The sequence below is a fragment of the Arthrobacter gandavensis genome, from assembly GCF_015355785.1.
Taxonomy (GTDB): Bacteria; Actinomycetota; Actinomycetes; order Actinomycetales; family Micrococcaceae; genus Arthrobacter_B; species Arthrobacter_B gandavensis_A.
Genome location: NZ_JADKYW010000005.1, coordinates 451,574 through 509,244, shown reverse-complemented (window position 1 = coordinate 509,244; position 57,671 = coordinate 451,574). Strand labels below are relative to the sequence as shown.

Sequence of the window (57,671 nt, the reverse complement as noted above, 5' to 3'; positions counted from 1 at the left end):
GCGCTGCGCAACCGGAACCTCCTGCTGACTTCCCTCGGATCGGCGTTCTACACGGCGGCGTTCTTCTCGATCATCGCCTGGTCACCGTTCGTCCTGGAGGAAGGCGCCTTCTACGTCGGTTTCGTCTTCTTCGGCTGGGGCCTGTGCGTGGCGGTTTCTTCCGTGCTGCTGGCACCGAAAGTGGCACGCTGGTTCGGCGAGCGCGGGGGAGCGGTAGCCACCGTGCTGATCTACGCGCTGGTGCTGCTGGGCATGGCCGCCGGGAACAAGACGGTAGTGGTGGCAGGCATCATTGTCTCCGGCATCTTCTCCGGCATCCTGAACACCCTCTTCACCGGCACGGCAATGAGCTCCGGCACGGGGCCGCGTGCGGTGAACAGCGCCGGCTATAACTTCCTTCGCTGGTTTGGCGGAGCAGTCTCGGCGATCCTGGTGGGCCACATTGCTCAGTGGCTCGGTATGCGTGCGCCGTTCTGGGTGGGTGCCATCTGCTGTGCCGCTGCCGCAGGACTGCTGCTCCTGCGCAGCGGGGCGGGCGATCCGGACCCCCACGCGGTCCCTGAGGAGACGGCCGCCGTCGGCGCGGATTAGTGCGCCGGCTCAGGCATCCGCGGATGAGCCCGGACCAGATAGAACCGCCCGTTTGGATCTCCAAACGGGCGGTTCTATGGTGTGTTTCGGGCTAGAGGTTGCCGGTCGCGATGCGCAGCATCCGGCGCAGCGGCTCCGCGGCGCCCCAGAGCAGCTGGTCACCGATGGTGAAGGCGCTGATGTACTCCGGGCCCATTTCAAGCTTGCGGATGCGGCCCACAGGGATGTCCAGCGTGCCGGTCACGGCAACGGGGGTCAGGTGTTCCATGGTGGCTTCCTTGGTGTTTGGAACCACCTTGGCCCACTGGTTGTCCGCGTCGATGATCCGCTCGATTTCGGCGACGGACAGGTCCTCGGTGAGCTTCAGGGTCAGCGCCTGGGAGTGCGAGCGCATGGCACCGATGCGGACGCAGAGACCGTCGAAGGGAATCCGTCCGGAATCGGAGCCGAGGCCGAGGATCTTGTTGGTCTCCGCGCCGCCCTTCCACTCTTCCTTGGACTGGCCGTTGCCCAGGTCCGCGTCGATCCACGGAATGACGGACCCGGCCAGCGGAACCCCGAACTGGGAGGAATCCATGGACGGATCCTTCTGCTGGGCCAGCACGGCACGGTCGATTTCCAGGATGGCCGACGCCGGATCCGCCAGGTTGGCTGCCACGGCAGAGTTCAGCGAACCGAACTGTTGCAGCAGTTCACGCATATGGCGCGCACCGCCGCCGGAGGCCGCCTGGTAGGTCATGGACGTGCCCCACTCCACGAGGCCGTTGCGGAACAGTCCGCCCAGGCCCATGAGCATGCAGGACACGGTGCAGTTGCCGCCCACAAAATTCTTCACGCCGCGGTCCAGGCCGGCGTCGATGACATCCCGGTTGACCGGGTCCAGCACGATGATCGCGCTGTCATCCATGCGCAGCGTCGACGCGGCGTCGATCCACAGGCCGTCCCAGCCGGCGTCGCGCAGTTTGGGATAGACCTCGGAGGTGTAGTCGCCGCCCTGGGTGGTGACGATAATCGGCAGCTTGGCCAGCGTCTCGATGTCGTAGGCGTCCTGCAGGGCACCGGCACCTTCAGCAAAAGACGGCGCTGCGCCGCCCGCGTTGGAGGTGGAGAAGAAGACGGGGTTGATCAGGCTGAAATCGCCTTCGTCCTGCATGCGCTGCATCAGGACGGAACCGACCATGCCCCGCCAGCCGACGAAGCCCGCGGTGGGAACAGAAGAAGCTGCTGAAGTCATGCCTTCAGTCTAGGGCAGCCTGTCTCAGCCGTCCTGCTCGGTTACGTTCCGGTTCCGGGTCCACAGCGCGAAGCGGTACTGCAGGCCGTTGGCGGATGTGTACCAGTCCTGCGCCGGGCTGACCCCGCTGAATGTCCAGTCCGCCCCCAGATGTGGGGCATAGCTGTCGCCGTCGGTCTCCGTGTTGATCACCGTGACAACCGCAACATCGGCCAGGGGCTCGGCCGCGGCGTAAACCTGGGATCCACCGACAATCCAGATCCGGCTGCCGCCCTCACTGCCCTCGGCGGCTTCCAGCGCAGCTTCCAGGGAGGGCACGACGACGGCGCCGGCCGGCTCGAGCTCGGCGGCCAGTTCCTCGCGGGAGGAGATGACGATGTTCTTTCGTCCGGGCAGCGGCCGGAACGCCTCCGGGAAGGATTCCCAGGTCCGCCTGCCCATGATGACGGGGTGGCCCAGGGTGCTCGCCTTGAAATGGGCAAGGTCTTCGGGCAGGTGCCACGGCATCCCGCCGTCCTTGCCGATCACGCCGTCGGCGGTCTGCGCCCAGATCATGCCGACGAGTGGCACCCCGGTGTTCCCGTAGCCCCGGGCGGCCAGGGCGTCGTCGAGTTCCAGCCCCTCTTCACCGGCCCGGCCGACGGGGTAATAGCGGGTTGAATCCGCGAACCTGTTCGATTCAGTCAAGACGGTGCCCTTTCACACGGCGATAGGTGCCTTGATGCCGGGGTGGTGCTGGTAGTCCAGGACCTCGAAGTCATCAAGTTCATAGTCGAAGATGCTGGCCGGCTTCCGCCGCAGCCGCAGTTTAGGATACGGGAACGGAGAGCGGGACAGCTGTTCCGTGACCTGGTTCAGGTGATTGTCGTAGATGTGCACGTCGCCGCCGGTCCAGACGAATTCGCCCGGCTCCAGGCCCACCTGCTGCGCCACCATCAGGGTGAGCAGAGCGTAGGAGGCGATGTTGAACGGCACGCCCAGGAAGGTGTCCGCCGAGCGCTGGTACAGCTGGCAGGAAAGTCTGCCGTCCGCGACGTAGAACTGGAACATGGCGTGGCACGGCGGCAGTGCCATGTTGTCCACCTCTGCCGGGTTCCAGGCTGTGACTATGTGCCTGCGTGAATCAGGGTTGGTCTTCAGTCCGTCGATCAGCTTGGCGATCTGGTCGATCCGGTCTCCGTCCGGCGTGGGCCAGGAGCGCCACTGGACGCCGTAGACCGGCCCCAGCTCGCCGTCGTCGTCCGCCCATTCATCCCAGATGGTGACGCCGCGTTCCTGCAGCCAGCGGACGTTCGAGTCTCCGCGCAGGAACCACAGCAGCTCCAGGGCAACGGATTTGAAGTGCACGCGCTTGGTGGTGATCAGCGGGAAGGACTCGCTGAGGTCGAAGCGCATCTGGCGGCCAAAGACACTGCGCGTGCCGGTGCCGGTGCGGTCGGATTTCGCGGTGCCGTGCGCCAGGATGTCGCGGAGCAGGTCTTCGTACGGTGTGGGAATCGTGGTCACGGCTCCAGTCTAGTGTCGCGGGACAGGGCGGAGGCCAGAGCGCTGAGCACAACGGCGTCGGGAACCCCGTGCCTGCGTGCTCTGTCCGCAAGCTGCCCGACGGCGGCGCTCACCTCGGCGGGAAGGGCGCCCGGTTCGCCGGCAGGCGGGGCAGCACGCGGCGCGATGACGGTGCCCCGGCGGCGCAAAGCTGTGACGGTTCCCTCAGTTTCGAGTTCCTTGTAGGCCCGGGCGACGGTCCCCGGGGCCACGCCGAGGTCGGCGGCCAGCATGCGGATGGTGGGCAGCCTGTTCCCCGGTGCCAGGACTCCTGCGGCGGCCAGTGCGCTGACCTGTGACCGGATCTGTTCGTATGGAGGCACGGGTGAAGCCAGATCCACGCGGATCTGGGCGCTCATGTCCGCTGCACCGGAGGGAGGTCTGCCTGCTCGGCGTAGCGGGGATCATCCGGGAAGTGGGACGGGCCAAACTGGCGCCACGCAACGACGATCGCAGCGAGCAGCAGGAGCGTGGACACCGTATTGGTCTGCTGGATGAGCGGAGTGAGCCAGTCCAGAGGCGGTTCAAGGTCGATGTCCCCGTTGTAGGTCCTGGCCCAGCGGTTGTCCGAGGACAAGTCCCAAAAGACCAGGCCCGCTGCGGCGAGGCAGGTGGCGGTGCTTGTCCGGGCGAGCCGGAACAGGGCTACTCTGCGGAGGCGGAGGTCCACGTTCCGGTCTGCAGGCAGAGCGGCGCGGGAGAGCACCTTGCGGGACGCGAGATCGGTTAGCAGGGGCAGGAGCAGGACCAGCAGGGCGGCGGTCAGGGCGAAGCGCCAGTCGAAGAATGGCTCAGGGACAATAGCCGGCCCGGGCTCCGGGGCGGGCCCAGGGCCGGGGCCCGGGCCGGGGTGGCCTGGCTGGCCGGCGACGTCCTGGGCATAATGCCACGCAGCGCGGTCAACGGAGGGGCCTAGCAAGGCTGCGGCCAGGAGGACGCCGAGGGTCAGCGCTGCCCCTGCCGTCCCGGTCCACATCAGCCAGCGGGGTGCCCGGAGGAAGTCCGCCGTGTCCGTCTCCATCGGTTCCGCAGCGGGCAGAGTCCTGCGGATGCGGCGGCTGTGGGTGTATTCCGTCGCGGCGCACAGCGCCGTGAAGGTTACCGCCGCGGCTGCCAATGCGAGGACTGCGGCAATCCGGTGCTCCATCGCCAGGGCGAAGACGGTGATGCCGAGGAGACCCGCCGCTGCCGGCCCGGCAATTGTCAGGCGCAGGCTGGTGGCTACGGACTTTACCGCCAGAGGTGACGGTGCGGGGGCGGGGCCGCCGGCACCGGACGGTTCCGGCAGGGGAACCCGGGGTGCGCGGACCAGAAGGGCCAGGATGCTGCCGAAGGTGATCCAGAGGGATACATACCGCAGTGCTTCACCCCCAGCGCTGAGTCCGGGCGGATTGGGATAGTTGGAGAGGAAGACGCCGCCGGACCAGGCCAGCAGAATCATGATCCCGGCCGCTGTGCGCAGAACCCGGTGGGCTGAGGCCAGGCGGAGTGCGGCGTCCGCCTCCGGAGCCGTGCCCGGTACTGCCGGCCGCACGGAGATAAGTTTGAGGGCACCGGCGACCGCGGCCACGGTGAGCAGCAGCCAGGGCGCCCAGCCCGCGAGGAGATGCCGTGCGGAAGCGGATCCGGGGTCATGGGCCAGCGTCGTCGCCAGGATGAGCAGGTTGTAGGCCAGGAGGGTGCCGGCCACCGCGCTCATGTAGCGGGGGATCAGGATGAGGACTCCGCGGCGCTCCAAACGGGCAGTGCGCACCGTTCCGCGCGGACGGGGCCAGGTCAGTTCACCGGTTACCAGCACAGCCAGGGCGAACACCGTGGGAGCTCCCAGCTGCACTGCGGCGGAGGCAAAGGCATAGTGTCCGTTCCACCAGAGCTCGCCGCCGGTCTCCCGGAGCACTGGCTGGAGCACCCCCGGGAGCCACAGCGCGGTACCCAGGGCAACCAGGCCGATGCGGCGGGCGTACTTTTGGGCCGCCTCCGTCACGGTCCGCGGATCGGTTCCGGGCCTGGGCCGCACGGTAAACACCACGAAGGCCACGATGGCGGCGCAAAAGATGATGGTGCCAAGAACCGATAACGCGGCCGCAGCCATAGGATCCTCCGGGACTCTGGATGTCAGATTGTGCCAAGTCTCTGGTACAAAACTCCGTGCGTCAAGAGCCCCCAACCCCACCGAGATGACAGAAACTGCCCGTCTCAGCGCTCATACGGGCAGTTTCTGTCATCTCGTTTAGAGGGCGCCGCCAGCAGCCTCCGGAGCGCCCGCATCGGCTCCGCTGTCGCCTACGCGCTCGCGGGCCAGAAAGTTTTCGAGGTCAAACAGGTTGTCCGCCCGGCGGGCGACGGTCAGCAGGGTGCTCATGGAGGCGACCTCCTCAACCTGCTCCTTGAGGAACCACAGCATGAACTGCTCGCCCAGCGCATCGCCCTCCTCCCGTGCCGCGGCGAAGAGGGCCTCGATCTGCGAGGTCACCTGCTTCTCCTGGTCCAGGGCGAGGGCGATCGGCTCGACGACGTCGCTGAAGTCGTTCTTCACCGGATCGACTCCCGGAATATGGACGGGCAGGTCCCGGTCCAGCATGTACTGGACCAGCATCATGGCGTGGTTACGTTCTTCGACGGACTGCGCGTAGAAGTGGCGGGCCAGCTGCGGAAGGTCCTCGCCGTCGAAGTACACGGCCATGGCCACGTACTGCTGCGACGCGTTGAATTCGTTGCCGATCTGGGCTTTCAGAAGATCAGTGAATTTGCTCATGGGGCCAGAATATGCCCGCTGAACTGCGGAGAAAAGGACGGATAGGCTTGGCTGGCCACAGCCGGCCGGGCCCCAGCGCCGGGCGTTGGCCCCCGGGCCTCGGCGCCGCGTCCGGGACCGGCTAGTCGTCGAACGGCCGGTACCGCTCCAGCGAGATAATCCGGCGGGGGTTCCGGCGGCTCACCTGGCAGACCACAATCTCTCCCGGGGCAAGGTACGGGTCCTTGTCCGGAAGGAGTGTGGCCATCTTGTCCTCCATCTGCTCGGAGAGGACGCCGAAGACCAGCGGAAGCACCGGACGATGCGTGCACAATGCCACCGGCCGGGCCTTCTCGAACAGGTTGTCCACCGCCAGCCGCGCCTTCGCGGGCTTGCGCTTGGCATTGTGCTCGGTGATGGCATCCACGGTCTTGAATTTCGGTTTGCGGGTATTCACGTACGGCCCCATGGTCTGCACGCACCGAAGCCACGGACTGGATACTACGCGGTCCGGATGCCAGGCCTGCAGCAGCCGCGCCACGGCCTTGGCCTGGCGCTGTCCGGTGGCCGCCAGCGGACGGTCGCCCTCTGCGCGTGCCCAGGACGAACGGGGCTTGGCCTTGGCATGGCGGACAATGATGAGCGGCCAGGTGTCCAGGTCACCGTCCTGATAGGCGGTGACGAGTGCCTCCAGCGGAAGCCGGTCCGTGGGATTCGTCAGGAGCGGTGCGGCTTCTTCCGGAGCGCACCACCGCACGCCGTCCACTTCCTTGCCGTCCGGCCGCAGCTTGGCGTTGGTGCCGTTGGCGGCCCAGTAATGCACGGCCTTGATTCCGGAAGAAACCGGATACCGGGTTTCAGGCAGTGCGATGCCAAGCCGGATATCCAGCCCGATTTCCTCTTTGACTTCACGGACTGCGCATTCCGGAACGGTCTCCCCGGAGTTCAGTTTCCCTTTAGGCCAGGACCAGTCGTCATAGCGTGGCCGGTGGATCAGCAATACTTCCAGCCGGTCGCCCCGCACTCGCCAGCACAGGGCCCCGGCGGCGACCACCTGGGGGTCGCCGGTCAGATCCAGCGCCGCCGCCCTGCCTTTGAGCAGGAGGGCGGCCGTGTCTTCCGGGGTATCCCGCCCGTCGCCGGGAGTGTCCAGCGGCAGCTCTTCCGCAGCGGGCTCCTCCGTGTGCATCAGCGGCGGGCCAGTGCGCGCTGGCGCGAGCGGGAAGCGAGCAGCCAGGACTGCACGTCCTCGAGCGGGCTGCCTTCTTCATCCTTGTGGTGACGGGTCCAGATGCCGTCGGCGTCAAGGTGCCAGCTGGCCGTACCCGGGTCGAGGTAACGGTCCATGAGCTCAATCAGGTCCGCGATGTCCTCCGCGGATCCGAGCTGGACCAGGGCTTCCACCCTGCGGTCCAGGTTGCGGTGCATCATGTCTGCCGAACCGATGTACACCACCGGCTCGCCGCCGTTGGCGAAGGCGAATACCCGGGAGTGCTCCAGGAACCGGCCGAGAACGGACCGCACGGTGATGTTTTCGCTGAGGCCGGGAAGCCCCGGCCGCACCGAGCAGATGCCGCGAACGATCACGTCTACGCGGACTCCGGCCTGCGATGCGCGGTACAGCGAATCGATGATGGCTTCGTCCACCATTGAATTCACCTTGATGATGACCCGGGCGTCCAGGCCAGCCTTCTTGTTGGCAATCTCGCGTTCAATCCGGTCAATCAGGCCTGAACGCACGGAGCGGGGCGCCACCAGCAAACGCTTGAAAGTGGACTTGGGGGCGTAGCCGGAAAGCTGGTTGAACAGCTTGGTCAGGTCTTCGCCCACCTTTTCGTTTGCCGTCAGCAGCCCCAGGTCCTCGTAGTAGCGGGCGGTGCGGGGGTGGTAGTTTCCGGTCCCGATGTGGCAGTAGCGCCGCAGCCCGTCGACCTCCTGGCGAACCACCAGGGACAGCTTGCAGTGGGTCTTCAGCCCCACGATTCCGTACACCACGTGGACGCCGGCCTGCTCCAGCTTCCGTGCCCAGGAGATGTTGGCCTGTTCATCGAAGCGGGCCTTGATCTCTACGAGGGCGAGGACCTGCTTGCCGGACTCGGCGGCGTCGATCAGCGCATCGACAATGGGGGAGTCCCCGGACGTCCGGTACAGGGTCTGCTTGATGGCCTGCACCCGCGGGTCCGCCGCCGCCTGTTCCAGGAACGCCTGCACGGACGTGGAGAAGGAATCGTAAGGGTGGTGCAGCAGGATGTCCCGGCGGCGCATGGCCGCAAAGACGTCTGCCGGCTTTGACGTCTCGGATTCCTTCAGGTGCAGCGAGGTATGCGGTACCTGCTTGGGGTAGTGCAGGTCCGGCCGGTCGATCTGGCTGATGGGGCTGAGGCCGCGGAGGTCCAGCGGGCCGGGGAGGGTGTACACCTCGTCCGCCTCCACTCCCAGTTCGCGGATGAGCAGCTGCCGGATGCTGGGATTGATGTCCGGCGTTACTTCAAGCCGGACGGGCGGGCCGAACCGGCGGCGCAGCAGTTCCTTCTCGAGCGCCTGCAGCAGGTTCTCGGCGTCGTCCTCTTCAACCTCAAGGTCCTCGTTGCGGGTTACCCGGAAGGTGTAATGCTCCACCACGTCCATGCCGGGGAAGAGCTGGTCCAGGTGCTCGGCAATGACGTCTTCGAGCGGAATGAACCGGGCTGTGCGTCCGGCAACGTTCCCGGCCCGCGGACCGTCCACCGAGATGAGGCGCGGGAGCTGGTCCGGAACCTTCACGCGGGCGAAGAATTCCTTGCCGCTCACCGGGTTGCGGACCACGACGGCGAGGTTCAGGGAGAGCCCGGAAATGTACGGGAAGGGATGTGCCGGGTCTACGGCCAGCGGCGTGAGGATGGGGAAGACCTTGGCGGCGAACTGCCGGTGGAGCTGGGCTTTGGAAGCGTCGTCGAGGTCCTGCCAGCCCACCAGATGGATATTTTCATTTTCCAGGGCGGGGCGGATCTGCCGGGCGAAAACCTCCGCATGCCGCTGCTGGAGCCGGTAGCCGGCCTCGGTGATCTGTTCCAGCTGTTCCACCGGGCTCAGGCCGGCGGCGGACGGCACGGCAAGCCCGGTGGCAATGCGCCGCTTCAGCCCGGCCACCCGGACCATGAAGAACTCGTCCAGGTTGGAGGCGAAGATGGAGAGGAAATTGACGCGTTCAAGCAGGTAGAGATCAGGATCTTCGGCCAGTTCGAGTACCCGGGCGTTGAAGTGCAGCCAGCTGATCTCCCGGTCGAGGAAGCGTTCGGGGGTGATGTCGCCGCTGGGCAGCAGCGCCGGCCCAAAATCCGGAATATCGATGCGGTCCTGTGTGGCCCGCGGTGCAGGCATCGCCTCGGACGACCCAAAGGGCGACCGAGCGGCGGCTGCGGTATCGGAATCCATAGTGTCTCTCCCTGGCAGTTCTGGCCGGCCCCGGGCCGCCCGCAGAGCAGACGGCCCGGGGCCCATATGCTCAACCCTACAAGCAGCGCAGGGCCTATTCGGCCGCGTACATCACGTCCACGTCCCAGCGCACGAAACCCAGCTTGCGGTAGAGGGCCACCGCTGCGGTGTTGTCTGCGTCCACATAGAGCATGACGGCGTCCAGGCCGGATTCGTGCAGGTGGCTGATTCCGGCCAGGGTCAGGGCTTTTCCGAGTCCCGTTCCCTGCGCCTGGGGAGTCACGCCCACCACGTAGACTTCCCCGATTGCAGGGTGGCTCCCGCTGCGGGGGTGGACCTTGGTCCAGTGGAAGCCCAGCAGCTCGCCGTCGGATTCGCGGACGGCCAGCAGGAAACCGTTGGGGTCGAACCAGTCTTCGGCCATTCTCGCTTCGAGGTCCGTCCTGGTCATGGATCCCTGCTCCGGGTGGTGGACGAATGCGGCGGCGTTTGCCGCAAGCCAGGCATCCTCATCCTGGCCGGGAACGAAGGCGCGGACCTGCACGCCGTCGGGCACCTTGGCGGTGGGCAGGCCCTGGGACAGCGCGTCGTGGGAGAGCCGCATCCGCCACAGCTCGCGCACCGGGTGGAAGCCGAAGCGGGCAGCGAGCTTCACCGCCGCTTCATGGTTTCCGTGTGACCAGGCCTTGAAGTCCTGCCCGGCGTCCTTCCGTGCCGCCTCGGCCAGTGCGGTGCCAACACCCTTGTTGCGGTAATTGGGGTGGACCACCAGTTCCAGAACGCCGGGCTCGTCCTCCGCGGAGACGGTGAGCACGGCGGCCCCTGCGAGCTCCTGCGCGGTGGCAGGGTCCGAGTGCTCGTCATGGGTCAGTGCCAGGAAGACCCGTACCCGGTCCGGGTCCGCGGTGGTTGAGCGCAGGTCAACGAGGGTCTGCTCGGAGAAAGGGGGATTGCCGTCGGCTTCGGCAGCTGCGGCGGCCAGCTCCAGGATGCCGCGGAGCGCGGATTCTTCCGGGGTACCGCGCATAGTGAGGACAGGCCATGTGGTCGGGGGGTTCTCGCTCATTGAAGAAGACTAACCACTTGGGACGCAGTACGGGAGACGGCTTAAGCTTCGTGCCCTGCCACGGCTGCCTGCTCCTCGTGGGTGCGCGCCTTCGCGAAGCGGTAGCCGACGTTGCGGACGGTGCCGATCAGGTTCTCATGGTCCGGGCCCAGCTTGGCCCTCAGCCGCCGGACGTGGACGTCCACAGTGCGGGTGCCGCCGTAGTAGTCGTAGCCCCACACCTCATGCAGGAGCTGGTCGCGGGTGAAGACCCGGCCGGGGTGCTGTGCGAGGTACTTGAGCAGTTCAAACTCTTTGTAGGTCAGGTTCAGGGCCGTGCCGCTAACGCGGGCGGTGTAGCTGGCCTCATCAATGACGACGCCGGAGGCGTGGATCTCGGTGCCGGTTTCCTCCGCGGCCGCCTGGGTCCGGGAAACGGCCAGGCGGAGCCGGGCTTCCAGTTCGGCAGGACCTGCGGTGTCCAGGACGACGTCGTCAGCCAGCCAGTTGGCAGCGACCGCGGCCATTCCACCCTCCGTGAGGACCAGTACCAGGGGAGTGCCCAAGCCGGTTGCCTTGAGGAGCTGGGTCAGTGAGCGCGCCCCAACGAGGTCCTTGCGCGCGTCAACCAGGACGACGTCGCACGGGTCGATGTCCAGGAGGGCGGTAGGCTCCGCTGGAAGAATATGGACCTTGTGATTGAGCAGTTCCAGGGCAGGGAGGACTTCAACGGATGTTCCCGGACTGTTGGTCAGGAGCAGAATGTGCGACATAGTTCCTCCGATAGTTAGGCGCACATCATCGGGCACAATATCCCATCCGGTCCCCAGCGGCCGAAGAGTGGTTGAAAGTATACCGAGCGGCGGCCCGGCACACCGTAGCTTTTATCCTCGCTGCGTAATAAGGCAGTATGACTAGGGTGAAACTTTGGAGCATAGCGGTGCCGGCGGCAATTGTACTGGTCGGAATCGCGGCGGCATCCTTTGTTTCCCCCGAAGCCGTGGCCCTGTTCACCGGAGCTGCGGCCGCAGCAGCCGGCTTCGGCTGGCCCTACCTTCTGGGCGTCCCCGCACGCAAGAGCCAGGGCCTGGTGCTTGCCCTCGTCGGGGCCGGAGGGGTTGCTGCCGCGTATTTCGCCCCCGCGACCGCAATGCTCACCTGGATGCCCGGCATCGTCGCCGTGGGAGTAGGAGCAGTGTTCCTCATCCAGCTGCTGCGCGGCACGGGGCAGCCGCACCGCCTCGAATCCACTATCGGTGTGATCGGCGGAGCCCTCGTTGCGGGAATGGCAGCGGGCTGGATCGCAGCGGACCGCCTGCCGGGCGGGAACGGATCCGAAGGGCTCATCTCTGCCGGAGCTGCGGCGATAGCACTGGCCATCCTCATTTCGCTGATTCCGCTTGCGGACCGTATCACCGCACCGATTGGTGTCGTTGCCGGGGCCCTTGCCGGCGCCGGAGCAGCCGCACTGGTTACCGGACTGCCTCTGGCGGCGGGTGCTTTTGTCGGAGTGCTGTGTGCTGCGGTGATCGTTGCCGTACGCCGGCTCGTGCTGATCCGTGACGATTCTCCGGGCGTCCTGGGAATCATCACGGCGGGCGCCTCCCCGGTGCTGGCACTGGGTACCGCCGTTTACTTTGCCGGCCGGCTCCTGGTCCCCTAGGTCCGAGGCCGGGAGTCACAAGGGACAAAGACCCTGCGGGGCGGGTTAGGATGTAGGCATGTCGCTTCTTGCTCTTGAAATCTTCTTCATTGTCCTCCTGGGTGTCACTGGCCTGGCCATGGCAGGTTTCGCAGCCCTTGTTGTTTCCCGCCTGTACAAAGGCCAGAAGTAACCCGAAACGCACAATCGCCCGAACTGACCAGGGAAGGGTCCGGCCATGCCCATGGAGATCCCCACAGACCTCACGCCCGAACTCGTGCCGCTGTCCTGGCTGCTGGGAGTCTGGGAAGGAACCGGCCGCCTCGGTGAAGGCGACGCGGAGTCCGAGCACTTCTCCCAGCGGGTCACGTTCCGGCAGAACGGCCTGCCTTACCTGCAGTACACGGCGGAGAGCTGGCTGACGGACGAGTCCGGCACAGTGCTGCGCCCCCTCGCCGTTGAGACCGGCTTTTGGGCTCTGGACCGCCCGCTGAACGACGCCGACGGCGGCCCGGGCCTTATCCCCGCGGACATTGTCCCCGCACTGCGCAGCGCCGACGAGGTTGAAGAACTCCGCAACGACTCCGGCGGCTTCGACATCACGGCAACCATCGTGCACCCCGGCGGGATCGCGGAACTCTACTACGGCCAGATCAAGGGCCCGCAGATCCAGCTCACCACGGACCTGGTGATGCGCGGCGTGAACTCCAAGGAGTACACCGCCGCCACCCGAATCTACGGGCTGGTAAACGGCGACCTCTACTGGCGCTGGGATGTCGCGGCCGATGGCAAGGCGCTTGAAGCGCATGCCTCCGCGATCCTCAAGAAACGGGACTGATCCCCGCCGCCCGGGGGCACCGGAATATGACTACCCGGCTAGGACGTTGCACCTGACATGAGCATCAAAAGCCCTCTCCTTGCCCGCCCCGGAGCCGTCGAAGCTGCCGGCGCCGACGCCGGTACGGCAGCCCACTACGGGGACCCCCTGCGTGAACAGCGTGCGCTGGCCCGCGGCGAAGCGATAACCGACCTCTCCAGCCGCGGCGTCGTCACCGTCTCCGGTGAAGACAGGCTGAGCTGGCTGAACACGCTGTCCTCACAGCAGGTCACCAACCTTCGTCCGGGCGAAAGCTCGGAACTGCTGCTGCTGAGCATCCAGGGCCGGATTGAGCATGACGCCCGCATCCTTGACGACGGCGAACGGGCCTGGCTGATCGTGGAGGGTGCCGAGGCGCCGCAGCTGGCCGCCTGGCTGAACAGCATGAAATTTATGCTCCGGGTGGAGATCCAGGACGTAACAGCCGACTGGGCCGTGGCCGGCTCGGTTGCGCCGGTACCGGCCTGGGCGGACTTCGCCGTCTGGACGGACCCCTGGCCCCAGGTGGGGCCGGGCGGGCACGCCTACACCGAGACTGCGGATCCTGCGCACCCCGGCCACGAACGTCCCTGGTACGAGTACCTGATTCCCCGGGAACGCTTCGAAGCCGCGGTCGATGCGTCCGGACTGCCCCTGGCCGGGTCCATGGCCGCCGAGGCACTGCGCATCGCAGCGTGGCGCCCGCGTCTTGGTGCGGAGACGGACGACAAGAGCATTCCGCATGAACTGGACCTGATCCGGACCGCGGTCCACCTTTCCAAGGGCTGCTACAAGGGACAGGAAACCATTGCCCGGGTGCACAACCTGGGCCATCCGCCGCGCCGGCTGGTTTTCCTGCAGCTGGACGGATCGCAGCACACCCTGCCGGCCGCGGAAAGCCCGGTCAAACTCGGTGAGCGGGTGGTTGGCCGAGTGACCTCCGTGGCGCAGCACTACGAGATGGGACCCGTTGCCCTGGCGGTGGTCAAGCGCTCGGTGGATCCGGAGGCGCAGCTGGTGGTCGAAGACGAAGGTGAACTCTACGCTGCGGCACAGGAACTCGTGGTTTCACCGAACGCGGGCCAGGCCGTGGGCCGTCCCACGGGACTCCTGCGGACACCACGCTCCCGCGCTTAGCGCGGAGCGCTTCGGGCAGGAACTATCATTGCCGGCTGCTGCCGGCAGGTAAGGACGAGGTTTATGACTGAGACACCGGACCAGGCGTCGACGAACGCTGCAGACCCGGAGATGCTTGAACTTGCCGAACGGCTGTTCGACGGCGCCCGCCAGGGGGACACTGAACTGCTGCGGACCTACGTCAGCGCCGGGGTGCCCGTCACACTCACCAACGCGGCGGGCGATTCCCTCCTGATGCTCGCGGCCTACCACGGGCATGCCGGAACGGTGCAGGCGCTTATCGAACTCGGCGCCGACGTCAACACGCTCAACGACCGCGGGCAGTCTCCGCTGGCAGGTGCCGTGTTCAAGGGCTACGCAGACGTTGTCCGCACCCTCCTGGCCGCCGGTGCGGACGCCGACGCCGGTCATCCGTCGGCGCGTGCCACGGCCGCCTACTTCCAGCGTGCGGATCTGCTCGAGGCTTAGCTGGGGGCCCTTGCCCGCACCGCCGTGGCCGGAGCACGGTGAAACCCTCGAACCGGCGGTGGACCTCTAGGCAGGCAGTGACACGGAGGTGCAAAGACCGGCCGAAACAAACCCGGCCCCCGCAGCAGTGCGGCTGGCTCCCAGGTTGTTGGACTGGATCCGGGACTGGGGGATGAGGCCGGCCGCCATCGCATCTTCCACCGCAATGGAGGTGACGTAGGAGCCGAGTCCCTGCATCCGGCGAGTCGGGGCGGTCAGGGTCCCAACGTCCGCCAGGATCCCCTCACGAATGCTGTAGCCGGCACCGGCAACCGGAACCGGATCCCCGGGGCCTGAGTCATCGACCAGGATGAAAAGGATATCGCGGCCGGAAAGTTTGGCCTCCACGACGTCGTCGGGTGGACACAACCGCTCCAGGGTTTCGGCGTAGGAATGGTCGTCAGCCACGGCCAGGTCCTCCGCCATAGGGATCGGCGGATATGAATCCGTGTAGTACAGGTGTTCCTCCGCCATCCCGCGGCCGCCGTGGCTTTGGGAGAGACGCAGAAGGCCGGAGAAGCTGCTTAGCTCCGCCGTGCTTTTCGAACGCACCTGCTTCGCGGCCCACTCGGGGCCGGAAAAAACTTCGCGGCCGAACAACCGGACGAACTTAACTTCGTTCGCCCCGTCATGCACGTCGTAAATCCGCTCCTCATCCTCGGCAGCGGAGAGTGCGTCGTCTTCCAGTCCCAGCCTGCGGGACCAGGCGAGCTGGATAATGGCAACAGTGCCGGGGTCAAGGTCCATAGACTTCAAGCTACACGGGTGTACGCACTACGGCGCAAGGTTCGGATACCAAACTGATAGGGCGCCTAACCAAAAAGAATGGCTGCCTCGTTGTAGCGGTGCTCAGGAACGGTCTTGAGGTTGTCCAGGGCTTTCTCGAACCCCACCCGGACAATGTCGGTTCCATGAAGGGACACCATGGTTCCCCACAGCTTGTCCATGACCGAATCTACGGCAGCCATGCCCAGCCGCGTGGCCAGGACGCGGTCGAAGGCGGTGGGGACCCCGCCGCGCTGGATGTGGCCCAGGACGGTGGCACGGGTTTCGATTCCGGTGCGCGCCTCGATTTCCGGGGCCAGCAGCTCGCCGATTCCGCCGAGCCGCGGGCGGCCGAAGGAGTCCAGCCCGCGCTCGGAGTGCGGAGCTTCCATGTCGGTGGTGACGAAGCCCTCCGCCACAACCACCAGGGGCGCGCGGCCGCGGTCCCGGGCCTCGGTGACCCACTGGGCAATCTGGTCCAGGCTCACGGGTTTTTCGGGAATCAGGATGGCGTGCGCACCGGAGGCCATGCCGGAGTGCAGTGCGATCCAGCCCACGTGGCGGCCCATGACTTCGGCCACCATGCAGCGGTGGTGGGACTCGCCGGTGGTGCGCAGGCGATCGATCGCTTCGGTGGCGATCTGGACTGCAGTATCGAACCCGAAGGTGAAGTCGGTGGCATCCAGGTCATTGTCCACGGTCTTGGGTACGCCCACGATCTTCAGCCCGGCGTCGGTAAGGCGCTGGGCCGCAGCGAGGGTACCTTCGCCGCCGATGGCGATCACGGCGTCGATACCGAGCCGTTCGAGCGTCCTGCGGATGTTCTCGGGTCCGCCGTTGGGGCCTTCGAAGGGATTGGTGCGGGAGGTGCCCAGAATGGTTCCGCCCTGCTTGGAGATGCCGCGCACCCGGGTACGGGGCAGATCGATGATGTCGCCGTCGACCACACCGCGCCATCCATCGAGAAAGCCGACGAACTCAACGTTGTGGGTCTTGATCCCGTTGAGTACCGCTCCGCGGATCACCGCGTTGAGTCCGGGGCAGTCGCCCCCGCTGGTAAGGATGCCGATCTTCATTACGTGACCCCTGGATCTGGTAGGTGGGCGGCGGCCTCCTACGATTCTAGCCACGCCCGGCCCGGCGCACGGTGCCCGGCGCTCCGTCCGGGCGCGGCATGACGCGGATTTCCCGCCGCGGCGCCCACTAGGGTGAGCCGGGGCCGGCGGGAATCAGCGCTGAATAAACTTCTCGAGCAGGATTTTGCCCTCAGTGGTGGGCAGCAGGAGCCAGGCCACCAGGTACGTGCCGATGCCGATGAACGGCAGCAGGAAGCTCAACAGGACCACAATGCGGACCAGGGACACGTCCCAGCCGAATTTCTGGGCGATGCCGGCGCAGATGCCGGCCAGCCAGCCGCCGCGGGCCCGCTTAATGGGGGAGGAACGCAATACGTCGAAAAACTTGTCCATCGGTTGATTCTTTCCTACTTCTGTATGGTTTGTGGATTCGTACACTCTTTGCCTGCCGGGTTCCGCCAGGGGCGGAACCCGGCAGGAAGCCTTAGGCGGAGCGGTTCTTTCCCAGCACGGCCAGCAGTCCGCCAATGACCAGGGCCGCTCCGGCGCCGATGAGCAGGCCCAGCAGGACCATCCCGGTGTCCAGCCGGATGCCGGTGAGCTGGACGGTGAGGACCAGGGCCCCAGCCGCCGCCAGGACCAGTCCCCAGACGATTGTTCCTACGCGCAGCGGCCGGTGCCCGGGTTCGGTTTCCGGGACATACCCGTCGTCCGAAGGTGCCCCAAACGCCGCCGGATCGGCGTCGTAACTGCGCGGTTCGTTGGTGGATTCGCTCATCGGTCCAGGCTGCTTTCGTCCGTGGTCACCAGGACGTTGCTGGCGACACCTTTGATTTCGATGATGATGCGGTTGCCCCGTGCCCCGGGGTTCAGCTGCCGCTCCTGCGGACCGACCCACAGGCCGCCTGCAGAGCTGTACCTGCCGTCGTGTTCGAGTTCCACGTTGCCGAGGGCCATTTCGGAGTAGACCGAGACGGGTACGTCGGCGGGCACCAGGATGCTGAGGTCTCCGGCTGCCACGCTCACCGGAACGGTGATGTCTCCATCGCCGAGTTCACCAGCCAGGCCGCGCAGGTCCAGGTTCCCGTCCGCAGCGGCGACGCTGTAGCCTTCGGATGCCGTTCCGGACTGGCTGGCACTCCAGTTGGACTGGTTTGCCACCACGAGGTTGCGGTAGGCGAAGCTGCCGTTGAACAGGAGGGCGGCAACCAGGGTCAGGACGCCGAGTCCGCCGGCCAGTCCGGAGGACCTTCCTGCCGCGCCCAGCCCAACGATGCCCAGGCCCAAGACGACTCCGGCTGCAGCCACGGCTACGGTAACCGGCGAGCCGGTTACATAGATGCCGCTGTAGTCCAGCGCGAGCAGCACTCCTGCGGCCAGCAGGGCAAATCCGCAGATCAGGGCGATCCACGACGCCGGGGGGTGGTAGCTGACCGTCTTGGGTTCCTTGCCGGGCGGCGGGAACTGCGCATAGTAACCGCCAAAGTCAGGGTTCGAGGGGGCGGATGGCCCGGTTTCCTGCCCGGCTGCAGGCGCAGCGTGGGCGCCGAAGGAGAGGGGCATCGTCGGTGCCTCCGGGCCGGGATAGCCCGCCGGCCGCGGACCTGCAGGGCCGGCTCCGGCGGCTTGGGACGATTCGTCCGGCGGGACGTTGGTCATCCGCGCAGATGAGCCGGCTGAGGAGAAGCCCTGCATGTGCGGCTGGTTCGCGGGGGGATTCCCCTGCGCAGCGTCGGCGGGCGGGCCTGCCGGAGGGCTCCCGGCGCCCGTCCCCTTGCCGTTGTTGCGTGTGGTGAGCCAGTAGATGCCCAGCACTACCGCCGCTACCCAGAACAGGCCCCAGAACACGGAGCCAAGCCACCCGTCATTGGCCCAGAAGGAAATGCCGGGGCCGCTCAGGCCCAGGACGGTAAAGACCAGGGCTCCGGTCATGCCGGCGGTCCAGGTGCCGCGGACAGCCTCTTCCAGGTGGATCCGGCCGTCCGGCTCGGGCAGCAGGGCCCAGGCGACGCCATACAGGACGACCCCGATGCCGAAGATCGACAGCACGATCACGAGGCCGCGGACCAGGACAGGGTCCAGTCCGGTGCGCCGGGCGATCCCTCCGGCTACGCCGCCGATCCACCGGTCAGCGGAGCGGCGGATGCCCAGCTGGCGGATCCAGGCAAAAAATGAGTTCTCGGGAGCCGCGCCGTGCGGCGGTGTGCCGGGCATGGCCGGCGGTGCCTGCGGGGTGTGTTCCCCGCCGGGGGTTCCGGGGTCAGTTGAGTGCGGGTTCATGCTTCCAGTCTTCCAACTTCGGGCCCCCGCCACATCCGGGTTTCCCCTGAGCGGCCCCTGAACGTACCCCTGAACCGGGAACTGGAAAGAAAATATGTGCCGGTTCTCCGCCGTTGCCGTGCTTGGATTGAAGCATGAGACCTCCCCTGCTCCGCGCCCCCGAGAAGGTGGTTGCCGGTGTCTGTTCCGGGTTGGCAGTCCACCTCGGCCTGACCGTGGGGACTGCCCGCATTTTCATGGTGGTGCTCTCGCTGGTGGCAGGTGCCGGCGTCGTCCTATATGGCTGGCTGTGGATCATGGTGCCCACCGCCGAGGAACAGGCCGCGGCGGGGGACCGGAATCCGCGCAGCGTGGCCGAGAACTTTGCCCGGTACCTGCAGCAGGGCCAGCAGTCCCGGACGGGCGCTGCCGGCGTGATTGGCAGCCGCGAGATCCTGATTGGACTCGCCCTGCTGGGGGTGGCAGCCACAGTGGTGGCACAGGCACTCGGGGCGCAGATCAACCTCCAGATGATCTTCCCGTTCGCCGTGATCGCCGCCGGAGCCGTCCTGGCATGGTCCCAGCTGGACGCCAGCCGGAAAGCCGGACTCGTTGCCGGTGCCGGTGCGGACCGGAAGATGGGACTGCTGAGGCTCGTTGCCGGGCTGGTCCTGGTCATTGCCGGCTTCCTGCTGGTTGTCTCCGGATCCATCACATGGGACGTGCTGCTGGCAGCTTCGCTGGCTTCGCTGGCGGTCCTGGCAGGCATCGCGCTGGTGCTTGCACCCTGGGCGGTCCGCTGGTGGCGTGCGTTCCAGGCTGAACGCGCCGGACGCATCCGGCAGACCGAACGGGCGGAGATCGCCGCCCACCTCCATGACTCGGTGCTGCAGACGCTGGCCATGATCCAGAACCGCGCGGGCTCTGAGTCGGAAGTCATCAAACTGGCCCGTGCCCAGGAACGTGAACTGCGCCAATGGCTTTACGCGGACCCCGAGAATGGCACGGGGACGCTGGCGGACGCGCTGAAGGGCGTCGCTGCCGAGGTCGAAGACGCCTACGGGCATCCGGTGGACTTCGTCGCCGTCGGAACCGCGGAGCTCACGGTCCAGAGTTCCGCGCTGGTGCAGGCGGCACGGGCAGCGCTGTTCAACGCGGCCCAGCACGCGGGCGGCCAGATCTCCCTCTATCTCGAGTGCAGCCCCGAAACCGCGGAGGTGTTCGTGCGTGACCGCGGTTCGGGCTTTGATCCGGATTCGATCCCGCAGGACCGGCTGGGCCTGCGGGAATCAATTATCGGCCGCATGCAGCGCCACGGCGGCAACGCGCGGATACGAACCAGCCCGAACGGCACGGAGATACATTTGGCATTGCCCCTGGCAGGTACGGACGCAGGGCAGCAGAAGGAAGCGGAGAGCACGTGAGCATTGCGGCAGAACCCATTGACGTAGTGGTGGTGGACGACCACGCCATTTTTCGGTCCGGGCTTAAGGCAGACCTCGACGAGCGGATCAACGTCGTAGCGGAGGCAGCCACCGTTGAAAGCGCAGTCGCGGCTATCCGCGGCGCCAATCCGCAGGTAGTCCTCCTGGACGTCCACCTCCCCGGCGGTTCCGGGGGAGGAGGAGCGGAAGTTCTCGCGGGATGCGCGGACCTCCTGGCCGCCACGCGGTTCCTGGCATTGAGTGTTTCCGACGCCGCCGAGGACGTGGTCACCGTAATCCGCGCCGGGGCACGGGGTTACGTCACCAAGACCATTTCCGGGGCGGAGATTTCCGACGCCGTTGTCCGGGTGGCCGGCGGCGACGCCGTTTTCTCTCCCCGTCTCGCCGGATTCGTCCTGGATGCGTTTGGAGCGTCCACGACCGTCAGCGTGGATGACGAACTGGACCGTCTCTCGGTCCGCGAACGCGAGGTCATGCGGCTGATCGCCCGCGGCTACAGCTACAAGGAAGTAGCCAAGGAACTGTTCATTTCGGTCAAGACCGTTGAAACGCACGTCTCGGCGGTCCTGCGGAAGCTGCAGCTCTCATCCAGGCATGAACTGACCCGCTGGGCTGCAGCCCGCAGACTGCTCTAGGCCTTGGCCTTGCCCAGGAAATCCTTCAGCCGGTCCATGCCGGTGGCCAGATCCTCATCACCCAGGGCGTAGGAGAGGCGCAGGTACCCGGAGGGGCCGAACGCTTCGCCCGGAACCACGGCAACTTCCACCGCGTCCAGGATCAGCGCGGCAAGCTCCGCGGACGTCTGCGGCCGGACCGGGCCTGCAGCGGTGGGGAATTCGCGGCCCAGCAGTCCCCGCACATCCGGGTAGGCATAGAAGGCACCCTCGGGCATCGGGCAGACGACGCCGTCGATCGAGTTCAGTGCCTCAACCATGGCGCGCCGGCGCCGGTCGAAGGCAACCTTCATCTCATCCACTGCGGTGAGAGGACCGGAGACGGCGGCCAATGCGGCCATCTGCGAGATGTTGGAGACGTTGGACGACAGGTGGGACTGCAGGTTGGTCGCAGCCTTGATGACGTCAGGCGCTGCGATCATCCATCCCACGCGCCATCCCGTCATTGCGTAGGTCTTGGCGACGCCGTTGAGGATGACCACCTTGTCGCCCAGTTCAGGGCTCCGGGTGGCAATGGATGTGAAGGGTACACCGCCGTAGGTGAGGTGCTCGTAGATCTCATCGGTGACTACGAACAGCCCGTGGTCCGCGGCCCACATACCAATCTCCGCAACGTCCTCGGACGGGTACACCGCACCGGTCGGGTTGGACGGGGAAACGAAGAGCAGCACCTTGGTCCGTTCAGTCAGGGCTGCGTCAAGCTGGGAGACGGTGACCCGGTAATCCTGTTCCGGACCCGCGAAGATCTCCACCGGAACGCCTCCGGCAAGGCGGATTGCCTCCGGGTAGGTAGTCCAGAACGGAGTGGGGACCAGGACTTCGTCGCCGGGGTTGAGCAGCGTCGCGAATGCCTCGTACACGGCCTGCTTGCCGCCGTTGGTCACCAAGACCTGGGACGGATCCACCGAATAGCCAGAATCGCGCAGCGTCTTCTCCGCGATCGCCTTCTTCAGCTCCGGGAGGCCGGACGCGGGGGAGTAGCGGTGGAAGCGGGGGTCCTGTGCGGCGGCGACGGCCGCCTCGACGATGTACCCGGGGGTAGGGAAGTCGGGCTCGCCGGCACCGAAGCTGATGACCGGGCGGCCGGCAGCCTTCAGGGCCTTGGCCTTCGCGTCGACTGCAAGGGTGGCGGACTCCGCGATGGAGGCGATGCGCTCTGAGATTCGGCCGTTGGAAGGCATGGCGTTCCCGTCTGGTTTGGTACTGGATGCGTGCTGTATTGAGTTCTTACGTGCGTGTGGCCTGCGGCTTCTCCCGGGAACCGTAGGTCCGTCCGGGCAGGGGTGCGGCGTTGCCCTCTGCAAGCCAAGCTTAGGCGCGCCGGAAGGACATTGCAGTCTTTTACAGTTCAGGGGCCGGGCGCGGTACCCGGAATTCATCCTGCGGTGCCGGGCTGCGGGCGCTGTCCGCACGGAGGGTACAGGCCGTGCGGAGGTCCGGTTCGACTCAGGAGCAAAGATTGCGTAGACTTGTTCCTCGGTGTTGTTCTCTTGATGCTGGAGCATGCCCGCGGACCGGTTAGGTTATGTGCGGGTGGTGCCGGTAAAGTGGAACTCTCCCGAAGGGTAGTGGCGCAATTGGTAGCGCAGCGGTCTCCAAAACCGCAGGTTGCAGGTTCGAGTCCTGTCTGCCCTGCGCATGACGTCGGTTTCGCCGTCTAAAGCAGTCCTTCATGAAGCAGCGGTGCCCGGCCTGAGGCTGCGGCCCCGTGAACCGAACAGATGAGTGAGGCGAAAGGTGACCGAGACAGCTGCCAGCAGCTCCAAGGGACACCCCTCCGGCAAGCCTCCGAAGAAGCGGGGCTTCTTCGGCGCCATTGCCCTGTTCCTGCGCCAGGTTATTGCGGAACTGAAGAAGGTTGTAACCCCCACCCGCAAGGAGCTGGTCCGGTTCACCATCGTAGTTCTCGCCTTCGTGGTGGTCATGATTATCATCGTGTCCCTTCTGGACTTTGTCTTTGGTGCTGGCGCACTGTGGATCTTCGGTTCGGGCGGCGGCGAAAGCTAGCCGTCGAATTCCCTGCAGCCAGCAGTGCGGGGAAGGTCCGTTCGAAGAACTGAGCTAGTGACAGACCAATAGAGCTGAACGAAGAAAGCAGGAATCCACGTGTCCGAGCAAGAACTCGAATCACAGATCAATGACGAAACCGCTGATCTGGATACCGAGGATCAGGTGACCGAAGCAGCCGCTGCGGCGGATGCCGGTGACGCATCGGCAGAAGACGCGGAGAATGCTGAAGAGGCTCCCTCCGAAGAGGCAGAAGCCGGCGAGGAATCCCCCGCTGCGCCCGAAGAAGACCCCGTTGCCGCCTTCAAGGCCAAGCTGCGCCGCCAGGAGGGTGACTGGTACGTCATCCACTCCTACGCCGGCTACGAGAACCGTGTGAAGGCAAACCTCGAGACCCGCATCCAGACCCTCGACATGGAAGAGAACATCTTCCAGATCGAGGTTCCAATGGAGGAAGTCGTCGAGATCAAAAACACCACCCGCAAGATCGTGAACCGTGTGCGCATTCCCGGTTACGTGCTGGTGCGCATGGAACTAACGGATGCTTCCTGGGGCGTCGTCCGCCACACTCCCGGTGTCACCGGATTCGTGGGCAACGCCCACAACCCGGTTCCGCTGAGCCTGGACGAAGTGTTCTCCATGCTTGAGCACACCGTGGTGTCCCCGAAGACAACTGCCTCCGGAGCTCCGGCCAAGGCAGCCCAGGCCGCCATCGCCGTGGACTTCGAAGTTGGCGAGTCGGTGACCGTCAACGAGGGTCCGTTCGAGACCCTTCCGGCCACGATCTCCGAGATCAAGCCCGAATCCCAGCAGCTGGTTGTCCTGGTGACCATCTTCGAGCGCGAAACTCCGGTCACGCTCTCCTTTGGACAGGTCACTAAGATCCAGTAACAGACTTCGCTGCGTACAGGACCGCTTTATCCTGCACGGCAGCGTACGGCCGCCGCGCCACGGCGGCCACCAACCCGGACGGACGCTCCTGTCCTTCGGGAACTTATTTCAGAGAAGGACCCTTTCATGGCCCCCAAGAAAAAGGTCACCGGCCTTATCAAGCTGCAGATCAATGCAGGTGCCGCCAACCCGGCTCCTCCGATCGGTCCTGCCCTTGGCCAGCACGGTGTCAACATCATGGAATTCTGCAAGGCGTACAACGCTGCGACGGAATCCCAGCGCGGAAACGTCATTCCGGTCGAGATCACGGTCTACGAAGACCGCTCCTTCACCTTCATCACCAAGACGCCTCCGGCAGCTGAACTGATCAAGAAGGCTGCGGGCGTTGCCAAGGGCTCCGGCACGCCGCACACTGTCAAGGTTGCGAAGCTGACCCAGGCCCAGGTCGAAGAGATCGCCACCCAGAAGATGGAAGACCTGAACGCCAACGACGTTCAGGCCGCCGCAAAGATCATCGCCGGCACCGCCCGCTCCATGGGCATCACCGTCGAAGGCTAATAACGCCTCACCGCACGGCCGAACGGCCGGGCACAACACAATTCATTCAGCCGAATCGCCCGCATCGGGCGTCCCGGCACGTGGCAGGGCCGAGCGCGGTCCGACAGACCACAACTGCACAAGGAGAAAAAGCAGATGGCAAAGCGCAGCAAAGCATATGAAGCCGCTGTGGCAAAGATCGACGCGGACAAGCTGTACGCGCCGGCTGAAGCCGTAGCACTGGCCAAGGAAACCAACCCGTCCAAGACGGACGCCACCGTTGAGGTTGCTTTCCGTCTGGGCGTTGACCCCCGCAAGGCTGATCAGATGATCCGCGGTACGGTCAACCTGCCCAACGGCACCGGCAAGACCGCCCGCGTCCTCGTCTTCGCCACCGGCGAGAAGGCTGAAGCAGCTATCGCTGCAGGCGCCGACTTCGTTGGTTCCGACGACATGATTGAAAAGGTCGCCGCAGGCTGGACCGACTTCGACGCCGCAGTGGCTACCCCGGACCTGATGGGCAAGGTCGGCCGCCTGGGCCGCGTGCTCGGCCCGCGTAACCTCATGCCGAACCCGAAGACCGGCACCGTCACCCCGAACGTCGCGAAGGCTGTCTCCGATATCAAGGGCGGCAAGATCGACTTCCGCGTCGACAAGCACTCCAACCTGCACTTCATCATTGGCAAGACGTCCTTCGACGCCCAGAAGCTGGCCGAGAACTACGCCGCTGCCCTGGAAGAAGTACTTCGCCTGAAGCCGTCCGCTGCTAAGGGCCGCTACATCCAGAAGGCCACCGTTACCACCACGTTCGGCCCCGGCATTGCCGTTGACCCGAACGTTACGAAGGTCCTCGCCGAAGCGTAGCCTTCCCGCTCCGGTTCCGGCCGGCAGCAGGCAAAAGCGGCCGCAGCATATTGCTGCGGCCGCTTTTTCATGTCCCGGGCGCGTCCGCGTGACAGGCACTGCAGCCGGGCCCCAGGATTAAGCCATGGATTCTCCGTTTGGCCCCGTGCGGGTTTTCCCGGTTCCCGACGCCCTTGGCGGGGAGGGGACAGCCGCGTTCCTCGCCGTCGTCCGCCTGACAAATGAGCGTTCCGCCAGGCTGTGGGGGAACTCGGACTTTGAACAGTCCGCGGCCTCGCAGCTGGCTGTGATGCAGCCCCGGATGGACGGCGTCCGGGTGATCCTTGCCCCGGAAGGACCGGAACCCGCAGGCGCCTGCGTTCTGACCCTGCCACTGGCAGACAACACCCATCTGGCCTGGGTGGACGTCCTCGTCGACCCTCATGCCGAAGGGCAGGGACTGGGGCGTGCCCTCCTGGCCGCAGCGGAGGCGCACGCCGCGGAACAGGGACGGACCGTCCTGGAAGGAGAAACTGAACACCGCCGCGTCCCAGGGGGTGGCCGGGTATTCGTTCCTGCTACCGGAGCGGGAGAGGTGCCGGCGGACCGCGCGGCCCGTTTCACCGCTGCGGCTGGATTCACGCTGGAGCAGTCGGAGCGAATCTCCGTGCTGGAGATGGACGGCGCTCAACCGGGTCCGGTGCTGGAACGGTCGCTGGAACAGGTGCAGGGCCGCTACGAACTGGTGTCCTGGTCCGGCCATGCTCCGGCGGATGTGCTGGAAGACTACGCCCTGCTGCGCCGCCGGATGAGCACGGATGTGCCAATGGGGAATATGGATTGGGAAGAGGAAGACTGGGACGCCGCCCGGGTGCGGCTGAGCGAGGACATCCGTGCCGCAGCAGGGTACGAGGTGCTGTGCTGTGCCGTAAGGGATGCAGCCTCCGGCCGGCTCGCCGGCCACACCATACTGGAGGTGAACCGGGGACGCCCGGGCGCAGCCATGCAGGATGACACCCTGGTGCTGCGCGAACACCGCGGGCACGGGCTGGGAATGCTGCTCAAGGCAGCCAACCTGGAGCGGCTCGCATCCCGGTACCCCGGGGTGAAGCGGGTTTACACCTGGAATGCGGAAGAGAACCGGCACATGCTGGCGATCAATGAGGCTCTCGGTTTCCGCCCCGCAGGCTGGGCGGGGCAGTGGCAGAAGCGGCAGCAGGTCCGGTGATTTGGTCACGGCCCGGATCTCCCGTATTCTTGAACTACCAAAGACCGTCGGTCGATGTGCCTTCAATCCCACAGCCAAGCTGAACCTTCAGTTTCCGTGTGTGGAACCCGGTTGGAGAACCATCCGAAAGTCCCTTCCAAGGGCGGCCTGCGCAGGTGAACGAAGTGAACTCCGGAAGAGATTCCGTTGAGTGCCGCCCCGTGCATCTGCCCGGGGCGTTTCTTGCGTTTGGGACCCGATCCACCGGCATTATTTTCCCCGGAAGGAGGGTTATGGCAACGCCAACCAAGGTGTCAGCAGTTGAAGAAATCACCAACGATTTCAAGGATTCAACCGCCGCTGTCCTAACCGAATACCGCGGGCTCACCGTTGCGCAGCTCAAGGAGCTGCGCCGTTCGCTCGGCCAGGACACCAAGTACTCGGTCGTCAAGAACACCCTGACGGGCATTGCAGCCAAGGAAGCCGGCATCGACGCGTTCGATGGTCAGCTCTCCGGCCCCACTGCAATCGCCTTCATCAAGGGTGACGCAGTTGCCGCTGCGAAGAGCCTGACGGATTTTGCAAAGACCAACCCGCAGCTGATCATCAAGACCGGTATCTTCGAGGGCAACGCCCTTGACGCCTCCGGTGTTGCTGCCCTGGCTGCGCTCGAGTCCCGCGAGTTCCAGCTTGCACGCGTCGCCGGTGTCCTCAAGGCCCCGATGTCCATGCTGGCCCGCTCGGTCGATGCCCTGCGCATCAAGCTCGAAGAAGAAGGCGGCGCTGCTGCTCCCGCTGCGGAGGAAGCCCCGGCTGCCGCAGAAGAAGCACCGGCCGCCGAAGCAGCCACCGAAGAGTAATAACTCTTCACCCTCAACTCCCGGTGCGTTAGCGCACCACTTATAGGAAGGACGCCACATCATGGCGAAGCTCACCAACGAAGAGCTCATTGAAGCTTTCAAGGAACTGTCCATCATCGAGCTCTCCGACTTCGTGAAGCTCTTCGAAGAGACCTTCGACGTCACCGCTGCTGCTGTTGCAGTTGCCGGCCCGGCTGGCGGCGGCGCTGCTGAAGCTGCTGAAGAGAAGAGCGAATTCGACGTTATCCTCGAAGCTGCCGGCGACAAGAAGATCGCAGTGATCAAGGAAGTCCGCGCGCTGACTTCCCTGGGCCTGAAGGAAGCCAAGGACCTGGTTGACGGTGCTCCGAAGGCCATCCTCGAAGGCGCCAACAAGGAAACCGCTGACAAGGCCAAGGAAGCCCTCGAGGCTGCCGGCGCCACGGTTACCCTCAAGTAGTACTGCTTCTGCGGCACTGCCGCAGGACAGCGAAAACCCCCGCTTCGGTGTGAAGCGGGGGTTTTCGCATGCCCGGGGAGTCAGGGGAGCGGTTCGGTGACATCCGCGACCGTCGCGTGAAGGGCTGCCAGCAGCGCATCCCCGTCCACGAAAAGGCTGGCTCCATGCTCACCGGCACCCATGGAGACGCGCCGGCCCTGGATGTCCGGTGCGGCAAAGACCGGCCACGCCCTTGTGCTGCCCAGCGGCGTGATGGTGCCGCGCGCGTAGCCGGTGGCCTCGAAGGCTTCATCGGCCGGCGGAAGCACCAGCTTGTTGGCGCCCGCGGCCGCGCGGAGCTTGGGCCAGGAAATCTGGGCATCCCCGGGTACCAGGACGAACAGGTACTCGCCTGCTTTGCGCCGGACTACGAGCGATTTCACGATATCCGCCGGAGTAATGCCGAGCAGCTCTGCTGCGCTTGCCAGGCTGGCAGCAGCGGGCCTGTCGATTACCTCTACGTCGAGCCCAAGGCGGCCTGCGGCTGCAAGCACCCGGTTTCGGCCTTCCGGTGAAGACTCCAAACTAAGGCCTGTACAGCAGCAGGGCTTCACCCTGGCCGCCGCCTCCGCAGAGCCCGACGGCGGCACGCCCGGAACCGCGCCGGTTCAGTTCGTGCGCCGCGTGCAGGGCAAGCCTGGCGCCGGAAGCGCCGATGGGGTGGCCGAGGGCTATCGCGCCGCCGTGGATGTTGCAGTCCGCCAGTTCGACGCCGAGCTCCTGCAGCGACTGCACAGCCACCGAGCCGAACGCCTCGTTGATCTCGACGAAGTCAAGATCCGCCGCGGTCCAGCCGGCCCGCTTGAGTGCCTGCGAAATGGCATTGGCAGGCTGCGAGTGGAGGCTGTTGTCCGGCCCCGCAACCTGCCCGGGCATTCCGACGGCGGCAAGCACGGGCAGGCCCTGTTCCTCGGCGAAGGCGCGTGTGGTCAGGACCAGTGCGCTGGCGCCGTCGGACAGCGGTGAAGAGTTGCCGGCGGTGATGGTGCCTTCCGGATCGAACGCAGGGCGCAGCCCGGCGAGGGTCTGAACTGTGGTCCCGGGGCGGACACCTTCATCGGCCGTAAGCACCAGGGGATCGCCTTTGCGCCGGGGAACGGTGACCGGGGCGATCTCGACGTCGAAGATCCCGGCTTCGGCAGCGGCGGCAGCCCTCTGGTGTGAAGCCGCGGCAACCTCGTCCTGCGCCGTTCGGCTGATGCCGAGGGCGCCATTGCCCCGCTCAGTGGAGACACCCATGGACTCGTTGTCGAAGGCATCCGTCAGGCCGTCGTGTGCCACTGAATCAAGGACGGACATGCTGCCGTAGTTCCAGCCCTGCCGGGAGCCCGGCAGTACGTGCGGGCCGCGCGTCATGGATTCCTGGCCGCCTGCCACCACCACCGTCGCTTCACCCGCGCGGATAAGCCGTGCTGCGTCGATGACGGCGGCGAGCCCGGAGAGGCACACCTTGTTGATGGTCACGGTGGGGACATCCCAGCCCAAGCCCGCCTTGATGGCTGACTGCCGGGCGGGGTTCTGGCCGCAGCCGGCCTGCACCACGTGGCCCATGATCACGCTGTCTACCTGGGAGGCATCAACGCCGGACCTCTCCAGTGCGCCGGCAATGGCCAAGGCGCCGAGTTCGACGGCGGTGAAGGAGGCGAGCTGGCCGTTCAGCCGTCCCTGCGGGGTTCGTGCCCCGCCGACGATGACGACCTCCGGTGCCGTCCCGAATCCTGCAAATGCGTCAGTGCTCATGCCGCTAATCCACTTTCATTGAAGGCGATCCCATGGGTGCTGCAAATTCGCCTATAGGCTACCCGCTCGCCGTGGCGCAGAACACACCCGGCACAGGACAGGTGGCCCGGATTTGCCGTCCGAGGTGCGAGGACACGGAAAGCACGCGCGCAAAACGCGCGGATCCGCCGCACGTGGGGTACTCTATGGGGGTAGCCAAGCGTCATATCGGTTCGCTGGCTCCGCCCGCAGCTCCCCGACAGGAAGCCGCAGCTCAGGAACTTTTGGAGATTCCCGCTGCCGGATCCGGGGTTGAGCTGGCAGGGGTTTCGATTACCGGGTAGACTTCTGTGTCCCCAATGCCCTATAGTAGATATTTGCTTCCCTCTCTTAACCTTCAGCCTTCATATAGCGGTGGGCTGTGTCACGGGCCAAGCGGCGTCCGAAGTGTTCACGCAGGCGTTTTCAACGCCTCTGCGGTGGCCACTCGCGGCGCCCGGGACCGCCAGGACGCGCGCGGACCAGGTCCGTCAGTGCAGAGTGGGAGCGCGAAACACGCCTGAAGGTCTGTGGAAGGATCCCTCTTGGTCGCCTCGAGCACCTCTAATAATGCAACCGCTACCACTCCGGAGAACGCAGCTTCCCGGATTTCATTCGCAAAGATTCACGAACCGCTGGATGTTCCCAATCTTCTTGCCCTGCAGACGGACAGCTTTGACTGGCTCGTAGGCAACGAACGCTGGAAGGAACGCCTGCGGAAGGCCCAGGAAGAGGGCGACGCAGGATTCGCCACCACCTCCGGCCTCGCGGACATCTTCGAAGAAATTTCCCCGATTGAAGACTTCCAGGGCACCATGTCCCTGAGCTTCTCGGAGCCGGAATTCGCTGATCCGAAGTACACCATGGCTGAGTGCAAGGACCGGGACGCAACGTACTCGGCACCGCTGTACGTCAAGGCCGAGTTCATGAACAACAACACGGGCGAAATTAAGCAGCAGACCGTGTTCATGGGCGACTTCCCGCTGATGACGGACAAGGGCACCTTTGTCATCAACGGCACCGAGCGCGTAGTCGTCTCGCAGCTGGTCCGTTCCCCGGGCGCCTACTTCGAGCGCGCCGCTGACAAGACCAGCGACAAGGACATCTACACCGCGAAGATCATTCCTTCCCGCGGTGCATGGTTCGAACTCGAAATTGACAAGCGCGACCAGGTTGGCGTCCGCCTGGACCGCAAGCGCAAGCAGTCCGTAACCATCCTGCTCAAGGCCCTCGGCTGGACCGAAGGCCAGATCCTTGAAACGTTCGGCGAGTACGACTCGATCCGCGCCACCCTGGAAAAGGACCCCACGGAAACCCAGGAAGATGCCCTGCTGGACATCTACCGCAAGCTCCGTCCGGGAGAGCCGCCCACGGTCGAGGCTGCCAAGACGCTGCTGGAGAACCTGTACTTCAACCCGAAGCGCTACGACCTGGCGAAGGTTGGCCGTTACAAGATCAACCGCAAGCTCGGTGTCGAGAAGCCCATCGGTGACCCTGACGCTTCGGTCCTGAACATCGACGACATCGTCGCGATGATCAAGTTCCTCGTGGCGCTGCACGCCGGCGAGAAGACCATTCCGGGCAAGCGCGACGGCCAGGACGCGGACATCCGCGTTGAGGTCGACGACATCGACCACTTCGGCAACCGCCGCATCCGCGCCGTTGGCGAACTGATCGAAAACCAGATCCGGACCGGCCTTTCCCGCATGGAGCGTGTTGTCCGCGAACGGATGACTACCCAGGATGTCGAGGCGATCACGCCGCAGACCCTGATCAACATCCGTCCGGTCGTTGCTGCGATCAAGGAGTTCTTCGGAACTTCCCAGCTCTCGCAGTTCATGGACCAGAACAACCCGCTCGCCGGCCTGACCCACAAGCGCCGCCTTTCCGCGCTGGGCCCGGGCGGTCTGTCCCGTGACCGTGCAGGCATGGAAGTCCGAGACGTCCACCCCTCGCACTACGGACGTATGTGCCCCATCGAGACCCCTGAAGGCCCGAACATCGGCCTTATCGGTTCGCTGGCTTCCTACGCCCGGATCAACGCCTTCGGCTTCATCGAGACCCCGTACCGCAAGGTTGTGGACGGCGTCGTCACCGACCAGGTTGATTACCTGACCGCAGATGACGAGGTCGAGCGCACGATCGCCCAGGCGAATGCCCCGCTGCGTGCAGACAACCACTTCGAAGAGGACCTCGTCCTCGTTCGTGCCCGCGGCGGATCCGGCGAGCCCGTGCTCGTCGAGCCCGATGGCGTCGAGTACATGGACGTTTCCCCGCGCCAGATGGTGTCGGTGGCAACGGCCCTGATCCCGTTCCTCGAGCACGACGATGCCAACCGCGCCCTCATGGGTGCGAACATGCAGCGCCAGGCCGTGCCGCTGCTCCGTTCCGAGCGTCCCGTTGTGGGCACCGGCATGGAGAAGTATGCAGCCATCGACGCCGGTGACTCCGTCACCGCCGCCAAGGCCGGCGTCGTCACCGAGGTGTCGGCTGACCTGGTCACCGTCATGAACGACGACGGCACCGAGACCAGCTACCCGATCATGAAGTTCGCACGCTCGAACCAGGGCAACGCCTACAACCAGCGCGTGATCGTCTCCGAAGGCACCCGCGTTGAGGTCAACGACGTCATCGCTGACGGACCCTCCACGGACCAGGGCGAACTGGCACTGGGCAAGAACCTGCTCGTTGCGTTCATGTCCTGGGAAGGCCACAACTACGAAGATGCCATCATCCTCTCGCAGCGCATGGTCTCCGACGATGTCCTGACCTCGATCCACATCGAGGAGCACGAGGTTGACGCCCGCGACACCAAGCTCGGTGCCGAGGAAATCACCCGCGACATCCCGAACGTGTCCGAGGAAGTCCTCTCCCAGCTCGACGAGCGCGGCATCATCCACATCGGTGCCGAGGTTGAAGCCGGAGACATCCTGGTTGGCCGCGTTACCCCGAAGGGCGAGACGGAACTGACCCCCGAAGAGCGCCTGCTGCGTGCCATCTTCGGTGAGAAGAGCCGCGAAGTCCGCGATACCTCCCTGAAGGTTCCCCACGGCGAGTCCGGAACCGTCATCGGCGTGCGCATCTTCGACCGCGACAACGACGACGAGCTGCCCCCGGGCGTGAACCAGCTGGTACGCGTCTACGTGGCACACAAGCGCAAGATCACGGACGGCGACAAGCTGGCCGGCCGCCATGGCAACAAGGGCGTCATCTCCAAGATCCTCCCGATCGAAGACATGCCGTTCCTGGAAGACGGAACGCCCGTCGACATCGTCCTGAACCCGCTGGGTGTTCCGGGCCGTATGAACGTCGGACAGGTCCTGGAAATCCACCTGGGCTGGGCTGCCAAGCAGGGCTGGAAGATCGAAGGCGAGCCGGACTGGGTCAAGGACCTGCCCGCGCTGCCGCGTGAAACCGGACCCACCACCGTTGCCACCCCGGTGTTCGACGGCGCCAGCGAGGATGAAATCACCAACCTCCTGGACTCCACGAACGTCACCCGTGACGGTGACCGCCTGATCGGCGCTTCCGGAAAGGCCCGCCTGTTCGACGGCCGCTCCGGCCAGCCGTTCCCGGATCCGATCTCCGTTGGCTACATGTACATCCTGAAGCTGCATCACCTTGTCGATGACAAGATCCACGCACGCTCCACGGGTCCGTACTCCATGATCACGCAGCAGCCGCTGGGTGGTAAGGCACAGTTCGGCGGCCAGCGCTTCGGTGAAATGGAAGTCTGGGCCCTGGAAGCCTACGGTGCCGCTTACACCCTGCAGGAACTGCTCACCATCAAGTCCGATGACATCCACGGCCGCGTCAAGGTCTACGAAGCCATCGTCAAGGGTGAGAACATCCCGGAGCCCGGCGTTCCGGAATCGTTCAAGGTGCTCATCAAGGAAATGCAGTCGCTGTGCCTGAACGTGGAAGTCCTTTCCACCGAAGGCAACACGATTGAAATGCGTGACTCGGATGAAGAAGTCTTCCGGGCCGCGGAAGAGCTGGGTATTGATCTGTCCCGCGCAGAGCCGAGCTCAGTAGAAGAGGTTTAGGTTTCATCCCCGGCTGGCGCCGGGAAGTCCGGAACGGCGGCAACGAAATTCCGCAGCTCGCTTCAGCTCGCTGGGAATGTCAAAGCCGCCTAACCCGGACCACCCGGCGCCGGCGGGGGTCTCACCTTCGCGTCTTTCCGTACCCGAGACATTCAGATTTAGAGAACAAGAGAGAACAGGGACCCATGTCCAACGATTCCACGTTCGGCCTCATGCGAATCGGCCTTGCCACTGCGGACGAAATCCGCAACTGGTCTTACGGCGAGGTCAAAAAGCCGGAAACCATCAACTACCGAACCCTGAAGCCGGAGAAGGACGGTCTTTTCTGCGAAAAGATCTTCGGTCCTTCCCGTGACTGGGAGTGCTACTGCGGCAAGTACAAGCGCGTGCGCTTCAAGGGCATCATCTGTGAGCGCTGCGGCGTCGAGGTTACCCGCGCCAAGGTCCGCCGCGAACGGATGGGCCACATTGAGCTCGCCGCTCCGGTAACCCACATCTGGTACTTCAAGGGTGTTCCCTCCCGCCTGGGCTACCTCCTTGACCTGGCTCCGAAGGACCTCGAAAAGGTCATCTATTTCGCTGCCTACATGATCACCTCGGTCGACGAGGAGAACCGCCACGCCGAACTGCCGAACCTGCAGGCCGAGCACGACCTGGAGCGCAAGCACCTGGTAGACCAGCGCGACTCCGACATCGCCGCGATCGCCAAGGACCTCGAGGACGAGCTCGCTCGCCTCGAAGGCGAAGGCGCCAAGGCAGCGGACAAGAAGAAGGCCCGCGACTCCGCCGACCGCCAGATGGCAAAGGTCCGCCGCGACGCAGACAACAACATCGAGCGCCTCGAGCAGGTCTGGGAACGCTTCAAGAACCTCAAGGTCGGCGACCTCGAGGGCGACGAAGGCCTGTACCGCGAACTGCGTGACCGCTACGGCCTGTACTTCGAAGGCTCCATGGGCGCCGAAGCCATCAAGAAGCGTCTTGAGGACTTCGACATGCAGCAGGAGTCCGAGAACCTGCGCGAAATCATCCAGAACGGCAAGGGCCAGCGCAAGACGCGTGCCCTGAAGCGACTGAAGGTTGTCAACGCGTTCCTCACGACGTCCAACAGCCCCATGGGCATGGTCCTCGACGCCGTACCGGTGATCCCGCCGGAACTGCGCCCGATGGTCCAGCTCGACGGCGGACGTTTCGCGACGTCGGACCTCAACGACCTGTACCGCCGCGTGATCAACCGCAACAACCGCCTGAAGCGCCTGCTTGACCTCGGTGCCCCCGAGATCATCGTGAACAACGAAAAGCGCATGCTCCAGGAAGCCGTTGACTCCCTGTTCGACAACGGCCGCCGCGGCCGTCCGGTCACCGGACCGGGCAACCGCCCGCTGAAGTCGCTTTCGGACATGCTCAAGGGCAAGCAGGGCCGGTTCCGCCAGAACCTGCTCGGCAAGCGCGTTGACTACTCCGGCCGTTCGGTCATCGTCGTCGGCCCGCAGCTGAAGCTGCACCAGTGCGGCCTGCCCAAGCAGATGGCGCTGGAGCTCTTCAAGCCGTTCGTGATGAAGCGCCTGGTTGACCTCAACCACGCGCAGAACATCAAGAGCGCCAAACGCATGGTCGAGCGTTTCCGCCCGCAGGTCTGGGACGTGCTGGAAGAGATCATCACCGAACACCCGGTGCTGCTCAACCGTGCACCCACCCTGCACCGCCTCGGCATCCAGGCCTTCGAGCCGCAGCTGGTTGAGGGCAAGGCCCTTCAGCTGCACCCGCTGGTCTGCGGCGCCTTCAACGCTGACTTCGACGGCGACCAGATGGCAGTGCACCTGCCGCTGAGCCCCGAAGCCCAGGCAGAAGCACGCATCCTGATGTTGTCCTCGAACAACATCCTGAAGCCGTCGGACGGCCGTCCGGTGACCCTGCCCTCGCAGGATATGATCATCGGCCTGCACCACCTGACCACCAAGCGCGAAGGTGCAGCAGGCGAAGGCCGCGTGTTCTCCTCAATGGCGGAAGCCATCATGGCGAACGACCTTGGCGAGCTGCACCTGAACGCCCCGGTCAAGATCCGCGTCGAAGGCTTCGTGCCCAGTGACGAGCAGCCGGCTCCGGAAGGCTGGGAAGAGGGCACTTCCGCCCTCATCCCGACCACCCTCGGCCAGGTGCTGTTCAACCAGACCCTGCCCGTGGACTACCCCTGGGTTGAGTCCGTGGCGGACAAGGGCCAGCTCTCCAAGATCGTCAACGACCTTGCCGAGCGCTACCCGAAGGTCGTCACTGCTGCCACCCTGGATAACCTGAAGGACGCCGGTTTCTACTGGGCCACCCGCTCGGGCGTTACCGTCGCCATCTCGGACATCGCTGCTCCGATCGACAAGCCTGCCATCATGGAGGTTTACGAAGCACGCGCTGCCAAGGTTGAAAGCCAGTACGGCAAGGGCCTGATCGCTGAAGACGAGCGCCGCCAGGAGCTCATCGACATCTGGAACCAGGCAACCAACGAGGTTGCCAAGGCTATGCGTGACAACATGCCGATCCAGAACAACATCAACCGCATGGTTTCCTCCGGTGCACGAGGCAACTGGCTGCAGGTCCGGCAGATCGCCGGTATCCGTGGCCTGGTGGCCAACCCGAAGGGCGAGATCATCCCGCGTCCGATCAAGTCCTCCTACCGTGAGGGCCTGTCGGTGCTGGAGTACTTCATCGCCACGCACGGTGCCCGTAAGGGCCTGGCTGATACCGCACTGCGTACCGCCAACTCGGGTTACCTGACCCGTCGTCTGGTGGACGTCTCGCAGGACGTCATTGTCCGCGAAGAGGACTGCGGTACCGAGCGCGGCTTGAAGGTCACGATTGCTGTTCCGGACCACAACGGCGAACTGGTGCTGCACGAAGAGGTCGAGAACTCGGCGTACGCCCGTACGCTGGCTACCGACGTGACCGACGCTGAAGGCAACGTCCTGGCCAAGGGCGGCGACGACGTCGGCGATGTGCTGATCGAGAAGCTGTTCAAGGCCGGCGTCACCGAAATCAAGGTCCGCTCCGTGCTCACCTGTGAGTCGGCAGTCGGAACCTGTGCCCTCTGCTACGGCCGTTCGCTGGCCACCGGCAAGACCGTGGACATCGGCGAGGCCGTTGGCATTATCGCCGCGCAGTCCATCGGTGAGCCCGGTACCCAGCTGACCATGCGTACCTTCCACACCGGTGGTGTTGCCTCGGCGGAAGATATCACCCAGGGTCTGCCCCGTATCCAGGAGCTCTTCGAAGCACGTACCCCCAAGGGCGTTGCTCCGATCTCCGAGACGGCCGGCCGCGTCACCATCGAAGAGACCGACCGCCAGATGCGTCTGGTTGTCACTCCCGATGACGGCTCCGAGGAAATCGCCTACCCGGTCCTGCGCCGTGCCCGCCTCCTGGTTGCCGACGGTGACCGCGTAGAGGTTGGCCAGCAGCTGGTTGCAGGTGCAGTGGATCCCAAGCAGATCCTCCGCATCCTCGGCCCGCGCAAGGCACAGGAGTTCCTGGTGGACGAAGTCCAGCGCGTTTACCGCAGCCAGGGCGTAGGCATCCACGACAAGCACGTGGAAGTCATCGTCCGCCAGATGCTGCGCCGCGTGACCGTGATCGAGTCCGGCGACTCCGACCTGCTCCCGGGTGAGCTGGCCGAGCGCCGCCGGTTCGAGAGCGAGAACCGCCGCGTGGTTTCCGAAGGACGCCGTCCGGCCGCTGGCCGTCCGGAGCTGATGGGTATCACCAAGGCATCCCTGGCAACCGAGTCCTGGCTGTCCGCTGCTTCCTTCCAGGAGACCACCCGCGTCCTGACGCAGGCGGCCATGGAAGGCAAGAGCGATCCGCTGCTCGGCCTCAAGGAGAACGTCATCATCGGTAAGCTGATCCCGGCCGGAACGGGCCTGCCCCGTTACACCGAGGTCACGGTTGAACCGACTGAGGAAGCAAAGGCCAATCTCTTCACCGGCCCGAGCGCCTTCAGCGACTTCGACTACGCCGGAGTTGACGGTGGCCTGAGCCCCGAGTTCCACGCCATCCCGCTGGATGACTACGACATGGGCAGCGAGTTCCGCTAAGGCTAATTAGCCAAACGGACCGCATACCGCGAGGGAAGGACCCTGCCGAAAGGCGGGGTCCTTCCCTCGTTAACGGATGCCGCTGTCCGGCGCCGGACCGGCGGCAGGGGGCTCCGGCGCCGTCGTATGCCAAAGTACTTGTATGGCCAATTCCCCCTCCGGCGACTCCATGGCGCAGCGCATTGTGCGCGTGATCTCGGCGTTCGACGCCGAGCATGCGGCCATGCCCGTGGCGGTGCTGGCGCGCCGGGCCGGGCTGCCGCTCTCGACGGCGCACCGGCTCGCGGGTGAGCTCGTGTCGCTGGCCCTGCTGCAGCGCACGGACAGCGGAGAACTGCGCCTGGGCCTGCGGCTCTGGGAACTGGCCAGCCGCAGCTCGGCCGCACTGGACCTGCGCCAGGTGGCCATGCCGTTCATGGAGGACATTCAGGCGGTGATCCGCCAGCACACCCAGCTGTCCGTCCTGCAGGAGGACGAGGTGCTGTTCATCGAACGTCTCTCCAGCCGCGGCTCCGTATCCAACTTCGCGAAAGTTGCCGGCAGGCTCCCGCTGCACATCTCGTCCTCCGGCATGGTGCTCATGGCGCACTCGCCCCGGCATGCGCAGGAGGAGTTCCTTAACCGGCACCGCAATGACCCGTTGCCCTTTCCTGCGGGCGATACCCTCCGGCGGCAGTGGGCTGAGATCCGGCGGGAGGGGTGCGCGACGCTGCCCGGCGTCGTCGACCCCGAGACAACGGGTATTGCCGTACCGGTCTTTGGCCCCCAGGGTTCGGCAGTGGCAGCACTGGGTGTGGTGGTTCCGCGCGGGAAAGAGAACACGTCCGCAACGGTCCCGGCGCTCATGACTGCCGCCAGGGGAATCTCCCGCGGATTGGGAACCGACTCAGCCGAAGCCGGCCCCCGCTACGGCAGCGGCGCAGGGGTAGGGGACTGACCCCGCCCATCGAGATGGCAGAAAAAGCTCTTATGAGCGTCCATAAGGGCAGTTTCTGCTGTCTCGATGGGGAAGATTTCCATTGAATGGGAATCTACTCGCGGACAATATGTGCTGGTCCTCACACTGGGAGAGGGGCGTTCCAACCCCCGTTCTTCCCGCCCGTCCCCGAAGGAGTCCTGCATTGGCTGCAGCCCGCACCGTCCTGAAGACCAAAGTCGGCATTGTTGGAGGCGGGCCCGCAGGCCTGATGCTCTCCCATCTGCTGGCCAAGTCAGGCATCGAGAGCATCGTGGTGGAAAAGCGTGATCACGAAACCGTCCGCACCACCCACCGCGCCGGGATCCTGGAGCACGGCAGCGTCAGGATGCTCACCGAGGGCGGCGTCAGCGATCGGGTGCTGACCGACGGCTACAAGCATGACGGAATCGACCTGCGCTTCGACGGCGAAAGCCACCGGATCGACTTCGAGGAACTGGTGGGGGAGTCGGTCTGGCTCTATCCGCAGAACGAGGTGTTCGTTGACCTGGCTGCCGCCCGCGAGCGGGACGGCGGCGACGTTCGCTACGCCGTATCCAATACTGAGGTGCTGGACCAGACGACGCCGGTTCCGAAGATCCGTTTCACCGACGCTGACGGCACGGACTTCGAAATCCACTGCGACATCCTGGTTGGCGCCGACGGCTCACAGGGCATCTGCAGGCGCTCCATTCCCAAGGAACTGCGCACCGACAACTTCATCGAGTACCCGTTCGCCTGGTTCGGCATCCTCACCGAGGCGCCGCCCAGTGCGCCCGAGCTGATCTATGCCAACTCCGAGCACGGCTTCGCCCTGATCAGCCAGCGCAATGACAACGTGCAGCGCATGTACTTCCAGTCGGACCCCAATGAAGACGCAGATGCCTGGAATGACGAGCAGATCTGGAACGAACTGCAGCGCCGCGTCGACGGCCCGGACGGCTTCCAGCTCAAGCGCGGTCCGATCTTCGAAAAGACAGTCCTGAAGTTCCGCTCCTACGTCTGCGAACCGCTGCGCTACGGCAACATGTTCCTGGCCGGCGACGCCGGACACACGGTTCCGCCCACCGGCGCCAAGGGCCTGAACCTGGCACTGGCGGACGTCAAGGTTCTGTTCGAGGCAATTGATTCCTTCTATGCCACGAAGTCCGCGGACCTGCTTGACGGCTACAGCGACAAGGCGCTCAAGCGCGTCTGGCGCGCGCAGAACTTCTCCTATTGGATGACTTCCATGCTGCACACCCGCCCCGACGCCACCGACTTTGAGCGCAAGCGTGCCCTTGGTGAGCTGAACGGTGTTGTCTCTTCCCGCCACGGGCAAGCCTACCTGGCCGAGGCCTATACCGGCTGGCCGGAACACTGAAGCCCGTCCCGGTGAGGGCCGGGTGTCTGTTCACAATGTGAACATCTGTACCACCAGTGAACACGCGGTGTACTGTGGGTTTGATCCACGGGATGCCTACCCACCGCGGGACGCAGTGAGGCGTCCTGCCCTGACAGGAAGAAGGACCATGGACAAGAACACCATGGACACGGACAACGGTTCCGCCCTTGCGGAAGACCTGTCCGCGGACAGCCATGTGGTTGAGCGTCTCGACGCTGCCCAGGCTTCACAGAACCAGATTTCCGAGGAGATCAGGACCATCCACGAGGCATACCGGAAGGGCGTGGAGGAGGGGGCCCCCGAGGAGACCCAGCCGCGCGTGGACTTCCGGCCCTACCGCAGTTCGCTGCTGCGCCATCCGACGAAGAACCTGCACCACACGGACCCCGAGACCATTGAACTCTGGTCCCCGGCGTTCGGTCACCAGGATGTGCATCCGCTGGAAGCGAACCTGACCATCCAGCACAACGGCGAACCCCTGGGCGAGCGCATCATCGTCCGCGGACGGGTGCTCGACGGCGACGGACGTCCGGTCCGCAACCAGCTTATCGAGGTCTGGCAGGCCAACTCCGCCGGCCGTTACATCCACAAGCGGGACCAGCACCCGGCACCGATCGACCCGAATTTCACCGGCGTCGGCCGTGCCATCACAGGTGATGACGGTTCGTACGAGTTCCTTACCATCAAGCCCGGGCCCTACCCGTGGAAGAACCACTTCAACGCCTGGCGCCCCGCGCACATCCACTTCTCGCTTTTCGGGACGGACTTCACCCAGCGGATGATCACCCAGATGTACTTCCCGGGTGACCCGCTGTTCGCACTGGATCCGATCTACCAGTCCATCACCGATCAGAAGGCGCGCGACCGGCTCGTCGCCACCTACGATCACAGCATCACTTCACACGAGTGGGCCACCGGATACAACTGGGACATCGTGCTGACCGGCAGCAACCGCACCTGGATGGAAGAAGAGGACGCAGAGTCATGACTGAGAAACTCACGGCCACTCCCGGCCAGACCATCGGCCCCTTCTACGGCTACGCGCTTCCCTTTGAAAAGGGCGGCGAACTGCTCGCACCGGGCCTTCCCGGGGCCATCCGGCTGCAGGGAACCGTACGCGACGGTGCCGGAGAACCGATTCCCGATGCCCTGCTTGAAATCTGGCAGGCCGACGCCGAGGGTAATATCCCTCAGCGGACCGGCTCGCTGGTCCGTGACGGCTACACCTTCACCGGCTGGGGCCGGGTTCCGGTGGACAATGCCGGCAACTTCACGTTCACCACGGTGAACCCCGGGCCCACGGAAGAAGGCTCAGCACCGTTCATTTCCGTAGTGATCTTTGCCCGGGGACTCCTGAACAAACTCCACACCAGGATGTATCTGCCGGAGGACCAGGAAGCCCTGGCACAGGATCCGCTGCTCGCCTCGCTGCCCGAAGACCGCCGCCGCACCCTCATCGCCACCCGCGAGGCGGACGGCGGACTGCGCTGGGACATCAAGCTGCAGGGCGAAGACGAAACCGTCTTCCTGGCTCACCCGGGAGCGTAATCCCTTGGCTCCTGCGGAAACTGCCGACTACGGACTGTTGTCGCCGGCATGGGCCGGCACCCGTGCCGCCGCACTGACCTCGGATGAGGCGCTGCTGCAGGCCATGCTCGATGTCGAACTCGAGTGGCTGCGGGTGCTCGCCTCCGCGGGCCTGGTTAATCCGGAGATTCCAGCGGCCGTTGCCCCGGCGTGCCAGGCAAACCGCTACGACATCGCGGACCTGGCAGCCCGTGCGCAGGGCGGCGGGAACCCAGTCATCCCACTGCTGGCCGATCTGCGCGCAATCGTCCGGGAGGAAGCACCGGCTGCGGTGGGCCCGATCCACAAGGCTGCCACCAGCCAGGACATCCTGGACTCCGCACTGATGCTGATGTCCGCCAGGGCATTGGAGACTATCCTCGCCGACGCCTACCGGGCCCAGGCTGCACTGGCGGACCTTGCCCGGGAATACGCGGATACCCTCAGCGTCGCCCGTACCCTCACCCAGCATTCGCTGCCCTCAACCTTCGGCCTGAAGGCAGCCCAGTGGCTGCACGGGATCGGCCAGGCGACCGCGGTCCTGGAAGCCGCTGCCGCAGCCCTGCCCCTGCAATGGGGTGGAGCCTCGGGCACGATGGCGGCGCTCACCACGGCAGCCGAAGGATCAACCGCAACGCCGCTGGATCTCTCCGCGGAGCTCGCTGCCCGCCTCGGACTCGCAGATCCTGTTGCGCCCTGGCACACCAACCGGCTTCCGGTCACAGCGCTGGGCGGCGCACTTGCAGACCTGCTGGCCGCAGCCGGGAAGGTTTCCAACGACGTCCTGCTGCTCAGCCGGCCGGAAATCGGCGAGGTCAGCGAACCGCGGGAAGCCGGCCGCGGCGGATCCTCCGCCATGCCGCAGAAGCAGAACCCCGTCCTCTCCGTGCTGATCCGCAGCGCAGCCCTGGCTGCGCCCGGCTACACCGCCATGCTGCAGGCGGCTGCCGGCGCCGCCGACGACGAACGTCCGGGCGGATCGTGGCACGTTGAGTGGCAGGCCCTGCGCCAGCTGCTGCGGCTTGCCGGGGGAGCGGCAGCGAAACTTGCCGAGCTCTCCTCCGGTCTCCACATTCACACCGAAGCGGTCGCCCGGAACCTTGCCGCCGCCGGTCCGCTGGTTGTCAGCGAGAAGGTCATGGCTCGCGTGGCACCTCTCCTGGATGCAGGCACCCCCGGACAGGGAAAAAAGAAAGTCCAGGAGCTCGTGTCGCGTTCACTGGCCGGTGAGGACTTCGCCGCCTTGCTGCGCGACGCCGTGCCGGAACAGGCCCTCAGCGACTCTGACAGCGCAGACCTGCTGGATCCGGCCAACTACCTCGGCCAGTCCAATGCACTGATTGAACGAATCATCTCGGCTTACCCCGGAAGGACAAACGCGTGAGCGTCCCGCAGATCAAGGCAACCCAGCTCTCCAACGCCGGACCCTCAGCCCCGGTGCTGATCGCCGGGCCTTCGCTGGGCACCTCCGGCACCGCGCTGTGGGCCGGCACTGCCGCCCTGCTTGAGGGCGTCACCGTCATCGCATGGGACCTGCCCGGCCACGGCAACAGCCCGGCTGCTGCTGAGGCATTCTCCATCGGGGAACTGGCCGCCGCCGTCCACCAGCTGGTGCAGGACGCTGCTGCGGCAGGAGATATTTCCCCGCAGCAGGACGTTCACTACGCCGGGGTTTCGCTGGGCGGCGCGGTAGGCCTCCAGCTGGGGCTGGATTTCCCCAAGGACTTCACCTCGCTGGCCATCCTCTGCTCCGGAGCCAGGATCGGGGATGCTGAAGGCTGGGAGGCGCGCGCCGAGACCGTCCGGAACCAGGGCACGCCGGCGGTGCTGATTGGCTCGGCCCAGCGCTGGTTTGCCGAAGGGTTCATCGAACGTGAGAAGGGCATCTCAGCGGCACTGCTTCATTCCCTCCAGGACGCCGACCGGTTCTCCTACGCTTTCTGCTGCCAGGCCCTGGCAGCCTTCGACGTCCGAGACCGCCTGGCGGAGATCGAGGTCCCGGTCCTGGCCGTGGCGGGCGACCAGGACGCGGTAACGCCTGCGTCCTTCGCCGAACTGATCGCCGACGGCGTGCCCGCCGGGCGCTCCGCCGTGGTAGCCGACGCCGCCCACCTGGTGCCGGCAGAGCAGCCCGCGGCTGCCGCAGAGCTGCTTGGCAGCTTCGTCCGCGCAGCGAAGTAGCCCCCACCACCGCAGCCGCATCCCAGAAACTCCCCAGAAACATCCAGAAACATCCAGAAACATCCAGGAAGTCCAGAGAACAGGCATCAGAGTGATTGAAGAGCACAGCGCCAAGACCCAGCAGGAAATCTACGCCGAGGGCATGACGGTGCGCCGCGAGGTGCTTGGCGACGCCCACGTTGACCGCGCCAACGCAGCCAAGGACGGCTTCACCGCCGACTTCCAGGACATGATTACCCGCTACGCGTGGGGAACCGTCTGGACCCGTCCCGGGCTGGACCGGAGGATGCGCAGCGCCATCACGCTGACTGCGCTGATTGCCCACGGGCACCTGGAAGAACTGGCCATGCATGTCCGGGCCGCACTGCGGAACGGGCTGTCACGGGATGAGATCAAGGAAATCTTCCTGCAGTCCGCCATCTACTGCAGTGTTCCTTCTGCCAACTCGGCCTTCAAGACAGCCCAGAACGTCTTCGCCGAACTGGACGCCACAGAAAACTAGGGCTGGCACAATACGCCAATCTCGGATAAATTCGCATATTGTACGAATGTTCGCAGATTGAACAATCGATCGAGCCCTGACTGCGGCGCTGCAAGCACCAATAGCGGCCTCCGCGGCGGAATCGGTCCGCGATCACGGCTGCCGCAACCAGTCAAAGGAGCCACGGTGAACCAGGCCTACATTTACGACGCAGTCCGAACCCCGTTCGGACGTTTCGGAGGAGCCCTCGCCGGGATGCGGCCCGACGACCTCGCCGCACAGGTCATCCGGGCCTCCGTCGCCCGGGCGCCGGGACTTGATCCCGAACGCATCGACGAAGTCATCTTCGGCAATGCCAACGGTGCGGGCGAGGAAAACCGCAACGTGGCCCGCATGGCCACGCTGCTTGCCGGCCTGCCGGTTTCACTTCCCGGCACCACCGTTAACCGGCTCTGCGGGTCCTCCCTCGACGCCGCCATGATCGCCTCCCGGCAGATCAACACCGGCGAGGCGGACCTGATGCTGGTGGGCGGAGCCGAATCCATGAGCCGCGCTCCCTGGGTCCTGCCCAAGAACGAGAAGCCGTTCCCGGCCGGTGACCAGACCCTGGCCTCCACCACCCTTGGCTGGCGGCTGGTCAACCCGCAGATGCCCAAGGAGTGGACCGTCTCGCTGGGGGAAGCCACCGAACAGCTGCGCGAAAAGCACGGCATCAGCCGTGAGCGCCAGGACGAGTTCGCGGCCCGGTCCCATGAGCAGGCGGCGCGGGCCTGGGACGAGGGACGCTATGACAACCTCACGGTGGCGGTCGACGGCGTTGAGCTGTCCCGTGACGAGAGCATCCGCGCAGGTTCAACCGTGGAGAAGCTCGCCACGCTGAAGACCGTCTTCCGCCCGGCAGCGGATTCCACGGCCGGCGGCACCGTCACTGCCGGCAACGCCTCGCCGCTGAACGACGGCGCCTCCGCGGCCTGGCTGGGCAGCGAAGCGGCGGCCGCAATCCTTGGCCTGGAACCGCTGGCCCGCATCGCCGGACGCGGCGCCGCCGCCAACGAACCCCAGTACTTCGGCTACGCGCCGGTCGAAGCGGCCAACACCGCGCTCAAACGGGCCGGAATTTCCTGGGGCGAGGTTGGCGCCGTCGAACTCAATGAAGCCTTCGCCGCCCAGTCCCTGGCTTGCCTTGACGCCTGGGACATCGACCCTGCGATTGTCAACGCCTGGGGCGGTGCGGTATCCATCGGGCACCCGCTGGGCGCCTCGGGCACCCGGATCCTGGGCACCCTGGCCCGCCGGCTCGAAGCTACCGGTGAACGGTGGGGCGTGGCCGCCATCTGCATCGGCGTCGGGCAGGGACTCGCCGTCGTACTCGAAAACACCAAAGCCTAGTTCCCGAGGAGAATCGTGCTGAACATTCTGCAGGACGTCGACGAAGCCGTCGCGCCGATCCATGACGGAGCCACCGTGATGATCGGCGGCTTCGGCAAGGCCGGGCAGCCGGTCGAGTTGATCGAGGCACTTCTGCGCCAGGGCGCAAAGGACCTCACGGTGGTGAACAACAACGCGGGCAATGGTGAAGAAGGGCTCGCGGCGCTGATCGGCGCGGGCCGCGTCCGGAAGATCGTCTGCTCCTTCCCCCGCCAGTCCGATTCCCAGATTTTCGACGCGAAGTTCCGGGCCGGGGAAATCGACCTTGAGCTGGTGCCGCAGGGCAACCTGGCCGAGCGCGTCCGTGCCGCCGGCGCCGGAATCGGCGGATTCTTCACCCCCACCGCATACGGCACCCCGCTTGCCGAGGGCAAGGAAACCCGCATGATCGACGGCCGCGGCTATGTGTTCGAAACCCCACTCCACGCGGACTTTGCGCTGGTGAAGGCACTGAAGGCCGACCGCGCAGGGAACCTGGTCTACCGCAAGACTGCCCGAAATTTTGGGCCGATCATGGCAGCGGCCGCGAAGAACGCGATTGTCCAGGTACGGGACATCGTGGAGGTGGGCGGAATCGATCCGGAAATCGTCGTGACCCCCGGCATCTACGTCAACACCCTGGTGCAGGTATCCCGTGAAAAAGAACCGGCAGCAGCATGAGCGAGAAGGCAGTGAACAGCACCGTGAGCGAAAAACTCGACCGGAACGCCCTGGCGGAACTCGTGGCCCGTGACATTGCACCGGCTTCATTCGTCAACCTGGGCATTGGGCAGCCGACGCTGGTCTCCAACTACCTCAAACCCGAGCAGCACGTTACGCTGCACACCGAAAACGGCATGCTGGGTATGGGCCCGGAGGCGCAGGGCAACGAGATTGACGGAGACCTCATCAACGCCGGTAAAATCCCGGTCACCGAACTTGCGGGTGCATCATACTTCCACCATGCCGACTCCTTCGCCATTATGCGCGGCGGTCACCTGGACGTCTGCGTGCTGGGCGCCTTCCAGGTCTCCGCCACCGGGGACCTCGCCAACTGGCACACCGGAGCTCCTGACGCGATTCCCGCCGTCGGCGGAGCCATGGACCTGGCTACCGGGGCGAAGGACGTCTACGTGATGATGTCCCTGTTCACCCGCGAAGGCGTCAGCAAGCTGGTGAAGGAATGCTCCTACCCGCTGACGGGCGTAGGCTGCGTCACGCGCGTCTACACTAATGAAGCGGTGTTCCTCCTCAAGGAGGACGGCGTCCACGTTCGCGAAACCTACGGGATCAGCTTCGAGGAGCTTGCCGCAAAGGTGGATGTGCCGTTAATCGGCCCGTCAGCCGGCACCGACTAAGACCACCAGCGGGGGAGACATGAGCGAAACCATCGCGGCCAGTGACCAGTTTGTCCAGTCGCTGGCCCGCGGCCTGTCCGTGATCCGGGCGTTCGACGCCGAGCACGTACAGATGACCCTCAGCGATGTCTCCCGGCGCACCGGCCTCACGCGGGCCACCGCACGGCGGTTCCTGCTGACCCTGGTGGAGCTTGGGTACGTACGCACCGACGGCCGAAGCTTTGAACTTACGGCGCTGGTCCTGCAGCTTGGCTACTCCTACCTGGCCGGGCAGTCGCTGCCGCAGCTGGCCCAGCCGCTGCTGGAGGATCTTTCCCGCGAGATCCACGAATCGACGTCGGCATCCATCCTGGACGGCAACGAAATCGTCTATGTTGCCAGGATCCACACCCGCCGCCTGATGACGGTGGGGATCACGGTGGGCACGCGGTTTCCCGCCTACGCCACCTCGATGGGGCGGGTCCTGCTCGCCGGACTGGACCAGGCCGCCCTGGACGCGTACCTCGCCGAAGTTGAGCTGGTTCCCCTGACGGAGCGCACCATCACCGACGAAGGAGCCCTGCGACGTGAGGTGGACCGGGTCCGCGAGCAGGGCTGGGCCGTGGTTGACCAGGAACTTGAACGGGGCCTGCGTTCGGTGGCGGTGCCCATCTTCAGCCCGGCCGGCGAAGTGATCGCTGCGCTGAATACTTCGATGCAGGCGACCCTCGGCCTGGACGGGCCTTCACTGGATGAGGCGGCAGCGCAGGTGCTGCCGCAGCTGCAGGAGGCGTCACGGAAGATCACCCAGGCGCTTGCCGCCCGGAGCTGACATCAGTTTCGCTGCGGCGGATTTCGACGTAGCGCCGGGTCCCGGCTTAAGCCTGCCGGGATCTCTGCTAGACTGTTAACAATTGTTTGTGTGGCAGTGGATGAAGGCCGCTCGCATGTTTCCCGGGATTCCGTCTCCGGGGCGCGGGTGGGGGTCTGTTTCCGGGTTGCAGGGTTCTTGTGCAACGAATGCCACACTTTTGCACGCCTACGGTCGCTTCGGTTCACGGAACGTCTCGGGGGCACTGCGGCAACAACTTTGAAAAGCCTCGCTCCGGGACCCGCCAAGTGGGCCGGGCAAGCGCAACCAGAGAATTTTTTCTCGAGATAAAACGGAGAACTGATAAGTGCCTACGATTCAGCAGCTGGTCCGCAAGGGCCGCTCACCCAAGGTCTCCAAGACCAAGGCTCCTGCCCTTAAGGGCAGCCCGATGCGCCGTGGTGTGTGCACCCGTGTCTACACCACCACCCCGAAGAAGCCGAACTCGGCTCTGCGCAAGGTAGCCCGTGTCCGCCTCAACGGCGGCGTGGAAGTTACTGCCTACATCCCCGGTGTGGGCCACAACCTGCAGGAACACTCCATCGTGCTGGTTCGCGGTGGTCGTGTGAAGGACCTGCCCGGTGTCCGTTACAAGATCGTTCGCGGCGCACTGGACACCCAGGGTGTCAAGAACCGCAAGCAGGCTCGCAGCCGCTACGGCGCGAAGATGGAGAAGAAGTAATATGCCCCGCAAGGGTCCGGCCCCCAAGCGGCCGCTCGCAGTCGATCCCGTCTACGGCTCCCCGCTGGTCACGCAGCTGATCAACAAGGTCCTCGTCGACGGCAAGAAGTCCACCGCTGAGCGCATCGTTTACGGTGCACTCGCCGGTGCTCAGGAGAAGACCGGACAGGATCCGGTTGCAGCCCTGAAGAAGGCCATGGACAACATCAAGCCCAGCCTTGAGGTTAAGTCCCGCCGAGTCGGCGGCGCCACCTACCAGGTTCCGGTTGAGGTTAAGCCGGGCCGCGCAACCGCCCTGGCTCTGCGCTGGCTGGTTGGCTACTCCAAGGCCCGCCGCGAGAAGACGATGACCGAGCGTCTGCGCAACGAGATCCTGGACGCCTCAAACGGTCTTGGTGCTGCTGTGAAGCGTCGCGAAGACACCCACAAGATGGCCGAGTCCAACAAGGCCTTCGCCCACTACCGCTGGTAATAAGCACCACGAACATCCATTCAGCCCAGGCCCTGCGGCCCGCTCCGGCGGGCCTCAGGGCCGCAGGCCGAATGGGCGACCGGCGGGGCCAGAACCAAAACTAGGGAGTAACCGTGGCACTGGACGTGCTTACCGACCTCAACAAGGTCCGCAATATCGGCATCATGGCGCACATCGATGCCGGCAAGACCACCACCACCGAGCGCATCCTGTTCTACACCGGTGTCAACCACAAGATTGGCGAAACGCACGACGGCGCTTCGACCATGGACTGGATGGCACAGGAGCAGGAGCGGGGTATCACCATTACCTCCGCAGCTACCACGTGCTACTGGGACAACAACCAGATCAACATCATCGACACGCCGGGTCACGTTGACTTCACTGTCGAGGTTGAGCGGTCCCTGCGCGTGCTTGACGGCGCCGTCGCAGTCTTCGACGGCAAGGAAGGCGTGGAGCCGCAGTCAGAGACTGTTTGGCGCCAGGCTGACAAGTACAACGTTCCGCGTATCTGCTTCGTTAACAAGATGGACAAGCTGGGCGCCGACTTCTACTTCACCGTCGACACCATCATCAACCGCCTGGGCGCCAAGCCGCTGGTTCTCCAGCTGCCGATCGGTTCCGAGAGCGAATTCGAGGGCGTCGTCGACCTCCTCGAAATGCGTGCACTCACCTGGCGCGGAGACGCCAAGGGTGACGTGACCATGGGCGCCAAGTACGAAGTTGAGCCGATCCCCGCAGACCTGCAGGAAAAGGCCGAAGAGTACCGCGCGAAGCTCGTTGAGACCGTCGCCGAAGCCAGCGAAGAGCTGATGGACAAGTACCTCGAAGGTGAAGAACTCACCCTTGAGGAACTGAAGGCCGGCATCCGCAAGATGACCGTCAACTCCGAGATCTACCCGGTGCTGTGCGGCTCCGCGTTCAAGAACCGCGGCGTTCAGCCGATGCTCGACGCCGTCGTCGCTTACCTGCCGAGCCCGCTGGATGTTCCGAACATCCAGGGCCACGACATTCGTGACGAAGAGGTTGTCCTCGAGCGCGCCGCTGATTCCGAGGCTCCGTTCTCCGCGCTGGCGTTCAAGGTTGTGACGCACCCGTTCTTCGGCCGTCTGACCTACATCCGCGTTTACTCCGGTAAGGCTGCTTCCGGCGCCCAGGTCATGAACTCGACCAAGCAGAAGAAGGAGCGCATCGGAAAGCTCTTCCAGATGCACGCCAACAAGGAAAACCCGGTTGACGAGATCACCACGGGTCACATCTACGCTGCCATCGGCCTGAAGGACACCACCACGGGCGATACCCTGTGCGACCTTCAGAACCCGATCGTGCTGGAATCGATGAGCTTCCCGGAGCCCGTCATTTCCGTCGCGATCGAGCCGAAGACCAAGGGTGACCAGGAGAAGCTCTCCACGGCAATCCAGAAGCTCTCCGAAGAGGATCCGACCTTCCAGGTCTCCCTCGACGAAGACACCGGCCAGACCATCATCGCCGGCATGGGCGAGCTGCACCTGGACATCCTGGTGGACCGCATGCGCCGCGAATTCAAGGTTGAAGCAAACGTGGGTAAGCCCCAGGTTGCCTACCGCGAAACCATCCGCCGCACGGTCGAGCGCTACGACTACACGCACAAGAAGCAGACGGGCGGCTCCGGCCAGTTCGCAAAGATCCAGATCGCCATCGAGCCCCTGGATACTTCCGAAGGTGCGATGTACGAGTTCGACAACAAGGTCACCGGTGGCCGTGTTCCCCGCGAATACATCCCCAGCGTTGACCAGGGGATCCAGAGCGCCCTCAATGACGGCATCCTCGCCGGTTACCCGGTTGTCGGCATCAAGGCGACGCTTGTTGACGGCGCTTACCACGACGTCGACTCCTCGGAAATGGCGTTCAAGATCGCCGGCCGCCAGGCTTTCAAGGAAGCCGCAAAGATGGCGAGCCCGGTTCTGCTTGAACCGATCATGGATGTTGAAGTCCGCACCCCTGAGGAATACATGGGTGAAGTCATCGGTGACATCAACTCGCGCCGCGGGCAGATGCAGTCGATGGAAGACGCCAGCGGCGTGAAGGTCGTTCGCGCCCTCGTTCCGCTGTCCGGCATGTTCGGGTACATCGGTGACCTGCGGTCCAAGACCCAGGGCCGCGCCGTTTACTCGATGCAGTTCAACAGCTACGCAGAGGTCCCGAAGGCAGTAGCCGACGAGATCATCCAGAAGACGCGCGGCGAGTAAGACCCAGCCGGCGTTCCGGTAAAACGGAGCGCCGGCCATGTGCGGCCCGTCCCAGGGGGAGACCCGGACGGACGGGCCGCACGGCCAGACTGAGCGGGACCTGCGGGAACCGCGGCACAAGGCAATTTCATCAAATAAACAGCCCCAAGTAGACTTGTATCGGATCAGTTGCGAGAAGCGCGGCTGGTGATTGAGTCTTCTAACCTTTCTAGGAGGAACCCGTGGCGAAGGCAAAGTTCGAGCGGACTAAGCCGCACGTCAACATCGGCACCATTGGTCACGTTGACCATGGAAAGACCACGTTGACCGCTGCCATTTCAAAGGTGCTTGCTGACAAGTACCCTGACCTGAACGAGCAGCGCGACTTCGCTGCTATTGACTCCGCGCCGGAAGAGCGTCAGCGCGGTATCACCATCAACATCTCGCACATTGAGTACCAGACCGAGAAGCGTCACTACGCACACGTTGACGCCCCGGGCCACGCTGACTACATCAAGAACATGATCACCGGCGCTGCTCAGATGGACGGTGCAATCCTCGTGGTTGCCGCCACTGACGGCCCGATGGCTCAGACCCGCGAGCACGTTCTGCTTGCCCGCCAGGTTGGCGTTCCCTACCTGCTGGTCGCGCTGAACAAGTCCGACATGGTCGAGGACGAGGAACTCCTCGACCTCGTGGAAATGGAAGTTCGCGAACTGCTGAGCTCCCAGGAGTTCGACGGCGACAACGCTCCCGTCGTGCGCGTTTCCGGCCTGAAGGCACTGGAAGGCGACCCCAAGTGGGTTGCGTCCGTCGAAGAACTGATGGAAGCCGTTGACAACAACGTTCCGGACCCCGTTCGCGACAAGGACAAGCCGTTCCTGATGCCGATCGAGGACGTCTTCACGATCACGGGCCGCGGCACCGTTGTTACGGGCCGCGCCGAGCGCGGTACCCTCGCCATCAACTCCGAGGTCGAGATCGTCGGCATCCGCCCGGTCCAGAAGACCACGGTTACCGGTATCGAGATGTTCCACAAGCAGCTCGACGAAGCATGGGCCGGCGAGAACTGTGGCCTGCTGCTCCGCGGCATCAAGCGTGAAGACGTAGAGCGCGGCCAGGTTGTCGTCAAGCCGGGTTCTATCACCCCGCACACCGACTTCGAGGCCAACGTCTACATCCTGTCCAAGGATGAAGGCGGCCGCCACAACCCGTTCTACTCGAACTACCGCCCGCAGTTCTACTTCCGCACCACCGACGTCACGGGTGTCATCACCCTGCCCGAGGGTACGGAAATGGTTATGCCCGGTGACAACACCGAAATGACCGTTGAACTGATCCAGCCGATCGCAATGGAAGAGGGCCTCGGCTTCGCTATCCGCGAAGGCGGCCGCACCGTTGGATCCGGCCGTGTCACCAAGATCATCAAGTAATTTGATGTTCTGACGCCGGGCCTTTTGGTTCAGCCTTGAAGGGTCCCGCTGCTACGGCAGCGGGGCCCTTCTGCGTTCCCGGTCGTTCCCGTCCGGGGTGACGCCGGCGAGGGAGGCAGCGACGGCGGATCCGGCTTCAAGGCCTTCGCGGAAAGCACGGACCGCGTTCAGTCCAGCCGCTGATGCCGCACCGCCAATGACCGTGCAGGGGATGCCTGCTCCGGCGAGGTCCAGCTGCAGCCCGGTGTTTTCGATCTGGCCGGCAGCAATGACCACCGCGTCTGCCAAAACCACTTCAGCCTCGCCGTCCGGTCCTTCGACAAGCAGGCCGCCCGGAACGAGTTCGCGATAGGTAATTCCGGTACGCAGGTCGACACCCGCATTGCGCAGAGCCTGGAGTGCCGCCCAGCGGGTTGACGCTCCGATGCCGTGGCCAATGGATGGCCCGCGCCGCAGCACGGTGATCCTGCGGTCCGGAGGCCGCCGGCGGGGGTCAAGATGCTCCCGGTGAAACCGCGCCCTGGCATCCGCCTCGGATTCCGGCAAGGGAAACGCGGTGCCCGCGGGCTGGACCAGCAGGTGGGCCAGGTCCACTGCAATCCCTCCGCCGCCGATGACGGCCAGCCGGCCGGGCAGGGCTGCCGGGTTCTCGAAGGCAGTGCGGTAGTCCAGCACCGGGACCCCGCCGCCGCGCAGGTCTACCGTCCGGGGAAGTACCCCGGACGCGTCGACCACATGGGCGAAGCCGTCAAGGTCCGCGGCTGCCGCCGTCACTCCGGTGTGGATGCGGACCCCGAGGCGGGGCAGTTCGTTGGTGAAGTAGCGGATGGTCTGGGCGAAGTCGCTCTTCCCGGGAACGGTCTGGGCCAGCCGAAACTGCCCGCCGATTCCAGGCTCGGCTTCGAAGAGATGTACCCGAGTGCCGGCTGCCGCCAGCGTGGCTGCTGCCTGCATCCCCGCCGGACCTGCACCGACAACCGCCACCGGCATGCGGGTGCTCCGGGCAGGGCGCACCCGAGCGGGGAACTCCGTCTCCCGTCCGGTCCTGGGGTTCACCAGACAGGAGACCGGGTCCGTGCCGAGGGAACGGTCGATACAGGCCTCATTGCAGCCAATGCAGGTATTGACCAGGTCTTCGCGGCCTGCTTCGGCCTTGGCCACTATCCGGGGATCTGCCAGGAAGGCCCGGGCCATTGACACATAGTCGACGCTCCCGGAAGCCAGGGCAGCATTCGCCTGGGCCACTGAATTTACCCGGTTGGATCCAATGACCGGCACCTGGTGCCCCAGGCTGCGCAGATGTACCCGGATCCGGGCAGCAACGCCGAGCCAGCTGCCGTGGGGTACCAGCGACTGGACCGTGGGGGTTCGTGATTCGTGCCAGCCGATGCCGATGGCCAGGGCCGCCGCGCCGCGGGCCGCAAGGGCTTCGGCCAGTGCCGCGTATTCAGGCGGGGCAGCGGAGCCCTCCACGAGATCCGCGCCGGACATCCGAAAGATCACCGGAAAGTCCTCTCCGGCGGCGCCGCGCACAGCGTCGAGGACAGCCAGCGGAAAAGCCCGGCGGCGGACTGCGTCGCCGCCCCAGGCGTCGTCGCGGTGGTTCGCAGCCGGGGACGCGAACTGGTTCACCAGGTATCCTTCCGAGCCCATGATTTCCACCGCGTCGAAGCCCAGCTCCCGTGCCTGTGCGGCTGCGGCGGCGAAGTCCCGCAGGGTGGTGCGGATCTGTGTCTCGTCCATGGCCTGGGGTACGGTCCGGGCGAAGCCGGACCAGAGGGCGGAGGGTGCCAGGGGCAGCAGGCCGTAGGTTCCGGGAAAGGCATAGCGCCCGGCGTGGAAAAGCTGCAGCGCAACCCGCCCGCCGGCGTCGTGCACCGCACTGAGCACGGCTTGGGCCGCCAGCAGATACGGCTGTTCCCCGCACACCAGGTAGGTGGGGCCGCCGGAACCCGCACGGTTGACGGCCGCGCCTCCCGTGACGATCAGGCCTGCACCTCCCGCGGCGCGTTCGGCGTAGAAGGCTGCCAGCGCGCCGGCGTCAGCCTCAAAGTTCAGGTGCATGCTGCCCATGATGATGCGGTGCGGAAGCGCCATGGAACCGATGCTGCCCGCGGCGAAAGCGTGGGGATACTGCCGCACGCCCGGCCTCGGGTCGGATGACATGGCGTCTCCTAGCCTGCTGCTCCGCCGAGGATGGCCTTGGCGATGACGGATTTCTGGATCTCGTTGGTGCCCTCTTCGAAGCGCTGGGCCCGTGCATCGCGGTAGATCCGTTCAATCGGCTGGGACTGCCAATAGCCAATGCCGCCGTGTACCTGCAGCGCCTTGTCCGTGACTCGTCCCAGCATGTCCACGGCGGTCAGCTTGGCCATGGATGACAGGGCCGGAGCGTCCGGCTCGGCGTTCTGCCAGGCGGCGGCGGCAGTGAGGGTGAGGGCCCTGGCTGCCGCGATGTCCGCAGCGTTCTCAGCCAGGCTGAAGGCGATCGCCTGCCGGGAGGAGAGCGGTTTGCCGAAGGTGGTGCGCCGGGCAGCGTAATCCAGTGCCAGCTGCTGCGCGCGCTGGGCCAGGCCCACACAGCTCATGGCTACCGAGATGCGGCTGGGGGTGAGGAAGCCGCCCAGGGCGACTGCGAGTCCTTCGCCTTCCGCGCCCAGCCGGTTGGCTACCGGTACGGGCGCATCCGCGAACGTCAGGGACGCGTGGTCGGTGCCGCGCACTCCCATCGTCCGGGAGGTGTCTTCAACCCGCGCCCCGGGAGTGTTGCGGTCAACCAGGAGCGCGACCGTCCCTTCCCGGCCCGCAGTCCCCTCCAGCCTGGCAAAGAGCAGCCAGTAGTCGCAGCGGACGCCGAAAGTGATCAGGTGTTTGGAACCGGTGAGGAAGTATGTGTCACCATCACGCCGTACGGAGGAGGTGATATCCACGCCGCTGCCGTTCCCCGGCTCAGTCAGGGTGAAGGCAACCAGCGACTCACCGGAGACGGCGGGAACGATGAACTTCTGCCGCTGGGTCTCGTCGGCAAACGGATTCATGGCCCGCCAGGTTCCGTTGACTACATGCACGATCATCCGCACCGAGGCATGGGACCGGGAGAACACTTCCATGAGGCCCATCCACTGCAGAAAGCTCAGCCCGGCTCCGCCGATGTCCCGCGGTGCCGCCAGGGAGAGGAAGCCCTCGGCGCGCAGCTGCTTCCACAGTTCATCCGGGACGATTCCGGTGGCTTCGATTTCCCCGGCCCAGGCCTCACCCGGACCTTCAACCCATTCAGTGACCCGGGCGAGCAGGCTCTGGTACTGCTCCTCGGGAAGGGAGCTGCCGCGCCCGTCAGCTCCCTTGGTGCCGCTATCGACGCTGCTGGTCTTCACGCCTGGCTCCTGTCTGTGCCTGCCGGGGAAACCCCGCCAATTGCCGTGCCCGGTCCCGAAGAATGAATTTCTGGACCTTCCCCACCGGGTTCCTGGGGATGGCGTCCAGCAGTTCCAGCTGCTCCGGCCAATAGTGCTTGGAGACCTGGCAGCTGTCCAGATAGCGGGTGATTTCTGCCAGGGTGGGCAGGGAACCTGTTGCCGGAACCACAAAGGCACAGGCGCGCTCGCCAAGGCGCGGATCCGGCATGGCTGCTAGCGCGACGTCGTCAATCTCCGGGTGCCGGTACAGGAGCTGTTCTATTTCGGCGACCGGAATCTTCTCCCCGCCGCGGTTGATGACATCCCGGACCCTTCCCGTGATGCGCAGGTACCCGGCGTCGTCCAGGGTGGCCAGGTCACCGGTGCGGTACCAGCCGTCCTCGGTGAAGGCTTCCTTCGTCAGGTCCGGACGGTCCAGGTAGCCCTCGAACATGGTGGGGCTGAGCAGTTCGAAGTTTCCTTCCGCGCCGGCCGGCAGCAGCTGCCCGTCGTCACTGACGATCCGGCCCTTCACTCCGGGCAGCAGCTGTCCGTCCGTACCCCAGACGAGCGCGGTGTCCCCGCCGGGGGAGGACACAGTCCCCAGGCAGGTTTCCGTGGTTCCAAAGGCACCGCAGACCCATGCACCCAGCACCCGGGTTGCCTGCTCTGCCAGGTGCCGGGGGACACCGGCCCCGGTGTTGACGAAGATCCGCAGGCTCGCCGGGGCAGCCGCCCCGGCGTCCACTGCCTTCACCAGGTCTGTCAGGAATGGGGTGGCAGCCTGGACAAAGGTTCCCTTCCACCCCTGCAGCAGGTTCAGGGCCCGCACCGGATCCCAAACCGGCTGGAGGATCTGCGGAACCCCCAGGACAAAGGACAGCCACATGCCGTACAGGAAGCCGGTCTGGTGGGCCAGCGGGGAGGGGATGAACACGGCGTCCCCTGCATGCAGGCCCAAATGCCGGGCCTGCAGTGCTGCGGCATGCGAAAGGGTGCAGTGCCGGTGAAGCACTGCCTTAGGCTCTCCGGTGGTACCGGAAGTGAACAGCAGCTGGGCCGCGGCATCGGCCGACGGCGCCGAAGCCTCGATCCTTTCCCGGTCGACGATCGCCTCGGACAGCTCCTGCTCCCAGCCGTGCCAGGTAACGCCGCCCGTCCCCTGCAATGCCGGGGCGGCCCCGCCGATCACCAGGACATGCCGGACACTGAGGTCATAACCGGGGTCCGTGCCTGTTCCGGCAGAGAGTATTCCGCCCATCTCCTGCGCATAACGCCGGCCGCGGAATTCTTCAGGAACGACGACGACGGCGGCACGGGAGCGGTGCAGGGCAAACGCCACCTCCCGCTCCCGGAAGATGGGCATGATCGGTGCGGCGACGGCACCGATGCGCAGCACCGCAGTGCACAGCAGCACAAACTCTGTCCAGTTGGGCAGCTGGAACGCGACGCGTTCCCCCGGACGTACCCCCAGCTCCAGCAGCAGGGCGGCCACTTTGTCCGCACCCGCGTCGAGCTGGGACCAGGTCAGGTGCCCGGAGTCCTGCGGGCGTCCGTCCACAACAGCTGTCTGCCCCGGGCGCTCGCGGGCCCACCGGCGCACCCAGTCCGCGCCGGGAACACGCGATGCCGCCTCAGGCGAAGCAGAGGTGCCCTGCGCAGTCCGGGAGTGC

Annotated in this window: 52 protein-coding genes and 1 tRNA gene (2 of these 53 running past the window's edge); 32 read left to right on the top strand and 21 right to left on the bottom strand. The window is 65.3% G+C overall.

Features of this window, described 5'->3' with window-relative positions; all coding sequences use genetic code 11:
• Positions 1 to 591: the 3' portion of an MFS transporter gene (locus ITX31_RS07440; protein ID WP_194782801.1), read on the top strand. It extends 651 nt beyond the left edge of the window; 591 of the gene's 1,242 nt are visible here — the last part of the coding sequence; its start codon lies beyond the left edge, outside the window; it ends in the stop codon at positions 589 to 591.
• A 91-nt stretch (positions 592 to 682) separates the two neighbouring features.
• Here ITX31_RS07440 and asd read toward each other — a convergent pair whose 3' ends face one another.
• From asd to ITX31_RS07390, 10 genes are all read right to left on the bottom strand, one after another.
• Entirely contained in the window at positions 683 to 1,825 is a 1,143-nt protein-coding gene (asd, locus tag ITX31_RS07435; protein ID WP_194782800.1) for an aspartate-semialdehyde dehydrogenase, read from the bottom strand.
• A gap of 24 nt (positions 1,826 to 1,849) precedes the next feature.
• Positions 1,850 to 2,512, bottom strand: a complete 663-nt coding sequence (locus ITX31_RS07430; protein WP_228529097.1) for a dihydrofolate reductase — start codon at positions 2,510 to 2,512, stop codon at positions 1,850 to 1,852.
• 12 nt (positions 2,513 to 2,524) lie between these two features.
• Positions 2,525 to 3,331 carry a thymidylate synthase gene (locus tag ITX31_RS07425; RefSeq protein ID WP_194782799.1) on the bottom strand — a complete coding sequence of 269 codons (807 nt, stop codon included), beginning with the start codon at positions 3,329 to 3,331 and terminating at the stop codon, positions 2,525 to 2,527.
• Positions 3,328 to 3,729: a GntR family transcriptional regulator gene (locus ITX31_RS07420; protein ID WP_194782798.1), complete on the bottom strand. Its 402-nt coding sequence runs from the start codon at positions 3,727 to 3,729 to the stop codon at positions 3,328 to 3,330. The genes ITX31_RS07425 and ITX31_RS07420 overlap by 4 nt, the downstream gene beginning before the upstream one ends.
• Complete coding sequence (locus ITX31_RS07415) at positions 3,726 to 5,462, bottom strand: hypothetical protein (RefSeq protein ID WP_194782797.1); 1,737 nt, start codon at positions 5,460 to 5,462, stop codon at positions 3,726 to 3,728. The genes ITX31_RS07420 and ITX31_RS07415 overlap by 4 nt, the downstream gene beginning before the upstream one ends.
• Before the next feature lie 138 nt (positions 5,463 to 5,600).
• Positions 5,601 to 6,125: a ferritin gene (locus ITX31_RS07410; RefSeq protein WP_194782796.1), complete on the bottom strand. Its 525-nt coding sequence runs from the start codon at positions 6,123 to 6,125 to the stop codon at positions 5,601 to 5,603.
• 121 nt (positions 6,126 to 6,246) lie between these two features.
• The gene (locus ITX31_RS07405; protein ID WP_416354811.1) at positions 6,247 to 7,296 is read right to left on the bottom strand and encodes an NUDIX hydrolase; all 1,050 of its coding nucleotides are present in this window, start codon (positions 7,294 to 7,296) and stop codon (positions 6,247 to 6,249) included.
• The gene (locus ITX31_RS07400; RefSeq protein ID WP_194782794.1) at positions 7,293 to 9,518 is read right to left on the bottom strand and encodes an RNA degradosome polyphosphate kinase; all 2,226 of its coding nucleotides are present in this window, start codon (positions 9,516 to 9,518) and stop codon (positions 7,293 to 7,295) included. The genes ITX31_RS07405 and ITX31_RS07400 overlap by 4 nt, the downstream gene beginning before the upstream one ends.
• A gap of 94 nt (positions 9,519 to 9,612) precedes the next feature.
• Entirely contained in the window at positions 9,613 to 10,584 is a 972-nt protein-coding gene (mshD, locus tag ITX31_RS07395) for a mycothiol synthase (protein WP_194782793.1), read from the bottom strand.
• 41 nt (positions 10,585 to 10,625) lie between these two features.
• A complete protein-coding gene (locus tag ITX31_RS07390; RefSeq protein WP_194782792.1) occupies positions 10,626 to 11,336 on the bottom strand; it encodes a winged helix-turn-helix transcriptional regulator in 711 nt (236 codons plus the stop codon).
• Between the two features lie 137 nt (positions 11,337 to 11,473).
• Between ITX31_RS07390 and ITX31_RS07385 the strand changes: the two genes are divergently transcribed.
• The 4 genes from ITX31_RS07385 (at position 11,474) to ITX31_RS07370 (ending at position 14,666) form a co-directional block, all read left to right on the top strand.
• Positions 11,474 to 12,226 carry a hypothetical protein gene (locus ITX31_RS07385; RefSeq protein ID WP_194782791.1) on the top strand — a complete coding sequence of 251 codons (753 nt, stop codon included), beginning with the start codon at positions 11,474 to 11,476 and terminating at the stop codon, positions 12,224 to 12,226.
• 217 nt (positions 12,227 to 12,443) lie between these two features.
• Complete coding sequence (locus ITX31_RS07380) at positions 12,444 to 13,043, top strand: FABP family protein (protein ID WP_194782790.1); 600 nt, start codon at positions 12,444 to 12,446, stop codon at positions 13,041 to 13,043.
• A 57-nt stretch (positions 13,044 to 13,100) separates the two neighbouring features.
• Complete coding sequence (locus ITX31_RS07375; RefSeq protein ID WP_194782789.1) at positions 13,101 to 14,198, top strand: YgfZ/GcvT domain-containing protein; 1,098 nt, start codon at positions 13,101 to 13,103, stop codon at positions 14,196 to 14,198.
• 63 nt (positions 14,199 to 14,261) lie between these two features.
• A complete protein-coding gene (locus ITX31_RS07370) occupies positions 14,262 to 14,666 on the top strand; it encodes an ankyrin repeat domain-containing protein (RefSeq protein ID WP_194782788.1) in 405 nt (134 codons plus the stop codon).
• Between the two features lie 66 nt (positions 14,667 to 14,732).
• Here ITX31_RS07370 and ITX31_RS07365 read toward each other — a convergent pair whose 3' ends face one another.
• From ITX31_RS07365 to ITX31_RS07345, 5 genes are all read right to left on the bottom strand, one after another.
• A complete protein-coding gene (locus tag ITX31_RS07365) occupies positions 14,733 to 15,452 on the bottom strand; it encodes a GNAT family N-acetyltransferase (protein ID WP_194782787.1) in 720 nt (239 codons plus the stop codon).
• A 65-nt stretch (positions 15,453 to 15,517) separates the two neighbouring features.
• Entirely contained in the window at positions 15,518 to 16,546 is a 1,029-nt protein-coding gene (locus tag ITX31_RS07360; RefSeq protein ID WP_194782786.1) for a 6-phosphofructokinase, read from the bottom strand.
• Between the two features lie 153 nt (positions 16,547 to 16,699).
• Positions 16,700 to 16,939 (bottom strand): PspC domain-containing protein, encoded by a 240-nt coding sequence (locus ITX31_RS07355; RefSeq protein ID WP_194782785.1) that lies wholly within the window; start codon positions 16,937 to 16,939, stop codon positions 16,700 to 16,702.
• Positions 16,940 to 17,030: 91 nt separating this feature from the next.
• Positions 17,031 to 17,324, bottom strand: a complete 294-nt coding sequence (locus ITX31_RS15800; protein WP_228529096.1) for a hypothetical protein — start codon at positions 17,322 to 17,324, stop codon at positions 17,031 to 17,033.
• The gene (locus ITX31_RS07345; protein WP_194782784.1) at positions 17,321 to 18,826 is read right to left on the bottom strand and encodes a PspC domain-containing protein; all 1,506 of its coding nucleotides are present in this window, start codon (positions 18,824 to 18,826) and stop codon (positions 17,321 to 17,323) included. The genes ITX31_RS15800 and ITX31_RS07345 overlap by 4 nt, the downstream gene beginning before the upstream one ends.
• A gap of 134 nt (positions 18,827 to 18,960) precedes the next feature.
• On the opposite strand from ITX31_RS07345, the gene ITX31_RS07340 reads away from it, so the two are divergent.
• Both ITX31_RS07340 and ITX31_RS07335 read left to right on the top strand, forming a co-directional pair.
• On the top strand, positions 18,961 to 20,229 hold the full coding sequence (locus ITX31_RS07340) for an ATP-binding protein (RefSeq protein ID WP_194782783.1): 1,269 nt from the start codon (positions 18,961 to 18,963) through the stop codon (positions 20,227 to 20,229).
• Positions 20,226 to 20,885 (top strand): LuxR C-terminal-related transcriptional regulator, encoded by a 660-nt coding sequence (locus tag ITX31_RS07335; protein WP_194782782.1) that lies wholly within the window; start codon positions 20,226 to 20,228, stop codon positions 20,883 to 20,885. Before ITX31_RS07340 ends, ITX31_RS07335 begins: the two co-directional genes overlap by 4 nt.
• Here the strand turns inward: ITX31_RS07335 and ITX31_RS07330 are convergent.
• On the bottom strand, positions 20,882 to 22,105 hold the full coding sequence (locus ITX31_RS07330) for a pyridoxal phosphate-dependent aminotransferase (RefSeq protein ID WP_194782781.1): 1,224 nt from the start codon (positions 22,103 to 22,105) through the stop codon (positions 20,882 to 20,884). The genes ITX31_RS07335 and ITX31_RS07330 overlap by 4 nt on opposite strands.
• Before the next feature lie 381 nt (positions 22,106 to 22,486).
• Here ITX31_RS07330 and ITX31_RS07325 point away from each other — a divergent pair.
• From ITX31_RS07325 to rplL, 8 genes are all read left to right on the top strand, one after another.
• A tRNA-Trp gene (locus ITX31_RS07325) sits at positions 22,487 to 22,559 on the top strand.
• 102 nt (positions 22,560 to 22,661) lie between these two features.
• Entirely contained in the window at positions 22,662 to 22,931 is a 270-nt protein-coding gene (gene secE / locus ITX31_RS07320) for a preprotein translocase subunit SecE (RefSeq protein WP_194782780.1), read from the top strand.
• Positions 22,932 to 23,030: 99 nt separating this feature from the next.
• On the top strand, positions 23,031 to 23,822 hold the full coding sequence (nusG, locus tag ITX31_RS07315; protein WP_194782779.1) for a transcription termination/antitermination protein NusG: 792 nt from the start codon (positions 23,031 to 23,033) through the stop codon (positions 23,820 to 23,822).
• Positions 23,823 to 23,948: 126 nt separating this feature from the next.
• On the top strand, positions 23,949 to 24,380 hold the full coding sequence (gene rplK, locus ITX31_RS07310) for a 50S ribosomal protein L11 (protein WP_091602584.1): 432 nt from the start codon (positions 23,949 to 23,951) through the stop codon (positions 24,378 to 24,380).
• A gap of 135 nt (positions 24,381 to 24,515) precedes the next feature.
• Positions 24,516 to 25,223, top strand: coding sequence for a 50S ribosomal protein L1 (rplA, locus tag ITX31_RS07305; RefSeq protein WP_194782778.1), 708 nt, complete (start codon positions 24,516 to 24,518; stop codon positions 25,221 to 25,223).
• 124 nt (positions 25,224 to 25,347) lie between these two features.
• A complete protein-coding gene (locus ITX31_RS07300; RefSeq protein ID WP_194782777.1) occupies positions 25,348 to 26,430 on the top strand; it encodes a GNAT family N-acetyltransferase in 1,083 nt (360 codons plus the stop codon).
• A gap of 272 nt (positions 26,431 to 26,702) precedes the next feature.
• Positions 26,703 to 27,269, top strand: a complete 567-nt coding sequence (gene rplJ, locus ITX31_RS07295; RefSeq protein ID WP_091602593.1) for a 50S ribosomal protein L10 — start codon at positions 26,703 to 26,705, stop codon at positions 27,267 to 27,269.
• A 61-nt stretch (positions 27,270 to 27,330) separates the two neighbouring features.
• A complete protein-coding gene (rplL, locus tag ITX31_RS07290; RefSeq protein WP_091602597.1) occupies positions 27,331 to 27,708 on the top strand; it encodes a 50S ribosomal protein L7/L12 in 378 nt (125 codons plus the stop codon).
• Positions 27,709 to 27,788: 80 nt separating this feature from the next.
• Here the strand turns inward: rplL and ITX31_RS07285 are convergent, their stop codons facing one another.
• Positions 27,789 to 28,241: a YbaK/EbsC family protein gene (locus tag ITX31_RS07285; protein ID WP_323745607.1), complete on the bottom strand. Its 453-nt coding sequence runs from the start codon at positions 28,239 to 28,241 to the stop codon at positions 27,789 to 27,791.
• Between the two features lie 31 nt (positions 28,242 to 28,272).
• Positions 28,273 to 29,487: an acetyl-CoA C-acetyltransferase gene (locus tag ITX31_RS07280; protein ID WP_194782775.1), complete on the bottom strand. Its 1,215-nt coding sequence runs from the start codon at positions 29,485 to 29,487 to the stop codon at positions 28,273 to 28,275.
• A 563-nt stretch (positions 29,488 to 30,050) separates the two neighbouring features.
• Here ITX31_RS07280 and rpoB point away from each other — a divergent pair.
• The 17 genes from rpoB to tuf all read left to right on the top strand — a co-directional run bounded on the left by rpoB (position 30,051) and on the right by tuf (position 52,603).
• A complete protein-coding gene (rpoB, locus tag ITX31_RS07275; protein WP_194782774.1) occupies positions 30,051 to 33,551 on the top strand; it encodes a DNA-directed RNA polymerase subunit beta in 3,501 nt (1,166 codons plus the stop codon).
• A gap of 185 nt (positions 33,552 to 33,736) precedes the next feature.
• Complete coding sequence (locus tag ITX31_RS07270; protein ID WP_194782773.1) at positions 33,737 to 37,627, top strand: DNA-directed RNA polymerase subunit beta'; 3,891 nt, start codon at positions 33,737 to 33,739, stop codon at positions 37,625 to 37,627.
• A gap of 142 nt (positions 37,628 to 37,769) precedes the next feature.
• Entirely contained in the window at positions 37,770 to 38,564 is a 795-nt protein-coding gene (locus ITX31_RS07265; protein WP_194782772.1) for an IclR family transcriptional regulator, read from the top strand.
• 184 nt (positions 38,565 to 38,748) lie between these two features.
• Positions 38,749 to 39,945 carry a 4-hydroxybenzoate 3-monooxygenase gene (locus ITX31_RS07260; protein WP_228529095.1) on the top strand — a complete coding sequence of 399 codons (1,197 nt, stop codon included), beginning with the start codon at positions 38,749 to 38,751 and terminating at the stop codon, positions 39,943 to 39,945.
• 148 nt (positions 39,946 to 40,093) lie between these two features.
• Positions 40,094 to 40,954, top strand: a complete 861-nt coding sequence (pcaH, locus tag ITX31_RS07255; RefSeq protein WP_194782770.1) for a protocatechuate 3,4-dioxygenase subunit beta — start codon at positions 40,094 to 40,096, stop codon at positions 40,952 to 40,954.
• Positions 40,951 to 41,514, top strand: coding sequence for a protocatechuate 3,4-dioxygenase subunit alpha (gene pcaG / locus ITX31_RS07250; protein WP_194782769.1), 564 nt, complete (start codon positions 40,951 to 40,953; stop codon positions 41,512 to 41,514). Before pcaH ends, pcaG begins: the two co-directional genes overlap by 4 nt.
• A gap of 4 nt (positions 41,515 to 41,518) precedes the next feature.
• Entirely contained in the window at positions 41,519 to 42,916 is a 1,398-nt protein-coding gene (locus ITX31_RS07245; protein WP_228529094.1) for a lyase family protein, read from the top strand.
• Entirely contained in the window at positions 42,913 to 43,713 is an 801-nt protein-coding gene (locus tag ITX31_RS07240; protein WP_194782768.1) for an alpha/beta fold hydrolase, read from the top strand. The genes ITX31_RS07245 and ITX31_RS07240 overlap by 4 nt, the downstream gene beginning before the upstream one ends.
• 91 nt (positions 43,714 to 43,804) lie before the next feature.
• A complete protein-coding gene (gene pcaC / locus ITX31_RS07235) occupies positions 43,805 to 44,215 on the top strand; it encodes a 4-carboxymuconolactone decarboxylase (protein WP_323745606.1) in 411 nt (136 codons plus the stop codon).
• Between the two features lie 165 nt (positions 44,216 to 44,380).
• On the top strand, positions 44,381 to 45,583 hold the full coding sequence (locus ITX31_RS07230; RefSeq protein WP_194782767.1) for a thiolase family protein: 1,203 nt from the start codon (positions 44,381 to 44,383) through the stop codon (positions 45,581 to 45,583).
• A 15-nt stretch (positions 45,584 to 45,598) separates the two neighbouring features.
• Positions 45,599 to 46,282, top strand: a complete 684-nt coding sequence (locus tag ITX31_RS07225; protein WP_194782766.1) for a 3-oxoacid CoA-transferase subunit A — start codon at positions 45,599 to 45,601, stop codon at positions 46,280 to 46,282.
• Entirely contained in the window at positions 46,279 to 46,959 is a 681-nt protein-coding gene (locus ITX31_RS07220) for a 3-oxoacid CoA-transferase subunit B (protein ID WP_194782765.1), read from the top strand. Before ITX31_RS07225 ends, ITX31_RS07220 begins: the two co-directional genes overlap by 4 nt.
• Positions 46,960 to 46,978: 19 nt before the next feature.
• Entirely contained in the window at positions 46,979 to 47,770 is a 792-nt protein-coding gene (locus ITX31_RS07215; RefSeq protein WP_194782764.1) for an IclR family transcriptional regulator domain-containing protein, read from the top strand.
• Between the two features lie 346 nt (positions 47,771 to 48,116).
• Positions 48,117 to 48,491 carry a 30S ribosomal protein S12 gene (rpsL, locus tag ITX31_RS07210; RefSeq protein WP_055239341.1) on the top strand — a complete coding sequence of 125 codons (375 nt, stop codon included), beginning with the start codon at positions 48,117 to 48,119 and terminating at the stop codon, positions 48,489 to 48,491.
• Position 48,492: 1 nt separating this feature from the next.
• On the top strand, positions 48,493 to 48,963 hold the full coding sequence (rpsG, locus tag ITX31_RS07205) for a 30S ribosomal protein S7 (protein ID WP_055239342.1): 471 nt from the start codon (positions 48,493 to 48,495) through the stop codon (positions 48,961 to 48,963).
• Between the two features lie 113 nt (positions 48,964 to 49,076).
• Positions 49,077 to 51,191, top strand: a complete 2,115-nt coding sequence (fusA, locus tag ITX31_RS07200) for an elongation factor G (protein WP_194782763.1) — start codon at positions 49,077 to 49,079, stop codon at positions 51,189 to 51,191.
• 221 nt (positions 51,192 to 51,412) lie between these two features.
• Positions 51,413 to 52,603: an elongation factor Tu gene (tuf, locus tag ITX31_RS07195; RefSeq protein WP_066295960.1), complete on the top strand. Its 1,191-nt coding sequence runs from the start codon at positions 51,413 to 51,415 to the stop codon at positions 52,601 to 52,603.
• Between the two features lie 51 nt (positions 52,604 to 52,654).
• Here the strand turns inward: tuf and ITX31_RS07190 are convergent, their stop codons facing one another.
• The 3 genes in view from ITX31_RS07190 to aroA are tightly spaced (at most 8 nt apart) and all read right to left on the bottom strand, a layout consistent with a single transcriptional unit that may run on beyond the window.
• Positions 52,655 to 54,769: an FAD-dependent oxidoreductase gene (locus tag ITX31_RS07190; protein ID WP_194782762.1), complete on the bottom strand. Its 2,115-nt coding sequence runs from the start codon at positions 54,767 to 54,769 to the stop codon at positions 52,655 to 52,657.
• Positions 54,770 to 54,777: 8 nt separating this feature from the next.
• Positions 54,778 to 55,977, bottom strand: coding sequence for an acyl-CoA dehydrogenase family protein (locus ITX31_RS16070; RefSeq protein ID WP_194782761.1), 1,200 nt, complete (start codon positions 55,975 to 55,977; stop codon positions 54,778 to 54,780).
• A protein-coding gene (aroA, locus tag ITX31_RS07180; RefSeq protein WP_194783550.1) for a 3-phosphoshikimate 1-carboxyvinyltransferase crosses the window boundary here: on the bottom strand, positions 55,955 to 57,671 show its 3' portion. The gene runs 1,331 nt beyond the window's last position; 1,717 of the gene's 3,048 nt are visible here — the last part of the coding sequence; its start codon lies off the right edge, out of view; its stop codon occupies positions 55,955 to 55,957. The genes ITX31_RS16070 and aroA overlap by 23 nt, the downstream gene beginning before the upstream one ends.

Bases quoted from the DNA above. Each gene is read 5' to 3' on its own strand.
- asd (WP_194782800.1), bottom strand. From the start codon at position 1,825: ATGACTTCAGCAGCTTCTTCTGTTCCCACCGCGGGCTTCGTCGGCTGG.
- ITX31_RS07390 (WP_194782792.1), bottom strand. From the start codon at position 11,336: ATGTCGCACATTCTGCTCCTGACCAACAGTCCGGGAACATCCGTTGAA.
- ITX31_RS07380 (WP_194782790.1), top strand. From the start codon at position 12,444: ATGCCCATGGAGATCCCCACAGACCTCACGCCCGAACTCGTGCCGCTG.
- ITX31_RS07400 (WP_194782794.1), bottom strand. From the start codon at position 9,518: ATGGATTCCGATACCGCAGCCGCCGCTCGGTCGCCCTTTGGGTCGTCC.
- ITX31_RS07415 (WP_194782797.1), bottom strand. From the start codon at position 5,462: ATGGCTGCGGCCGCGTTATCGGTTCTTGGCACCATCATCTTTTGCGCC.
- ITX31_RS07370 (WP_194782788.1), top strand. From the start codon at position 14,262: ATGACTGAGACACCGGACCAGGCGTCGACGAACGCTGCAGACCCGGAG.
- ITX31_RS07270 (WP_194782773.1), top strand. From the start codon at position 33,737: ATGTCCAACGATTCCACGTTCGGCCTCATGCGAATCGGCCTTGCCACT.
- ITX31_RS07300 (WP_194782777.1), top strand. From the start codon at position 25,348: ATGGATTCTCCGTTTGGCCCCGTGCGGGTTTTCCCGGTTCCCGACGCC.
- ITX31_RS07355 (WP_194782785.1), bottom strand. From the start codon at position 16,939: ATGGACAAGTTTTTCGACGTATTGCGTTCCTCCCCCATTAAGCGGGCC.
- rplL (WP_091602597.1), top strand. From the start codon at position 27,331: ATGGCGAAGCTCACCAACGAAGAGCTCATTGAAGCTTTCAAGGAACTG.
- ITX31_RS07360 (WP_194782786.1), bottom strand. From the start codon at position 16,546: ATGAAGATCGGCATCCTTACCAGCGGGGGCGACTGCCCCGGACTCAAC.
- ITX31_RS07330 (WP_194782781.1), bottom strand. From the start codon at position 22,105: ATGCCTTCCAACGGCCGAATCTCAGAGCGCATCGCCTCCATCGCGGAG.
- rplK (WP_091602584.1), top strand. From the start codon at position 23,949: ATGGCCCCCAAGAAAAAGGTCACCGGCCTTATCAAGCTGCAGATCAAT.
- ITX31_RS07220 (WP_194782765.1), top strand. From the start codon at position 46,279: ATGAGCGAGAAGGCAGTGAACAGCACCGTGAGCGAAAAACTCGACCGG.
- rplJ (WP_091602593.1), top strand. From the start codon at position 26,703: ATGGCAACGCCAACCAAGGTGTCAGCAGTTGAAGAAATCACCAACGAT.
- ITX31_RS15800 (WP_228529096.1), bottom strand. From the start codon at position 17,324: ATGAGCGAATCCACCAACGAACCGCGCAGTTACGACGCCGATCCGGCG.
- ITX31_RS07375 (WP_194782789.1), top strand. From the start codon at position 13,101: ATGAGCATCAAAAGCCCTCTCCTTGCCCGCCCCGGAGCCGTCGAAGCT.
- ITX31_RS07190 (WP_194782762.1), bottom strand. From the start codon at position 54,769: ATGTCATCCGACCCGAGGCCGGGCGTGCGGCAGTATCCCCACGCTTTC.
- pcaG (WP_194782769.1), top strand. From the start codon at position 40,951: ATGACTGAGAAACTCACGGCCACTCCCGGCCAGACCATCGGCCCCTTC.
- ITX31_RS07265 (WP_194782772.1), top strand. From the start codon at position 37,770: ATGGCCAATTCCCCCTCCGGCGACTCCATGGCGCAGCGCATTGTGCGC.
- ITX31_RS07340 (WP_194782783.1), top strand. From the start codon at position 18,961: ATGAGACCTCCCCTGCTCCGCGCCCCCGAGAAGGTGGTTGCCGGTGTC.
- rpsG (WP_055239342.1), top strand. From the start codon at position 48,493: ATGCCCCGCAAGGGTCCGGCCCCCAAGCGGCCGCTCGCAGTCGATCCC.
- pcaH (WP_194782770.1), top strand. From the start codon at position 40,094: ATGGACAAGAACACCATGGACACGGACAACGGTTCCGCCCTTGCGGAA.
- ITX31_RS07215 (WP_194782764.1), top strand. From the start codon at position 46,979: ATGAGCGAAACCATCGCGGCCAGTGACCAGTTTGTCCAGTCGCTGGCC.
- ITX31_RS07410 (WP_194782796.1), bottom strand. From the start codon at position 6,125: ATGAGCAAATTCACTGATCTTCTGAAAGCCCAGATCGGCAACGAATTC.
- ITX31_RS07345 (WP_194782784.1), bottom strand. From the start codon at position 18,826: ATGAACCCGCACTCAACTGACCCCGGAACCCCCGGCGGGGAACACACC.
- rplA (WP_194782778.1), top strand. From the start codon at position 24,516: ATGGCAAAGCGCAGCAAAGCATATGAAGCCGCTGTGGCAAAGATCGAC.
- mshD (WP_194782793.1), bottom strand. From the start codon at position 10,584: ATGAGCGAGAACCCCCCGACCACATGGCCTGTCCTCACTATGCGCGGT.
- ITX31_RS07365 (WP_194782787.1), bottom strand. From the start codon at position 15,452: ATGGACCTTGACCCCGGCACTGTTGCCATTATCCAGCTCGCCTGGTCC.
- ITX31_RS07420 (WP_194782798.1), bottom strand. From the start codon at position 3,729: ATGAGCGCCCAGATCCGCGTGGATCTGGCTTCACCCGTGCCTCCATAC.
- ITX31_RS07280 (WP_194782775.1), bottom strand. From the start codon at position 29,487: ATGAGCACTGACGCATTTGCAGGATTCGGGACGGCACCGGAGGTCGTC.
- ITX31_RS07385 (WP_194782791.1), top strand. From the start codon at position 11,474: ATGACTAGGGTGAAACTTTGGAGCATAGCGGTGCCGGCGGCAATTGTA.